This window comes from Streptomyces sp. NBC_01214, assembly GCF_026340975.1.
Taxonomy (GTDB): Bacteria; Actinomycetota; Actinomycetes; order Streptomycetales; family Streptomycetaceae; genus Streptomyces.
Genome location: NZ_JAPEOS010000001.1, coordinates 642,501 through 698,590, shown reverse-complemented (window position 1 = coordinate 698,590; position 56,090 = coordinate 642,501). Strand labels below are relative to the sequence as shown.

At 70.9% G+C, this 56,090-nt stretch carries 55 protein-coding genes, 2 rRNA genes and 1 pseudogene (2 of these 58 cut by a window edge); 24 read left to right on the top strand and 34 right to left on the bottom strand.

Going from position 1 to position 56,090, the window contains the following annotated elements; translation table 11 throughout:
- The 4 genes from OG594_RS03440 to OG594_RS03425 form a co-directional block, all read right to left on the bottom strand.
- Positions 1–171 carry the 5' portion of a hypothetical protein gene (locus tag OG594_RS03440; protein ID WP_266594992.1) on the bottom strand. The gene continues 141 nt to the left of window position 1, outside the view, so the window shows 171 of its 312 coding nt (coding positions 1–171); its start codon is at positions 169–171; its stop codon lies off the left edge, out of view.
- A 32-nt stretch (positions 172–203) separates the two neighbouring features.
- The gene (locus tag OG594_RS03435) at positions 204–974 is read right to left on the bottom strand and encodes a putative protein N(5)-glutamine methyltransferase (RefSeq protein WP_266602564.1); all 771 of its coding nucleotides are present in this window, start codon (positions 972–974) and stop codon (positions 204–206) included.
- A gap of 78 nt (positions 975–1,052) precedes the next feature.
- Positions 1,053–2,297, bottom strand: a complete 1,245-nt coding sequence (locus OG594_RS03430) for a GNAT family N-acetyltransferase (RefSeq protein ID WP_266594990.1) — start codon at positions 2,295–2,297, stop codon at positions 1,053–1,055.
- 46 nt (positions 2,298–2,343) lie between these two features.
- Positions 2,344–2,919: an AmfC protein gene (locus tag OG594_RS03425; RefSeq protein ID WP_266594988.1), complete on the bottom strand. Its 576-nt coding sequence runs from the start codon at positions 2,917–2,919 to the stop codon at positions 2,344–2,346.
- A gap of 135 nt (positions 2,920–3,054) precedes the next feature.
- Between OG594_RS03425 and dtd the strand changes: the two genes are divergently transcribed.
- Positions 3,055–3,480 carry a D-aminoacyl-tRNA deacylase gene (gene dtd, locus OG594_RS03420; protein ID WP_266594987.1) on the top strand — a complete coding sequence of 142 codons (426 nt, stop codon included), beginning with the start codon at positions 3,055–3,057 and terminating at the stop codon, positions 3,478–3,480.
- Positions 3,481–3,525: 45 nt separating this feature from the next.
- Here the strand turns inward: dtd and OG594_RS03415 are convergent, their stop codons facing one another.
- From OG594_RS03415 to OG594_RS03360, 13 genes are all read right to left on the bottom strand, one after another.
- Entirely contained in the window at positions 3,526–4,500 is a 975-nt protein-coding gene (locus OG594_RS03415; protein WP_266594986.1) for a folate-binding protein YgfZ, read from the bottom strand.
- Between the two features lie 21 nt (positions 4,501–4,521).
- Complete coding sequence (locus OG594_RS03410; protein ID WP_266594985.1) at positions 4,522–4,977, bottom strand: Fur family transcriptional regulator; 456 nt, start codon at positions 4,975–4,977, stop codon at positions 4,522–4,524.
- A 133-nt stretch (positions 4,978–5,110) separates the two neighbouring features.
- Entirely contained in the window at positions 5,111–5,683 is a 573-nt protein-coding gene (locus tag OG594_RS03405) for an FABP family protein (RefSeq protein WP_030011198.1), read from the bottom strand.
- 302 nt (positions 5,684–5,985) lie between these two features.
- Positions 5,986–7,020: a hypothetical protein gene (locus OG594_RS03400; RefSeq protein WP_266594984.1), complete on the bottom strand. Its 1,035-nt coding sequence runs from the start codon at positions 7,018–7,020 to the stop codon at positions 5,986–5,988.
- Positions 7,017–7,877 carry a hypothetical protein gene (locus OG594_RS03395; protein WP_266594983.1) on the bottom strand — a complete coding sequence of 287 codons (861 nt, stop codon included), beginning with the start codon at positions 7,875–7,877 and terminating at the stop codon, positions 7,017–7,019. The genes OG594_RS03400 and OG594_RS03395 overlap by 4 nt, the downstream gene beginning before the upstream one ends.
- Complete coding sequence (locus OG594_RS03390; protein ID WP_266594982.1) at positions 7,874–8,575, bottom strand: hypothetical protein; 702 nt, start codon at positions 8,573–8,575, stop codon at positions 7,874–7,876. The genes OG594_RS03395 and OG594_RS03390 overlap by 4 nt, the downstream gene beginning before the upstream one ends.
- A 197-nt stretch (positions 8,576–8,772) precedes the next feature.
- Positions 8,773–9,036: a DUF3099 domain-containing protein gene (locus tag OG594_RS03385; protein ID WP_030011782.1), complete on the bottom strand. Its 264-nt coding sequence runs from the start codon at positions 9,034–9,036 to the stop codon at positions 8,773–8,775.
- A 135-nt stretch (positions 9,037–9,171) separates the two neighbouring features.
- Positions 9,172–9,462: a DUF1416 domain-containing protein gene (locus OG594_RS03380; RefSeq protein WP_266594981.1), complete on the bottom strand. Its 291-nt coding sequence runs from the start codon at positions 9,460–9,462 to the stop codon at positions 9,172–9,174.
- Between the two features lie 64 nt (positions 9,463–9,526).
- Positions 9,527–10,372, bottom strand: a complete 846-nt coding sequence (locus OG594_RS03375) for a sulfurtransferase (protein WP_266594980.1) — start codon at positions 10,370–10,372, stop codon at positions 9,527–9,529.
- 176 nt (positions 10,373–10,548) lie between these two features.
- A complete protein-coding gene (locus OG594_RS47345) occupies positions 10,549–10,632 on the bottom strand; it encodes a putative leader peptide (protein ID WP_350206375.1) in 84 nt (27 codons plus the stop codon).
- 161 nt (positions 10,633–10,793) lie between these two features.
- A complete protein-coding gene (locus OG594_RS03370; RefSeq protein ID WP_266594979.1) occupies positions 10,794–11,519 on the bottom strand; it encodes a DUF2993 domain-containing protein in 726 nt (241 codons plus the stop codon).
- 63 nt (positions 11,520–11,582) lie between these two features.
- A complete protein-coding gene (locus OG594_RS03365) occupies positions 11,583–13,214 on the bottom strand; it encodes a hypothetical protein (RefSeq protein WP_266594978.1) in 1,632 nt (543 codons plus the stop codon).
- Between the two features lie 10 nt (positions 13,215–13,224).
- A complete protein-coding gene (locus OG594_RS03360; protein ID WP_266594977.1) occupies positions 13,225–13,479 on the bottom strand; it encodes a MoaD/ThiS family protein in 255 nt (84 codons plus the stop codon).
- Positions 13,480–13,940: 461 nt separating this feature from the next.
- Between OG594_RS03360 and OG594_RS03355 the strand changes: the two genes are divergently transcribed.
- Positions 13,941–14,738, top strand: a complete 798-nt coding sequence (locus tag OG594_RS03355) for a response regulator transcription factor (protein WP_266594976.1) — start codon at positions 13,941–13,943, stop codon at positions 14,736–14,738.
- Positions 14,739–14,816: 78 nt separating this feature from the next.
- Complete coding sequence (locus OG594_RS03350) at positions 14,817–15,839, top strand: LacI family DNA-binding transcriptional regulator (RefSeq protein ID WP_266594975.1); 1,023 nt, start codon at positions 14,817–14,819, stop codon at positions 15,837–15,839.
- A 7-nt stretch (positions 15,840–15,846) separates the two neighbouring features.
- On the opposite strand, the gene OG594_RS03345 is transcribed toward OG594_RS03350, so the two are convergent.
- On the bottom strand, positions 15,847–16,899 hold the full coding sequence (locus OG594_RS03345; protein WP_266594974.1) for a MerR family transcriptional regulator: 1,053 nt from the start codon (positions 16,897–16,899) through the stop codon (positions 15,847–15,849).
- Between the two features lie 141 nt (positions 16,900–17,040).
- Here OG594_RS03345 and OG594_RS03340 point away from each other — a divergent pair, with 141 nt between their 5' ends.
- The 3 genes from OG594_RS03340 (at position 17,041) to OG594_RS03330 (ending at position 20,553) form a co-directional block, all read left to right on the top strand.
- On the top strand, positions 17,041–18,303 hold the full coding sequence (locus OG594_RS03340) for a S1C family serine protease (RefSeq protein ID WP_266594973.1): 1,263 nt from the start codon (positions 17,041–17,043) through the stop codon (positions 18,301–18,303).
- Positions 18,304–18,379: 76 nt separating this feature from the next.
- A complete protein-coding gene (locus tag OG594_RS03335; RefSeq protein ID WP_266594972.1) occupies positions 18,380–19,111 on the top strand; it encodes a response regulator transcription factor in 732 nt (243 codons plus the stop codon).
- Positions 19,108–20,553 carry a HAMP domain-containing sensor histidine kinase gene (locus OG594_RS03330; RefSeq protein WP_266594971.1) on the top strand — a complete coding sequence of 482 codons (1,446 nt, stop codon included), beginning with the start codon at positions 19,108–19,110 and terminating at the stop codon, positions 20,551–20,553. Before OG594_RS03335 ends, OG594_RS03330 begins: the two co-directional genes overlap by 4 nt.
- On the opposite strand, the gene OG594_RS03325 is transcribed toward OG594_RS03330, so the two are convergent.
- The gene (locus OG594_RS03325; protein WP_266602563.1) at positions 20,533–21,396 is read right to left on the bottom strand and encodes a phosphatidylinositol-specific phospholipase C; all 864 of its coding nucleotides are present in this window, start codon (positions 21,394–21,396) and stop codon (positions 20,533–20,535) included. The two genes, OG594_RS03330 and OG594_RS03325, sit on opposite strands and share 21 nt — an antisense overlap.
- A 171-nt stretch (positions 21,397–21,567) precedes the next feature.
- The gene (locus tag OG594_RS03320) at positions 21,568–22,137 is read right to left on the bottom strand and encodes a TetR/AcrR family transcriptional regulator (RefSeq protein WP_266594970.1); all 570 of its coding nucleotides are present in this window, start codon (positions 22,135–22,137) and stop codon (positions 21,568–21,570) included.
- A gap of 126 nt (positions 22,138–22,263) precedes the next feature.
- On the opposite strand from OG594_RS03320, the gene OG594_RS03315 reads away from it, so the two are divergent.
- Positions 22,264–23,052: an alpha/beta fold hydrolase gene (locus OG594_RS03315; protein WP_266594969.1), complete on the top strand. Its 789-nt coding sequence runs from the start codon at positions 22,264–22,266 to the stop codon at positions 23,050–23,052.
- A gap of 96 nt (positions 23,053–23,148) precedes the next feature.
- Here the strand turns inward: OG594_RS03315 and OG594_RS03310 are convergent, their stop codons facing one another.
- Positions 23,149–24,966: a bifunctional UDP-sugar hydrolase/5'-nucleotidase gene (locus OG594_RS03310; RefSeq protein ID WP_266594968.1), complete on the bottom strand. Its 1,818-nt coding sequence runs from the start codon at positions 24,964–24,966 to the stop codon at positions 23,149–23,151.
- Between the two features lie 164 nt (positions 24,967–25,130).
- Here OG594_RS03310 and mshD point away from each other — a divergent pair, with 164 nt between their 5' ends.
- The 7 genes from mshD to pstB all read left to right on the top strand — a co-directional run bounded on the left by mshD (position 25,131) and on the right by pstB (position 34,089).
- Positions 25,131–26,057 carry a mycothiol synthase gene (gene mshD / locus OG594_RS03305; protein ID WP_266594967.1) on the top strand — a complete coding sequence of 309 codons (927 nt, stop codon included), beginning with the start codon at positions 25,131–25,133 and terminating at the stop codon, positions 26,055–26,057.
- A 438-nt stretch (positions 26,058–26,495) separates the two neighbouring features.
- Positions 26,496–28,760, top strand: a complete 2,265-nt coding sequence (locus tag OG594_RS03300; RefSeq protein ID WP_266594966.1) for an RNA degradosome polyphosphate kinase — start codon at positions 26,496–26,498, stop codon at positions 28,758–28,760.
- On the top strand, positions 28,741–29,697 hold the full coding sequence (locus tag OG594_RS03295) for a CHAD domain-containing protein (RefSeq protein ID WP_266594965.1): 957 nt from the start codon (positions 28,741–28,743) through the stop codon (positions 29,695–29,697). The genes OG594_RS03300 and OG594_RS03295 overlap by 20 nt, the downstream gene beginning before the upstream one ends.
- 247 nt (positions 29,698–29,944) lie before the next feature.
- On the top strand, positions 29,945–31,081 hold the full coding sequence (gene pstS / locus OG594_RS03290; RefSeq protein WP_266594964.1) for a phosphate ABC transporter substrate-binding protein PstS: 1,137 nt from the start codon (positions 29,945–29,947) through the stop codon (positions 31,079–31,081).
- 129 nt (positions 31,082–31,210) lie between these two features.
- On the top strand, positions 31,211–32,200 hold the full coding sequence (gene pstC / locus OG594_RS03285) for a phosphate ABC transporter permease subunit PstC (RefSeq protein ID WP_266594963.1): 990 nt from the start codon (positions 31,211–31,213) through the stop codon (positions 32,198–32,200).
- A complete protein-coding gene (pstA, locus tag OG594_RS03280) occupies positions 32,200–33,282 on the top strand; it encodes a phosphate ABC transporter permease PstA (RefSeq protein WP_266594962.1) in 1,083 nt (360 codons plus the stop codon). The genes pstC and pstA overlap by 1 nt, the downstream gene beginning before the upstream one ends.
- 30 nt (positions 33,283–33,312) lie before the next feature.
- A complete protein-coding gene (gene pstB / locus OG594_RS03275) occupies positions 33,313–34,089 on the top strand; it encodes a phosphate ABC transporter ATP-binding protein PstB (protein ID WP_266594961.1) in 777 nt (258 codons plus the stop codon).
- A gap of 112 nt (positions 34,090–34,201) precedes the next feature.
- On the opposite strand, the gene OG594_RS03270 is transcribed toward pstB, so the two are convergent.
- A complete protein-coding gene (locus tag OG594_RS03270) occupies positions 34,202–35,200 on the bottom strand; it encodes an inorganic phosphate transporter (protein WP_266594960.1) in 999 nt (332 codons plus the stop codon).
- 5 nt (positions 35,201–35,205) lie between these two features.
- Positions 35,206–35,826, bottom strand: coding sequence for a DUF47 domain-containing protein (locus tag OG594_RS03265; RefSeq protein ID WP_008742369.1), 621 nt, complete (start codon positions 35,824–35,826; stop codon positions 35,206–35,208).
- 205 nt (positions 35,827–36,031) lie between these two features.
- Between OG594_RS03265 and OG594_RS03260 the strand changes: the two genes are divergently transcribed.
- Complete coding sequence (locus OG594_RS03260) at positions 36,032–36,346, top strand: metal-sensitive transcriptional regulator (RefSeq protein WP_030009310.1); 315 nt, start codon at positions 36,032–36,034, stop codon at positions 36,344–36,346.
- Positions 36,347–36,488: 142 nt separating this feature from the next.
- Here the strand turns inward: OG594_RS03260 and OG594_RS03255 are convergent, their stop codons facing one another.
- Together OG594_RS03255 and OG594_RS03250 are read right to left on the bottom strand one after the other, a co-directional pair.
- Positions 36,489–36,635 (bottom strand): hypothetical protein, encoded by a 147-nt coding sequence (locus OG594_RS03255; protein WP_189735733.1) that lies wholly within the window; start codon positions 36,633–36,635, stop codon positions 36,489–36,491.
- Between the two features lie 180 nt (positions 36,636–36,815).
- Positions 36,816–37,562 carry a hypothetical protein gene (locus tag OG594_RS03250; protein WP_266602561.1) on the bottom strand — a complete coding sequence of 249 codons (747 nt, stop codon included), beginning with the start codon at positions 37,560–37,562 and terminating at the stop codon, positions 36,816–36,818.
- 653 nt (positions 37,563–38,215) lie between these two features.
- On the opposite strand from OG594_RS03250, the gene OG594_RS03245 reads away from it, so the two are divergent.
- Together OG594_RS03245 and OG594_RS03240 are read left to right on the top strand one after the other, a co-directional pair.
- Positions 38,216–38,428, top strand: a complete 213-nt coding sequence (locus OG594_RS03245) for a hypothetical protein (RefSeq protein WP_266594959.1) — start codon at positions 38,216–38,218, stop codon at positions 38,426–38,428.
- Positions 38,428–38,583: a hypothetical protein gene (locus OG594_RS03240; protein WP_266594958.1), complete on the top strand. Its 156-nt coding sequence runs from the start codon at positions 38,428–38,430 to the stop codon at positions 38,581–38,583. The genes OG594_RS03245 and OG594_RS03240 overlap by 1 nt, the downstream gene beginning before the upstream one ends.
- A 23-nt stretch (positions 38,584–38,606) precedes the next feature.
- On the opposite strand, the gene OG594_RS03235 is transcribed toward OG594_RS03240, so the two are convergent.
- The 5 genes from OG594_RS03235 to OG594_RS03215 all read right to left on the bottom strand — a co-directional run bounded on the left by OG594_RS03235 (position 38,607) and on the right by OG594_RS03215 (position 43,955).
- Positions 38,607–39,335 carry a phosphatase PAP2 family protein gene (locus OG594_RS03235; RefSeq protein WP_266594957.1) on the bottom strand — a complete coding sequence of 243 codons (729 nt, stop codon included), beginning with the start codon at positions 39,333–39,335 and terminating at the stop codon, positions 38,607–38,609.
- Between the two features lie 204 nt (positions 39,336–39,539).
- Positions 39,540–40,544: a bifunctional lytic transglycosylase/C40 family peptidase gene (locus OG594_RS03230; RefSeq protein WP_266602559.1), complete on the bottom strand. Its 1,005-nt coding sequence runs from the start codon at positions 40,542–40,544 to the stop codon at positions 39,540–39,542.
- A gap of 74 nt (positions 40,545–40,618) precedes the next feature.
- A complete protein-coding gene (locus OG594_RS03225) occupies positions 40,619–42,439 on the bottom strand; it encodes a serine/threonine-protein kinase (protein ID WP_266594956.1) in 1,821 nt (606 codons plus the stop codon).
- Between the two features lie 64 nt (positions 42,440–42,503).
- Entirely contained in the window at positions 42,504–43,295 is a 792-nt protein-coding gene (locus tag OG594_RS03220) for a thioesterase family protein (RefSeq protein WP_266594955.1), read from the bottom strand.
- Between the two features lie 51 nt (positions 43,296–43,346).
- Positions 43,347–43,955 carry a LysE family translocator gene (locus tag OG594_RS03215; RefSeq protein ID WP_266594954.1) on the bottom strand — a complete coding sequence of 203 codons (609 nt, stop codon included), beginning with the start codon at positions 43,953–43,955 and terminating at the stop codon, positions 43,347–43,349.
- Between the two features lie 74 nt (positions 43,956–44,029).
- Here OG594_RS03215 and OG594_RS03210 point away from each other — a divergent pair, with 74 nt between their 5' ends.
- A complete protein-coding gene (locus OG594_RS03210; protein WP_266594953.1) occupies positions 44,030–44,863 on the top strand; it encodes a pentapeptide repeat-containing protein in 834 nt (277 codons plus the stop codon).
- A 256-nt stretch (positions 44,864–45,119) separates the two neighbouring features.
- Here the strand turns inward: OG594_RS03210 and OG594_RS03205 are convergent, their stop codons facing one another.
- A complete protein-coding gene (locus tag OG594_RS03205; protein ID WP_323185161.1) occupies positions 45,120–46,274 on the bottom strand; it encodes an alpha/beta hydrolase in 1,155 nt (384 codons plus the stop codon).
- A 398-nt stretch (positions 46,275–46,672) separates the two neighbouring features.
- Here OG594_RS03205 and OG594_RS03195 point away from each other — a divergent pair, with 398 nt between their 5' ends.
- From OG594_RS03195 to OG594_RS03170, 6 genes are all read left to right on the top strand, one after another.
- A complete protein-coding gene (locus OG594_RS03195; RefSeq protein ID WP_008742356.1) occupies positions 46,673–46,981 on the top strand; it encodes a hypothetical protein in 309 nt (102 codons plus the stop codon).
- A 102-nt stretch (positions 46,982–47,083) separates the two neighbouring features.
- Positions 47,084–47,920 carry a hypothetical protein gene (locus OG594_RS03190; protein ID WP_266594952.1) on the top strand — a complete coding sequence of 279 codons (837 nt, stop codon included), beginning with the start codon at positions 47,084–47,086 and terminating at the stop codon, positions 47,918–47,920.
- Positions 47,910–49,238 (top strand): hypothetical protein, encoded by a 1,329-nt coding sequence (locus tag OG594_RS03185; RefSeq protein WP_266594951.1) that lies wholly within the window; start codon positions 47,910–47,912, stop codon positions 49,236–49,238. Before OG594_RS03190 ends, OG594_RS03185 begins: the two co-directional genes overlap by 11 nt.
- Positions 49,235–50,797, top strand: a complete 1,563-nt coding sequence (locus OG594_RS03180; RefSeq protein ID WP_266594950.1) for an SCO6880 family protein — start codon at positions 49,235–49,237, stop codon at positions 50,795–50,797. The genes OG594_RS03185 and OG594_RS03180 overlap by 4 nt, the downstream gene beginning before the upstream one ends.
- Before the next feature lie 19 nt (positions 50,798–50,816).
- Complete coding sequence (locus OG594_RS03175) at positions 50,817–52,232, top strand: ATP-binding protein (protein WP_266594949.1); 1,416 nt, start codon at positions 50,817–50,819, stop codon at positions 52,230–52,232.
- Between the two features lie 2 nt (positions 52,233–52,234).
- Positions 52,235–53,764 carry a type VI secretion protein gene (locus tag OG594_RS03170; RefSeq protein ID WP_266594948.1) on the top strand — a complete coding sequence of 510 codons (1,530 nt, stop codon included), beginning with the start codon at positions 52,235–52,237 and terminating at the stop codon, positions 53,762–53,764.
- 49 nt (positions 53,765–53,813) lie between these two features.
- Here OG594_RS03170 and OG594_RS03165 read toward each other — a convergent pair.
- The 3 genes and pseudogenes from OG594_RS03165 to OG594_RS03155 form a co-directional block, all read right to left on the bottom strand.
- A pseudogene (locus OG594_RS03165) lies at positions 53,814–54,385 on the bottom strand (GNAT family N-acetyltransferase).
- A gap of 130 nt (positions 54,386–54,515) precedes the next feature.
- Positions 54,516–54,632, bottom strand: a 5S ribosomal RNA gene (rrf, locus tag OG594_RS03160).
- 78 nt (positions 54,633–54,710) lie between these two features.
- Positions 54,711–56,090: ribosomal RNA gene (locus OG594_RS03155) — 23S ribosomal RNA — on the bottom strand (it continues 1,743 nt past the right edge of the window).

Below are 56,090 nucleotides of genomic sequence, written 5' to 3'. Positions count from 1 at the left end.
GTCGCCCGCGGCGGCGTGGCGGGCGAGCCGGAGCTCCGGCTCCGGCTCCGGCCGCAGGAACGCGGCCGCCGGTGTCCCCGCCCGCTCCACCAGGGGCGCGGGGCGGCGGCCGCCGCCGAACCCCCGCTCGGCGTCCCCGGTCGACGCCGCAGGCCTCTCGCTCCCCGTCACGCCCCCACCCTACGAAGGCCCGACGGGCCGTGTCAGGCCGTGCCGATGACCACCGTCGCGTACAGCTCCTCCGAGCTCACCGCCCGGACCGCGAGGCCCGCCGACGTCAGGGCCGAGGCCGTCGACGGGGACTGACGGGCACTCGTCTCGATCAGCAGGTGACCGCCCGGGGCGAGCCAGGGCAGGGCCCCCGCCGCCACCCGGCGGTGGATGTCCAGGCCATCGGCCCCGCCGTCCAGGGAGACCAGCGGCTCGTGGTCCCGTGCCTCCGACGGCATGAGGACGATCTCCTCCGTCGGCACGTACGGGGCGTTGACCACCAGCACGTCCACCCGGCCGCGCAGCGCGGACGGGAGCGCCGCGTACAGGTCTCCCTCCCACACCCGGCCCCCGTACGGGGCCACGTTGCGCCGCGCGTACACCAGCGCCGCCGGGTCGATGTCCGCCGCGTGCAGCTCCGTGCCGCCCGGCAGCCCCGCGGCCACCGCCGCGCCCAGGGCGCCGACCCCGCAGCACAGGTCCAGCACCACCGCGCCGGGCCGGGCCAGCGCCAGCGCCTCCCGCACCAGGAACTCGGTGCGCCGGCGCGGTACGAAGGCCCCCGCGCCGACCTCCATGCGCAGCCCGCAGAACTCCGCCCAGCCGACGACGTGTTCCAACGGTTCACCGCCCACCCGACGGGCCAGCAGCTCCGTCAGGTGGTCCGCGTCGGCGGCGGCCCCGGTCAGGAGCTCCGCCTCCTCCTCCGCGAAGACGCAGCCCGCCGCGCGCAGGGATTCCACAAGTGATGTCACAGGGTTCAGTGTCCTCGGTGCTCGGTACTCGGTACTCGATGCTCGGTACTCGGTCTTCGACAAGGGGAGCGCAGTCGTCCGGGGCGGTCAGAAGATGTCCGGGCACCACGGGCGGCGCGCGGTACGGAACACCGCGTCCGCCAGCGCGGCCGCCCCCAGCCGCTCCTCCGTGACCTGCCCCAGCGCGGCCAGCCGCACCGCGGACGCGTCCCCCAGGTACAAGGAGCCCAGCGCGGCCACGTCCAGCCGCAGGTCCGCCGCCTCCTCGGTCCGCTCGCACGCGCCGGTGCCCGCGTCCAGCCGGTAGCGGCCGGCCGCCGGCCCCGTCTCGTCCGTGACCTCCAGGACGAGCACCCCGGGCACCTCGTACGTCCGCGCGCCCAGCGCCCGTACGACGTCCAGCACCCGCACCCACATGAAGTCCACGGCGGAGACGACCCGGGCCGAGCGCGGGTCGGGCAACATCTGGGGAGCGAGGTCGTCGGGGGCCCGGTAGCCGGTGCGGACCTTCAGCACCCAGTCGATCGAGCACAGGAACTGCCACAGCGCCCGCTCCGCCTGCGGGGTGACCGCCAGCAGGTCCTTGACCTGCACGGTGCTCTGCGGAACCTTCGCGTCCGTCCAGTGATCGTCGGCGCTGTAGACGGCGAGGCCGGCCACCTCCCCCTCCGCCGTCCGGTACACGGCGTAGAACTTGTCCTCGTAGGGGTGGTACGACCACTGCTCCAGGCCGGTCGCCAGGCTCCACCAGCGCTCGTCCCGGTTCACCGCCCCGGGCGTCTGCGCCCGTAGCCGCTCGTGCAGCTCGGGCCCCACCCGCCGCAGCTCCTCGACGTCCACCAGATCGATCCGCCCGCCGTCCACGGGCGCCGACAGCCGCCGGTCGAGCCCGGTGCGCGCGACGTCGATCTCCCACTCCACGAGGGAGGCGGCGGGCCCGAACCCGTACCGCCCGTAGATCGGGTACTCGGCGGCGATCAGCGTCGCGAGCGCGTCGCCGCGCGCCTCGGCCGCGGCGAACTCGGCGGCCATCATCCGGGTCAGCAGGCCCTGGCGGCGGTGGGTGGGCAGCACGCTCACGTTGGAAATGGCGGTGGCCCGGACGGCCGCCCCGCCGGGCACGGTCAGCTCCTGCGGGAAGGACCGCAGGGCCGCCACGCAGCGACCGTTATCGGGGTCGAACGCCCCCTGCATCCGGGAGAAGTCGCAGTACTTGGCGCGCTGGGCTATGTCAGCCTCGGTCACCCGGTGTCTGGTCAGGAAACCGGTGTGCACGGCGCGCACCCAGTCGGGGAGTTCGGATTCGGCGATCGGCCGGACGTCAAGACTCATAGCCGCCCACGCTAATCTCCCGGCCGCCGGCGGTCGCCCGAATTTCCTACGCCAGCAGGTCGTCCACCTGGGCCTCTCCCTCCCGGTACCGCCGGGTGATCTCCGCACTGCAGTCGTCCACGGTGCGCTGGAGCTGCTGGCGGCGCCGCGAGACCTGCTGCTCGTAGCGCACCAGCCGCCCCAACCCGTCGTGCAGTTCGCCGTCCGTGCGGGCGCCCAGGTCAGAGAGCTCCACGTCGGCCAGCATCTCCGCGGCCAGCAGCCGGTACTCCTCGCTGTGCGGGGTGCCGAGCGTGACGTGCCGGGCGGAGGCGCTGCGGCTGGAGGGAGCATCGGCGAGGATCACCGAGAGCCGGTCCACCACCGGCGTCTCGGGGTCCGTCCGCCGGGCAAGCTCCGCCCGCAGGATGTCGATGCGACCCTGGAGCAGTCTGCGCACGTAGCTCAGATCGGCCTCGTCGCGCTGCGCGTCACGGCGCAGCGCGCGCAGTTCCGGCAGCCCGAGCGCGGTGGTCGCGCTCGGCGGCCCCTGCGTCTCGGCCGTGCGCTGCGCGGGCGGTCGTACCGCGGCAGCTGCGACGGAAGCGGGTGATGCAGGTACGGAGGTACCAGATGTATTCATTCGAACGGGTCCGTCCCCTCGACCGGTGCGGCCACCCGCACCGCCTGCTTGCATCGTGCCACTCCCCGTAGCCCCCACGCAGTCCCACTCCACCCGATCGACCCCGGACGGGTGCAAGCCTGGTACACAGGTGGTATGCGAGCAGTGGTGCAGAGGGTGGACGGCGCGAGCGTCGTCGTGGGCGGCGAGACCGTGGGCGAGATCGTCGGCGAGGGGCTGTGCGTGCTGGTGGGGGTGACCCACGACGACACCCCGGAGAAGGCGGAGCTGCTGGCCCGCAAACTGTGGTCCGTACGGATCCTGGAGGGCGAGAAGTCCTGTAGCGACAACGGCGCACCGCTGCTGGTGATCTCCCAGTTCACGCTCTACGGCGACGCCCGCAAGGGCCGCCGCCCCACCTGGAACGCGGCGGCCCCCGGCCCGGTGGCCGAGCCGCTGGTCGACGAGGTCGTGGCGCAGTTGCGCGCGCTGGGTGCGACGGTGGAGACGGGCCTGTTCGGCGCGGACATGCGGGTCTCGCTGACCAATCACGGCCCGTTCACCATCGTCATCGACATCTGAGGCATCTGAGACGCCTGAGACGCCTGAGACGCCTGCCCGCAACGGTCAGGGGGCTACCACGACCTCCTGCGCGGCAGCCGTCTTCCCGGCCAGCAGCGGCGCGTCGACCGGCACGTTCCGCTTGACCAGCGCGAGCGCGATCGGACCCAGCTCGTGGTGGCGGACGGCTGTGGTCACGAAGCCCAGCTGACGGCCCTCCTCCCCGTCCGAGGCGAGCCGCACCGGCGTGCCGTGCGCCGGGAGCAGCACCTCCGAGCCGTCCAGGTGCAGGAAGACCAGGCGGCGCGGGGGCTTCCCCAGGTTGTGGACGCGGGCGACCGTCTCCTGGCCGCGGTAGCAGCCCTTCTGCAGGTGCACGGCGGTACCGATCCAGCCCAGCTCGTGCGGGATGGTGCGGTGGTCGGTCTCCTGGCCGAGCCGCGGCCGGTGCGCCTCGACGCGCAGGGCCTCGTACGCGAGCAGGCCCGCGGCCGGGCCGTGCGCGGCGGCGAACGACTCCAGCTCGCCGCGGGGCAGGAAGACGTCCCGGCCGTACGCGGTCTCCCGGACGATGTGTTCCTTGTCCGGGGTGACCTCGGTGATGGAGCCGGCCGGGAGGTGCACGACCGCGAACTCCTCGGTGCGGTCGGCGACTTCGACGCGGTAGAAGAACTTCATGGACTCCAGGTAGGCGATCAGCTCGCCCTGGGTACCCGGCTCCACGTGCGCCCACGTGGTCTCGCCGTCGTCGACGAGGTAGAGCGCGTGCTCGATGTGCCCGTTGGCGGAGAGGATCAGCGCCTCGGTGGCCTGCCCGGCCGGCAGCTCCGTCAGGTGCTGGGTGAGCAGCAGGTGCAGCCAGCTCAGGCGCTCCGGCCCGCTGACGGTGACGACTCCGCGGTGCGAGAGGTCGACGAAGCCGCGCCCCTCCGCGAGGGCGCGCTGTTCGCCGTACAGCTCGCCGTAGTGGGCGGCGACGCCCTCGTCACGGCCTTCGGCCGGTACGGCGCCGGGGAGATGGAGCAAGGGGCTGCTGGTCATGGGACCAAGCGTACGACCCTGCTACGACTGAGCGGCACGCTGCTTGGCAGCGCACTTGCGGCACAGACCGAAGATCGCGAAGTGCTTCATGTCGGTCTCGAAGCCGAAGGTGCTACGGAGCTTCGCCGTGAATTCGGCGGCGATGTCCACGTCCGCCTCGATGACCTCGGCGCAGTCACGGCAGACCAGGTGGATGTGGTGGTGCCGGTCGGCGAGGTGGTAGGTGGGGGCCCCGTGCCCGAGGTGGGCGTGCGAGACCAGCTTGAGCTCCTCCAGGAGCTCCAGGGTGCGGTAGACGGTGGAGATGTTGACCCCGGAGGCGGTCTTGCGCACCTCGACGAGGATCTCGTCCGGGGTGGCGTGCTCCAGGGCGTCGACCGCTTCGAGCACGAGCTGGCGCTGCGGTGTCAGCCGGTATCCGCGCTGCCGCAGGTCGCTCTTCCAGTCAGAGCTTTCGGTGTCCACGCTGCTCCCCACCCGGCCAGTGTATGCGTGCGAAGGGGACCGCGGGCGATCCCGCGGCCCCCTTTCGCACGGCCTTGCGTACGGCGCTGTGTGCAGCCCTGCGTACAGCCCTGCGTACAGCCAGCCCTGCGTACAGCCGGTGGGCTCAGCGGAAGAAGGCGATGCCGTCGTCCGGCATGTCCGGGAGGTTGCGCGCCATCTCGGCGACCTCCTCGGGCGTGACGACCTTCTTCAGCTGGGCCGACATGTACGGGCGCAGCTCGACGTCCGGGGTGGCCTTCTCGCCGACCCACATGAGGTCGCTCTTCACGTAGCCGTAGAGCCGCTTGCCGCCGCTGTACGGGCCGGAGGCCGCGGTGCGGGCGACCGCGTCGGTGACCAGGTCGATCTGGGGCTTCTGGTCGGCGAGCTCGCCGTACCAGACCTCGACGACGCCCTGGTCGCGGACCATGACGATCTCGACCTTGCGGTCCTTGTCGATGCGCCAGTAGCCCGACTCGGACTCCAGCGGGCGCACCTTCTTGCCCTCGGCGTCGAGGACCCAGGTGTGGGAGGTGTACTCCAGGAAGTCCCGGCCGTCGTGGCTGAAGACGACCTCCTGGCCGAAGTTGCACTTCTCCTCACCGGGGAAGTCGAAGACTCCCGCACCCTCCCAGTTGCCGAGGAGGAAGGCGAGGGGGACGAGGCCCGGGTTCAGGTCGGACGGGATCTGGATCATGAATGGCTGCTCAGGCGATCTGTCGGAGGGGTTCCGGGGCGGTCTGCTGGGCGGATGCTCAGCGCTGACCCTGGTACAGCTTCTTGACGGCCAGGCCGGTGAAGGCCATGACGCCGACGCAGACCAGGACCAGCAGGGAGGTGAAGACTGCCTCAAGCACGGGGTGCTCCTCGGAATTCGTTCGGGGGGTACGGGCCGGTTCCCAAGCCTACTGTCCCGGGGCCGGGCGCACCGTGTGAGGTGGCCCGTAGCCCCGGTCCGGCCCTGGACCGGCCCCGGACGGCCCGGGACCGGCCCGGCGGTCAGCCCAGCAGCTGGCTCTGCAGGATCACCGACTGGTGGAAGGGGACGGGGGCCACCTCGCCCTTGCGGGTCTGGATGACCATGCCCAGGACATCACCCGTCCGAAGGCACCCGACCTTGGTCTGCTCGTCCCCGAGGACGGGCTTCACTTCCTGGTACACGCTGAGTTCGTTGCCGTCGAAGTTGGCCGCTCCCGGAAAGTCCAGCGTGGTGCTGTTCATCTGGCTGTTCTTGGCCTTGCTCCACACGTCGTCCAGGTCCAGGGCCGAGACGCCGTTCAGCTGCGCGTTGCTGTCGCAGCCCTTGAACGCGTCCACGAAGCCCGAGGAGTGGAAGCGCAGCAGGTACACGTGCGTCCGCGTGCCGTCCGCCGTCGTCCAGCCCCGGCCGGTGATCTGCCGCAGCCCGTCCCATTCGAGGGACTGCTTCAGCTTTTCGCGGGCCTCGGACGTGTACTCCTCCAGGAAGGCGTCGACCGACACCACCCCGTCCTTGTCCGCCTTGACCGTGTCGTCGACCTTGGCGCCCACGGGGGCGGGCAGCAGCAGGCCGTTGAGCCTCGCGTAGTGCGTCCCGTCCTTGTTGTCCGGGCCCTGGGGCACCGGGGCGCCGGCGGGCAGCGCGGGCTGGGACAGCTCCGGGAACGTCCAGCGGCCGTCGTCCTCGGTGGACAGGCCGGGGATGTCGGTGCGCTCGGGCACCGTGATCCCGTACGCGACCCCCGTGCCGACGGCGGCGAAGACGGCGACGGCGGCGGTCCAGCGCAGGGCGGCGAACAGCCCCCGCCGGTCCTTGGGCGGGGCGGGCGGGGCGGCCCAGGGGCTGGCCTCGGGTACGGGGGCGGCCTCTGCCGCGGGAGCAGCCGCGGGCGCGGGCGCGGGCGTGACCGTGGGGGTGACCGAGGGGGTGGGCTCGGCCTCGGGCACGGTCACGGCCTCGGTGGCCGCGGGGGCCTGCGGCGCGGGCGAGGGCTCGGCGGCGGGCACGGGCGGCACGGCCTCCCCCTCGGTGCCGGTGGTGGTCTGCTCGCTCACGCGGACTCTCCGGGGGACTTGAGGTGGTCGAGTTGCTGCTTGAACAGGCCCGCGGCGTCCTTCACCGCGAACCCCTTGGACCCGTACATCCGGAAGGTGACCAGTACGTCCCCCTCCACGGCCACGCAGTCGAGGGCGTCGATCTTCTTCTTGTCGCCCTCCCCACCGCTGAGCTGGTCCAGCCCGCACTTGGCCTGGGCGTGACCGTCGATCTGGGGCGCCTCGCCGCCCGCCGCGGTGAGTTCGATCAGCTTCTTGGCGAACTCACCGAACTTGGCGATCTGCTGCGGATCGGCCTGGACGAGCTGGATCTCGGCGATGGCGGAGCCGTACCCCTCGCCCCTGGCGTAGCTGCGGCCCGCCAAGCCCTTGAGCCTCAGGTCCGCCAGCATCTTGTCCCGCTCGGCGCGCTCGCCGCCGGAGAGACCCGTACGGGCGTCCTTGAAACTCTGCAGCGCCTTCTCGGCCGGGACGTAGTAGTCGTTGCCCTCGGCGTCGATGTCGGGGCCGGGCCAGTAGTGCTTGGGCAACGGCAGCAGCTTGCCCGTCAGTTCGTTGGGCGGCACGGACGGCACGGACGGCACCGGGGGCTGCGTGCCCCCCGTCGTGTGGTCCTCGCTCAACCAGTACCGCGTCGGAGAAGTGCGATCGGCGTCGTCGAGCGCCTTCGCGGCCCAGAGGCCGGAGCCCGCGAGGGCGACGACACCCACGGCCGCCGCCACCAGCACGGCCACCTTGCGGTTCCCCTTGCGCACGGCCCCGGCGGTGGCGGGCTGCTCCTGCTCGGGCCGGACGACGACCGGCACCTCGGCTTCGGCAGCGGCCTCGGGGTCGGTCACGTTCCGCTGCTCGCTCACAGCCGCTCCATCTGTCGCTTGGCCAGCTCGACCAGTGCCTTCTCGTCGACGTCTCCGCGGTTGTTCGTCCACTCGACGCTCATCACGATGTCGCCGTGGCGGACCAGGACACGGCTCAGGCGCATCGGGTGGTAGCCGGGCTTCTGCCGCTTCTCGGAGATCCACATGTGGCCGTAGTCCGCCGGGGCGACGGGAAACTCCTTGCCCGAGTTGCCCGCGTGCTTCCCCTCGGGCATGTACTCCAGGACGCCCGCATAGAAGTCCTCGGCTCCGTTGCGGTCACGGAACTGGAGCAGGTGGATCTCGACGAAGTCCCTGTCGCCCTCGTTCCACCGCGCGGTGGCGATGCGCTTGATCTTCCGGCCGAGCCCGCCCAGGCCGCCGGCGGGCTCGACGAAGTAGTCCGCGGAGAACGCGTCCGGGGATACCGGACCGGAGAAACTGTCCTGCGTGCCTCCGGGCACCTCCACCAGCTTCTTGGCCAGCTCCTCGTCCGCCTTGTGCCAGCGGTTGGCGTTGATCGAGCGCTTGGTCGTGGCGTCGCTCATCGCCTGCGGCTGCGGTGCGGCCACCTTCTGCTGGGCCAGCGGCGGTAGCGGGGTGGGCTCGCGGTGGTACTGGACCGCGTAGCCGGTGATCGTCCCGGCGAGGACGCCGAGCGCTGCCGCGCCCGCGATCAGGAAAGCCGTGCGCCTCACCCGGCGGCGCGGGACCGAAGTGTCCGACTCCGGTGCGCTCTCCCCCTCTTTCTGTGGCTCCGGGATGGTCTGTTCGTGTTCCAAAGGGGTCCCCCACAGGACTGCAGGCACGAGTTGGTTACCCGCGCGTACCCCTTGACCCGCACCGCGAGGGAGCAGTTGTACGAGGGAAGATCACATTCTCGTCTCGTGAGGTTTCAGTCCTCGTGACGCCGCTTTCCATCCAGTTCGTCCCACCACTCGTCGGACTTCGGATCGCCCGAGGGATCGTCCCACCAGCGGTCGTCCGGGCCGCGCCGATTGGCGATCATCGCGGCGACCGGCGGGATGACCATCGCGACCACGCACATGGCCACCGCCGCCTCCACCGACAGCAGGCGCACGAAGGTCCAGGCGGAGACGAAGAGGACCAGGCATCCGCCCATGAGCAGGAAGTAGGCGCGCCGGCGCCGGGCGTACATGCCTCCAGCGTAGATCCGGCGCCCCCGCCCGCAAGGGCGCGGACGGCACGAAGGGCCGCACCCCGTTCCAGTGGCGTCCAACCCCCGGGGGTGCGGCCCTTCGGCCGTTCGATCAGGCGATCACAGGTGCGGTGCTCAGACCGCGATCGCCACATCCGTCACGCCGCCGGCCTCGGCGACGACCACGGCACGGTCCGCCTGGGCACCCGGGATGAGCGCCCGCAGCGTCCAGGAGCCGGTGGCGGCGTAGAAGCGGAACTGGCCGGTCGCCGAGGTCGGGACCTCCGCGGTGAACTCGCCGGTCGAGTCCAGCAGGCGGACGTAGCCGGACACCGGCTCGCCGTCCTTGGTGATCTGGCCCTGGATGGCGGTCTCACCGGGCTTCAGCGTCGCGAGGTCGGGCCCGCCGATCTGTGCTCCACACATGTTCTCTGTCCTGTCCTAGAGAGGTCGTACTACGAGGGCGTCGCGTGCCCGGTCGTCCGTCTGGTTACTTGTTGGCGCCGAGCTCGATCGGCACGCCGACGAGCGAGCCGTACTCGGTCCACGAACCGTCGTAGTTCTTGACGTTCTCCTGGCCCAGGAGCTCGTGCAGCACGAACCACGTGAGCGCGGAGCGCTCACCGATGCGGCAGTAGGCGATGGTGTCCTTCGCCAGATCGACCTGCTCCGCCTGGTAGAGGGCGGTCAGCTCGTCGTCCGACTTGAAGGTGCCGTCGTCGTTGGCGTTCTTCGACCACGGGATGTTGCGGGCGCTCGGCACGTGACCGGGGCGCTGCGACTGCTCCTGCGGCAGGTGCGCCGGGGCGAGCAGCTTGCCGGAGAACTCGTCGGGCGAACGGACGTCGACCAGGTTCAGGGAGCCGATCGCGGCCACGACGTCGTCGCGGAAGGCGCGGATGGAGGTGTCCTGGGGCTTGGCCTTGTACTGGGTGGCCGGGCGGTTCGGGACGTCCTTGCCGTCGACCAGGTCGCGGGAGTCGAGCTCCCACTTCTTGCGGCCGCCGTCGAGGAGCTTGACGTCCTGGTGGCCGTAGAGCTTGAAGTACCAGTAGGCGTAGGACGCGAACCAGTTGTTGTTGCCGCCGTAGAGGACGACGGTGTCGTCGTTGGAGATGCCCTTGGCGGAGAGGAGCTTCTCGAAGCCCTCCTGGTCCACGAAGTCGCGGCGGACCGGGTCCTGGAGGTCGCTCTTCCAGTCGATCCGGACGGCGTTGGTGATGTGGTTCTTGTCGTACGCGGACGTGTCCTCGTCCACCTCGACGATGACGACATGGGCGTCGTTCAGGTGGGCCTCGACCCAGTCGGCGTCTACGAGGACGTCGCTGCGGCTCATGGTGTTCTCCTCCGGGGCAGTGTGCGGCGGGGCTGTGCTGGTAACGCGTACTACGTGCCTGCGGGTGCGCTCGAGGTCCTGAGCGGGGAGGCGTCAGGTGATCAGGAGGCTGGTGCGGTCACGCGGGAAGGGCCGTGGGGCCGTCGTCCGGTCGATGGAGCGGATGCGCTCACAGTTCACATGGATCGACAGAGCATGGCGGCGACGCGACACAGGTCTACTGCCCGTCGCTTCGTGAGGTCCGCCTGCTGATGCTTCATAGCCATGGATCGTAGGGACGAATCAGCCGCCCTGTCACCGGCGTGTCATATACCGAGACAGGATCGTCCGAATATTGGGATCCGAGGGCCCGGTGCGGCCGCCGCACCGCCCCCGGGACCCGCCGCGCGGCCCGTCCTTCTACGGATCGGACCGCACTGTCTCACGATCCGGCCACCACCACGTTCGTGCCGCCCAGCGTGAGGTGCACACCGGCCTCGTCCGAGGTCAGGGACGAGAGCTGGAGTCCGGCCGGCATGCCGCTGCCGAGATCGCGGTCGAAGTCGGTCTCCTTGCGGATCGCCTTCTCGACCACCGCGACGCCCCCGCCGGGCACCTCGTCGGCGCGCACCCGGACGATCTTGCCGCCCTTTCCGCCCTTCCCGCCCGGCGCGTCCTCGAGGGTGACGGTCGCCACCACGCTGTGCGTCAGGACCTTGCCGAGGACGTTCACCGACGCGGTGACCTTCACCTTGCCGGGCGCCCCGCCGTAGGAGAGGGTCGCGCCTCTCTGCGAGGCCGCCGTCAGATCGGCGTACGTGATGAGGGCGGTGCCCTCGGCCCGGTCGGCGGTGCCGCCGCTGTAGTCACCGTTGAGCTTCACGCCCCGGAAGCTCGCGTCCAGCTCCGACAGCCGCGTCTTGCGGTCCTCGGCGGTGACCTCCACGCCCCGCAGCTTCAGGTCGACCCGGTCGAGGTCGCGGCTGAGCACCTGGGTCAGGAAGGGGAAGCCGTGGATCTCCACCTCCGAGGAACCGGCCGGGCCCTGCCGCGCCTGTATTCGGTCGGCCAGCCGGTTCTCGACGTAACTCGCGGCCCAGCGGTCCACCCCCACGAACAGGGCCCCCAGAACCACTCCGATGATCACAACGACGCGCAGGAAACGCACGTTCCCTCCCCCTACTAATCGGTACGTGCGTTCTAGTTGACCATGCCCGTCGTCAGGCAGGGATCAGCCCACCACCCGGCCGATCAGGTACACGGCGGGGGCGGCCGCCGCGAGCGGCAGGGCCACACCGGCCGTCATGTGCACGAACTTCGACGGGTAGTCGTACGCCGCCACGCGCAGCCCGACCAGCGCGCACACCCCGGCGGCGAGGCCGATCAGCGCCCCGCCCGCACCGACCGGGGTCAGCCCGCCGACCGCGATGCCGGCGCCGGCGGCCGCGGCCAGCGAGACGCCGACCGAGGGAGCGGTGGGCAGCGGCAGCGCACGGGCGAAGACGGCGACCGCGACGGCGACCGCGCCGACCGTGGCGGCGGCGGAATCGGCCGCGAGATAGCCGGCGCAGATGATGGCGAGGGCGGCCGAGGCCACCGAGGCCATCAGCCCGTACATCCGCTCGTCGGGGTCGGCGTGGCTGCGCAGCTGGAGGACGAGCGTGAGCAGCACCCAGGCGCCGAGGGTCCCGACGATCGCGCCGGCCCCGTACAGGGGGTCGACGGCGAGCACGGCCGCATCGGCGACGACGGCTCCGGCGAAGGCGAGGGCGATGCCCTGGCGGGCGGGCCACATGCCGTTGAGGCGGAACCAGCCGGCCGCCGTGAGCCCCTGCAAGGCGATCAGCGGCAGGAGCAGGGCGTACTGGCCGAGGGCGGCGGCCGCGGCGAGCAGCAGCCCGAGGACGGCGGTGAGTATGGCGGACTGCGGACCGGGGTCGATGATCGGCGACCGGCCCTCGGCGCGCGCCTGAGCGGGGTCGACCGCGCGCAGGGTGTTGCCGGCGAGGGTGGGCGGGGACCATGAGGTGATCTCCCGCGGCCCGTCGGGGGCCCCGGCGGGGTCCTCGGCCGGGGTGGGCGCCGCCCCGGGCGGCATTCCCCCGGCTACCGCCGGGCGGTACCCCCGGGCCGGCTGCTCGGCGGCGGACACGTCGACCACCGGCGGCATGTACGCCGTCTCCTCGACCGGCGGGGACTGCCGGTGCTGCGGGGACTGCTGGGGCTGGGACTGCTGGGACTGGGCCTGAGCCTGGTGCCGCGGGTCGTGCTCGGGGCCCGGGTACGGCGGCAGGTAGGCCGTCTCGGCGCCCTGCGGCCAGTCCTGCACCGGAGCCGCAGCGGGCGCGGGAGCCTGGGCCCCCTCCCGGTACCAACCCTCCGGAGCCACCGGCTGCGGGGACTGCTGGGCCTGGGCCTGAGCCTGGTGCCGCGGGTCGTGCTCGGGGCCCGGGTAGGACGGCAGGTAGGCCGCCTGGGCGCCCTGCGGCCAGTCCTGCACCGGAGCCGCGGCGGGCGCCGGGGCCTGGGCCCCGTCCCGGTACCAACCCTCCGGAGCCACCGGCTGCGGGTACGGCTCCGGGGCCGGGGCCGGGGCGTAGCCGCCGACGGCTCCGGAGCCGTCCGGCCAGGGGCCCGGGGCGGCCGGGGCCGCCGCGGCCTCGTCGCGGAACCAACCCTCCGGAGCCACCGGCTGCCCGGGCACCGCGCCCAGCGGCGGGTGCACCGGCTGGTAGCTGGTGTCCCAGGTGTCGGACTGCCAGGTCTGGGTCCCGTACAGGTCCTCCTCCTGCTGCTGGTGCTGCTGGTGCTGGTGCTGCTGCTGCGCGTACTGCTGGCGCTGCTGTTCCTCAGGCGTACTCATCGGCTTCCGCTCACCCGCCCGCGAACGGCGGGAGCACCTCGACGGTGCCCCCTTCGGTCAGCGGGACGGAATCATGCGGGCGCTTGCCCACAGGCTCGTCGTTCACGAGGAAGGAGCAGCGCAGCAGGACCCGGGTCAGCTCCCCGGGGTGGCGCTCCCGCACGGCGTCGAGCGCCTCGGCCAGTGTGCGCGCCGCGTACGGCTCCTCCGCCGTCTTGGCCGCGGCCTTGGCCGCCGCCCAGTAGCGGATGGTTCCGGTTGCCACTGCTGCTCCTATCGTCGGCTCTCTACCGTCGGCCTCCATGATGGCCCCTCCCACCACTGCCCCGGGCGTGCCCCGACGCGCCGGGCGTGCGCCCGGGCGGCCCCGGGGCACCGGTCGGCGGGCCCCCGAACCGGTGAAACCCGGGCATACGCAGGGCGGGGGCGTGGCATGAACCACAGAAGTGGAAGCGGAAGAGGCCTCGGCCACGCATCGACGGGTGGGCTATTCTGCTTGGCGAGAGGATCCGGGCAACGTTGCCCCCGGGTCCTTTTGTGCTTTCAGCACGTTGAACGAACCGAGAACAGTGGTATCCATGCGGACCCCAGGGCGCGGGGAGCGCGGGGACGCCGGGCAAGACGTACGAAGCAGTACCACGCATGTCCTCGACGGGACCGAGGAGGAACCGACGTGATGGACCAGCGAACCGTGCACCACCGTCCGACCCGGGCAGGTGGTCGGTCGTGAGCTCTCTCCTGCTGCTCACCAACGCCCTGCAGCCGTCCACCGAGGTGCTGCCCGCCCTCGGCCTGCTGCTGCACAACGTCCGGGTCGCCCCGGCCGAGGGCCCCGCCCTGGTGGACACCCCGGGAGCCGACGTCATCCTCGTGGACGGCCGCCGCGACCTGCCGCAGGTGCGGTCGCTGTGCCAGCTGCTCCGCTCCACCGGACCCGGCTGTCCGCTGATCCTGGTCGTCACCGAGGGCGGCCTCGCGGCCGTCACCGCCGACTGGGGCATCGACGACGTCCTCCTGGACACCGCGGGTCCGGCCGAGGTCGAGGCGCGGCTGCGGCTGGCCACCGGCCGTCAGCAGCTGGGCTCGGACGACTCCCCGATGGAGATCCGCAACGGCGACCTGTCGGTGGACGAGGCCACGTACTCCGCCAAGCTCAAGGGGCGGGTGCTCGACCTCACCTTCAAGGAGTTCGAGCTGCTCAAGTACCTCGCCCAGCACCCGGGCCGGGTCTTCACGCGCGCCCAGCTGCTCCAGGAGGTCTGGGGCTACGACTACTTCGGCGGCACCCGGACCGTCGACGTGCACGTACGGCGGCTGCGCGCCAAGCTCGGTCCCGAGCACGAGTCCCTGATCGGCACGGTCCGCAACGTCGGCTACCGCTTCGTCACGCCGGAGAAGGTCGAGCGGGCGGCGGCGGAAGCCGCGGCCCAGGCGGCGGCCAAGGCCGCGTCCCAGACGGCCGCCCAGACGGCCGCCAAGACGGCCTCGCAGACTGCCGCGCAGTCGACTCCGGCCGTCACCTGATCGGCCGAAGTCGCTGTGACCATCCACTCGGCAGGACGCCCTGCCCAGCGGTAGGTCACCCCGCGTAGACTGCCGCGCGTGGCCAAGGTGACGCGGGATGACGTTGCACGACTTGCGGGTACGTCGACCGCCGTCGTGAGCTACGTCATCAACAACGGACCCCGGCCGGTCGCCCCGGCCACGCGCGAGCGTGTCCTCGCCGCGATCAAGGAGCTGGGCTACCGCCCGGACCGGGTCGCCCAAGCGATGGCCTCGCGGCGCACCGACCTCATAGGCATGATCGTCCCGGACGCCCGGCAGCCGTTCTTCGCGGAGATGGCGCACGCGGTCGAACAGGCCGCCGCCGAGCGAGGAAAGATGGTCCTGGTCGGCAACTCCGACTACCGCACCGAGCGCGAGGTCCACTACCTGCGGGCCTTCCTCGGGATGCGGGTCTCGGGCCTGATCCTGGTCAGCCAGGGCATGAGCGAGCAGGCGGCCAGCGAGATCGAGGCGTGGGACGCGCGGGTCGTGCTGCTGCACGAGCGCCCGGAGGCGATCGACGACGTCGCCGTCGTCACGGACGACATCGGCGGCGCCCAGCTCGCCACCCGCCACCTGCTGGAACACGGGCACGAGTACGTCGCCTGCATCGGCGGCATCGAGAACACCCCCTCGGTCGGCGACCCGGTCGCCGACCACGTCGAGGGCTGGCGCCGGGCCATGCTGGAGGCCGGCCGCTCCGTCGAGGGCCGGCTCATCGAGGCCCCGTACAACCGCTACGACGCGTACACGGTCGCCCTGGAGGTCCTGGCGCGGCCCGACCGGCCGACGGCCATCTTCTGCGCGACGGACGACCAGGCGATCGGTGTGCTGCGCGCCGCGCGCGAGCTGCGCATCGACGTGCCCGGGGAACTGGCCGTCGCGGGCTTCGACGACGTCAAGGAAGCCGCCCTCACCGACCCGCCGCTGACCACGATCGCCTCGGACCGCCCGGCGATGGCCCGCGCGGCCGTGGACCTGGTCCTGGACGACGGCCTGCGCGTGGCCGGCTCCCGACGGGAACGGCTCAAGCAGTTCCCGTCGGCGCTGGTGGTCCGCCGCTCCTGCGGCTGCCGCTGAGCGCGGGTCACGCGTCCAGCGTGCACGGCATCAGCAGGGAGAAGGCGTCCTCGGTGTCGGGGCGCAGGAGCACCAGCGGGGCCTTGGGGCCGACGTACTCCAGCAGCATGTCGTCGCCCACGGCGAGCGCGTCGAGGAGGAAGGCGGGGTTGACCCCCACCCGGTCCCCGTCGGAGGCCGAGCCGGTCTCGTAGGCGTCTTCGGCGTCGTCGGCGACGGTCACGGTGTCCGTCAGCACGAGGGCGCACCGCTGACCGTCCTGCCCGGCCAGGGCCTTGCGCAGCGCCGGCACGTCCAGCGGGACGCGGCGGCCCTCGGGTAGCTGCATCAGGCGACGGTGGTCGGGGAACCCCTCGCCCAGGCCCTGCCCGGTGACCCGGCGGCCTTGCGTCTCCAGCTCGACCGCGTCCCCGTCCACGGTGAGCAGGGCCGGGGAGCCGTCGGTCAGCAGGGCCCGCATGGCGTCCACGAGAGGGGCGGGTACGGTCAGTTGGACCCGCTCGCCGGCGTGGCCGGTGGTGGACGCGCGGGCCACGGCCATCCGGTAGCGGTCGGTGGCCACGACGTGCAGGTCCGCCCCCTCCACGTCGAAGTGGATCCCGCCGAGCACCAGCAGCTCGAGGTCGGTCCCGACGGCGAAGCGTACGGAGTCCAGCGCGGCCGCGAACTCCGTGGCGGGCATGGTCAGCCGGGCGGTGCGGGTGGTGGTGGTCATGGTGCTCTCCTTGTGTCCGAGTCGTGCGCGTACCGCGGCGAGCGCGCCGCGCGCATCGGCGAGCTCGCGTTCGAGCCGGCGCAGGTGGCCGTCCAGCAGGCGGGGCACCAGGCCGGTGTCCCCGCCGGACCAGGCCGCCAGGACCAGCCGGACGTCCGCGAGCGGCATCCCCGCCTGCCGGAGCCGGGCCAGCAGCCGGGCCTCGTCGAGCTGTTCGGGCGCGTACCAGCGGTATCCGGTCGCCGGATCCACCCGGGCGGGCGGCAGGACGCCCGCCCGGTCGTAGAAGCGCAGCGCGCTCACGCCCAGCCCGCTGTCGCGGCCCATCTCGCCAATGCTGTGCATCTCGCTCTCCACACCCGTGACTCTGGGACCTCCACCAGGTCAAGGGTCAAGGCCGGTTCTCAGGTCGGTCGTAGGCGGTTCTGTCGGGCTTTTCAGGCCTGACTCAGGAAGCTCTCATGATCTGCGGCCAGAGTCGGTGCCATGACCGACAGCTTCCGCCGCGAAGGCGAGTACCCGCAGGAGAACAGCCCGGCCCAGCACGCGCCGTTCGGCGAGGACTGGCAGCGCGGGCACGACGGGCTGACACGGGAGGCCGGGGCAGGGGCCGGGGCAGGGGCCGGGACGGGGGCAGGAGCCGGGGCCTACCCGCCGCCGCCCTCGTACCCGCCGGCCGCTCCCGGCTGGTACGAGGCGCACCTGCCGCCGGTCATCCAGGGCGAGACGGTCCCGGCGGCCGCGGGCGGCGTCGGCGGGGGTGGGGGCGGCGGCCCCCACCAGCCCGCCCACGCCGCGGCCCCCGCACCCCGGGCCAAGCGGCCCGTCGCCCTGCTGGCCGCCGTCGCGCTCGCCGCGGCCCTGGTCGGCGGCGGCACGGCGGCCGCCGTCCAGCAGCTGATGGACCGGCAGGCCGGCAGCACCGGCGGGGTCAACGGCACCAACGTCTCGCGGTCCAGCTCCGGCACCGTCGCGGGAGTCGCCGAGCAGGTCAGCCCCTCGGTCGTCCGCATCGACGTCCGCACCGGTTCCGGCCAGGGCACCGGCTCTGGCATCGTCCTCACCGCCGACGGCGAGATCGTCACCAACAACCACGTGGTGAGCGGCGCCGCCCAGGTCCAGGTGACGATGAGCGACGGCAAGAAGTACCCGGCCAAGATCGTGGGCACCGACCCCGACAAGGACCTGGCCCTGATCAAGCTCGAGGGCGCCTCCGGGCTGAAGCCTGCCGTGCTCGGCGACTCCGGCGGCGTCAAGGTCGGTGACGAGGTCGTCGCCATCGGCTCGCCCGACGGCCTCACCGGCACCGTCACCAGTGGCATCGTCTCCGCGCTGAACCGCGAGGTGAAGGTGCCGAAGTCGGAGCAGCAGTCCCCGCAGGGCCGGCAGCAGGGCGAGGACAGCTGGCCGTTCTCCTTCGGCGGCCGCCAGTTCAACGGGGACACCGGCTCCGACACCACCTCGTACAAGGCGCTCCAGACGGACGCCTCCCTCAACCCCGGCAACTCCGGCGGCGCCCTCGTCGACATGAACGGCCGGATCGTGGGCATGCCGTCGGCGATCTACTCCCCCGCCTCCGGCAACTCCGCCGCCGGCAGCGTCGGCCTCGGCTTCGCCATCCCGGTCGACACGATCAAGGCCGACCTGGACTCCCTGCGCAAGGGCGGCCCCGGCGGCGCGGGCTCCGCCGGTACGGGCACCGGCTCCGGCGCCGGCTCCGCCGCGGACGGCTTCGGCACCAGCTTCTGACCCGCCCGTGCGAGGCTGGAGGCGGCCCTCCGGGCCGCACTCCACGGCCGACCACCACCCCTGGGAGGACCCATCCATGAACGCCGCCGAAGGCGAAGCGCGGATCCTCGTCGTCGACGACGAACCGGCCGTTCGCGAGGCCCTGCGCCGCAGTCTCGCCTTCGAGGGGTACGCCGTGCAGACCGCCGTCGACGGGCTCGACGCCCTCGACAAGGCGGCCTCGTACGCCCCCGACCTGATCGTCCTGGACATCCAGATGCCCCGGATGGACGGGCTCACGGCCGCCCGCCGGCTGCGGGCCTCCGGCAGCGTCACCCCGATCCTGATGCTGACCGCCCGCGACACCGTCGGCGACCGCGTCACCGGCCTCGACGCGGGCGCCGACGACTACCTCGTCAAGCCGTTCGAACTCGACGAGCTCTTCGCCCGCGTCCGCGCCCTGCTGCGCCGCAGCTCCTACGCCACCGCACAAGCCGGCGGCGAGAGCCACGAGGACGCCCTGACCTTCGGCGACCTGCGCATGGACCTCGCGACCCGCGAGGTCACCCGGGGCGGACGGCCGGTGGAGCTGACCCGGACCGAGTTCACGCTGCTGGAGATGTTCCTCGCGCACCCGCGCCAGGTCCTGACCCGCGAACAGATCCTCAAGACCGTCTGGGGCTTCGACTTCGAGCCCAGCTCCAACTCCCTGGACGTGTACGTGATGTACCTGCGCCGCAAGACGGAGGCCGGCGGCGAGCCTCGCCTGGTCCACACCGTGCGCGGCGTCGGCTACGCCCTACGCGCCGGCGAGAGCGGGCCCGAGTGAGCCCGACGGCCAGATTCCGCGCGCTGCCGCTGCGCTCCCGCCTCGCCCTGCTGGTCACGGTGGCGGTGGCGCTCGCGGTCGCGGCCGTGGCGGCGGTGTCCTGGGTGATGGTCCGCACCCAGCTGCGCGACCAGCTGGACCGCTCCCTGATGGCGACGAACGTCAGCGCCGAGGTGGGCCGGACCCTGATGCAGAACGACTGCCTCCCTCCGCCGCAGCAGCCCCGGCAGCAGATCGCCGGGAACCTGAGCGCGACCGTCCAGATCGTCCTGCCCGACGGCAGCCACTGCTGGGTCGCCGGGCCGACCGCCCTACCCGTGACCGAGACCGACAAGGAGATCGCGGCGGGCAGGCGGGGCAAGACCCTGCAGACCGTGACGACCTCCGAAGGCGTCGAGATGCGCGTCTACACGCTCCCGGTGGTGACCCCCAACACCGGCCAGGTCTTCGGCGGCGTCTCCATCGCCAAACCGCTCGCCGACATCGACAAGCCGCTGTCCACCCTGGCCTGGGTGCTGCTCCTGGTCTGCGGCATCGGAGCCGTCGGCGCGGGCGCGGCCGGGCTGTGGGTGGCCCGTACGGGACTCCAGCCCGTCGACGAACTGACCGACGCGGTCGAGCACATCGCCCGGACCGAGGACCTGACGGTACGGATCCCGCACGCGGGCGACGACGAGATCGCCCGCCTGTCGCGGTCCTTCAACTCGATGACGGCGGCCCTCGCCTCCTCCCAGGAACGCCAGGCCCAGCTGATCGCGGACGCCGGACACGAGCTGCGCACCCCGCTGACCTCGCTGCGCACCAACATCGAGCTGCTCGCCCGCAGCGAGGAGACCGGCCGGGCCATCCCGCCCGACGACCGGCGGGAGCTGCTGGCCTCGGTGAAGGCCCAGATGACGGAGCTGGCCTCGCTGATCGGCGACCTGCAAGAGCTGTCCCGGCCGGACGCCGGAGCGGGGAGCCCGCTCCAGGTGGTCGCCCTGCACGAGATCGCCGGGGCCGCGCTGTCCCGGGTCCGGCTGCGCGGTCCGGAGCTCCGCTTCGACTCGGACCTGCGGCCCTGGTACGTACGGGGCGAGGCGGCGGCGCTGGAGCGGGCCGTGGTCAACGTCCTGGACAACGCGGTGAAGTTCAGCCCGCCGGGCGGCACGGTCGTGGTGACGCTGCGGGCGGGCGAGCTGACCGTACGGGACCACGGTCCGGGCATCCCGGCCGAGGACCTGCCGCACGTCTTCGAGCGGTTCTGGCGGTCCGAGTCGGCCCGCGCCCTGCCCGGCAGCGGGCTGGGCCTGTCGATCGTGGCCCGTACGGCGGCGCGCGCGGGCGGCAGCGCCGAGCTGCGGGCGGCGGCGGACGGCGGCCCGGGCACGGAGGCGGTGCTCCGCATCCCGGGGGCGCCGACTCCGCCGCCGTCCGAGCCGTCAGTTGTGCCGAATCAGTGAGGCGACCAGGCCGGAGCGGGTGTTCGGGAAGTCCATCGGGACGATGCCGAGCCCGGTCCGGCCGGCCAGCTCCCCGCCGTCGACGAAGGAGTGCACCTGCGGGTTCAGCCGGTCGGAGTTCCAGCGCGGCGGCATGTACGCGGCGGTGCTGACGTAGTTCACGAAGAGCTTGCCGGGCTGCTGGACGGCCTTGCGGAAGTGGTTCTCGATCCGGCCGCGCTTGGCGAAGGGCTCGGTGTTGTAGTCGTCCTGGATGTCGAAGACGTTGCCGTCGCCGTAGCGCAGGCCCGGCAGGCCGCCGTTGTCGGCGAGCAGGACCACCTTGCCGCGGGCCTGTCCGAGGGTGGGCAGGGTGTCGGCGATCCGGAAGAGGGAACGCCAGCCGCGGTTGTTCAGGTAGTCGTCGAAGACCGCGCGGAAGGTGGCGTCGCTCTCCCCGGAGTACTCCTGCTTGACGCGCATCAGGACGGTCTCGGAGGGGTGCGCGGCGAGGAAGTTCCCGCAGGCGACGAGGACGTCCCCGAACATCAGGTCCTGGAAGAAGGCCGCGTGGTGGATGGCGAAGGAGCCGCCCGTGACGCGGCAGCGGACGTCGAGGAAGCGGATTCCGGAGTCGAGCTGCTGGGCGATCGAGGTGTTCTGGCAGGCGACGTAGAGGCCGCCCTTGGTGGCGCCGGAGTCGTGGGTGCCGGGGACGGTCATGCGGGGGAGGGCGGTGGAGTCGCCGAGGCCGGCCATCCAGTCCTGGGTACCGAGCGTCGCGGCCGAAGCGAGTGCGGCGGCCCCCAGTCCGAGGGCCGTGCCGGCGGCCAGTGCTCCGGCCAGGAAGGCCCGCCGGCCCATGCCCGTGCCCGTGCCCGTCCCCGTCTCCGTGCGCATGCCCGTGCCCGTGCCCGTGTCCGTGTCCATGTCCGTGCGCGTGCGCGTGCCGATGCCCATGCCCGCCCCTTCGCCGACCCGATGATGGCCGGATTATGGCGTGCACACGTCACCATTGCTACCTGTCGGTAGCGGTCAGCTTTCGAGCAGCTCGACCATGGACCGCAGCCCCTGGAGGAGCTCACGGCCGTCGGGGGCCTGCTCCGGATCGGTCAGGGTCTGCACCATCACCCCGCTGAGCAGCGCGATGTGCATCGAGCCGAGGGCCCGTACGTCCGCCTCGGAAACCTCCTCCAGCGGCACCCCGCGCAGGGCCGCGGCCACCATCCGCCGGTTGCGGCGCTGCCCCTCGGCGAGGACCGCGAGCAGTTCGGGCGAGGACTGCGCGTGGACGAAGGCCTCGACGGAAGCCAGCCAGAGCCACCGCGTCTCGCCGAAGTCGCGGATCTTACGGTCCCAGGTGTCGGCGTAGCGCTCCCCCGCGGTCTCGCCCTCACCGGTGAGCCGGCCGGACCCCGCGGCCCACTCCTCCATGGCGGCGAACAGGGCCTGGTTGAGGAGGGCCTCCCGGGATCCGAAGTGGTAGCCGATCGCGGCCATGCTCACCCCCGCGGCCGTGGCGACGTCCCGCACGGTCGTGCGCAGGTAGCCCTTCTCCTCCAGGCAGCGCCGCGCTCCGGCCAGCAGGTCCTCGCGATTTCCCATGCCGGGATCGTAGCCGCGCCGCGATTTGGGCAAGCGCGCAATACATTTGTATTGCGCGCTTGCCCAAATCCTGTCAGGCTTCGGGCATCGGCAGATCAGCAGATCGACGAAACGGGGAGGACCGCCATGCAGCGCCACGAGATGAAGATCGACGACCGCACCCTGTCCTACGTGGACTCCGGCGGCACCGGCCGCCCACTGCTGGCCCTGCACGGCGGCCTGTCCGAGGGCCTCGCCTTCGCCGGACTCGCCGCCCACCTCGGCGACGCCTGGCGGGTCATCGCCCCCGACCAGCGCGGCCACGGCAGCTCCGACCGGGCCCCGCACTACCGCCGCGAGGGCTACGTCTCCGACGCCGTCGCCCTCCTCGACCACCTCGGCCTGGACGCCCCCGTGGCCCTCCTCGGCTACTCCCTAGGCGGCCTCAACGCCTGCCACCTCGCCGCCGCCCACCCCGACCGGATCTCCGCACTCATCGACGTCGACGCCACCGTCGAGATCCACCCCACCACCGAGGGCCCCCTCTTCGACTTCCTGCACGGCATGCGGTACACCGCCCCCACCCGCGAGGAACTCCTCGAAGCCGCCGGGCCGGTGGGCGCCCAGTTCGTCGAACAGGCCCTGCGCCCGCTCCCCTCCGGCGAGGGCTGGCGGCTACCGTTCCACCCCCAGGACATGCTCGACTCCATCGAGGCCTGCCGGGGCGACCACTGGGACACCTGGCTCGCGAGCACCTGCCCGGCCGCACTGCTCCACGCGATCCACAGCCGGGCCCTGCGCCAGGACACCGCCGACGCGATGGTCGCCCGCCGCCCCAAGACCTCGTACACCCCCCTGAACGGCGACCACTTCGTGCCCTTCACGGACCCGGACGGCTTCCACACCGCGGTCGGGACGTTCCTGGCCACCCTCTGATCCGTCGGGTCCCGCGCCACGGGGGTGCACGGGGAAACGCCGAAGGGGCGGCGGGCCGGTCGGCCCACCGCCCCTTCGGGCGCGCTGTGTGCGGGGTTACTTGATGACGGTGATCCGGTTCGCCGCCGGCGGGGCGATCGGGGCCGCCGCCGAGGAGTTCTTCGTCAGGTAGGCGTTGAAGCAGTCCAGGTCGGACGCGCCCACCAGCTTGTTCTTGTGCTCCTTCAGGACGGTGAAACCGTCACCGCCGCCCGCGAGGAACTCGTTCATCGCGACCCGGTAGGTCTTGGCGGGGTCGAGCGGCACGCCGTTCAGCTTCACCGAGTCCACGACGATGCGGTCCACGCCCGCCTTGGTCATGTCAAGGGTGTACGTGAAGCCGTTCGACACCTGGAGGATCTTCGGGTTCGGGCCGTTGACCGGGCCGCTGACCTGCTGCTGGAGCGCGGTGATCAGCTGCGCGCCGGTCAGGTCCACGATGTTCATCATGTTGGTGAACGGCTGGACCGTGAAGGACTCGCCGTACGTCACCACACCGTCGCCCTCGTCACCCGAGGCCTTGTAGGCGAGGTCCGAACGGATGCCGCCCGGGTTCATGATCGCCAGCTGGGCACCGCCCTTGTCCGCCGGGGCGAGCGCTTCGAGCTGCGCGTCGGCGATCAGGTCGCCGAGCGGCTTCTCGGGCGCCTCGGAACCGCGGCCGGGGATGTCGGCCGAGATGAAGCCCTGCGGACGGTTGGCGATCGGAGCCGCCAGCGCCTTCCAACGGTCGATCAGCTCGGTCATGTCCGGGGCCTTCGGCTGGTCCCGGCCCACGATCTTGTTGATCGGCTTCGGCGAGCTGACCGGCGTACGGACGATGTCCTTGGTCTGCCGGTCGTAGGTGAGGGTGGTGTCGGTGAACAGGCGGCCGATGGAGGCGGCCGAGGTCACCGTGCGCGGGTTGCCCGCCGGGTCCGGGATGTTGCAGGCGTAGGCCTGGTGCGTGTGGCCGGTGACCAGCGCGTCGACCTTGGAGTCCACGTTCTTGGCGATGTCCACGATCGCGCCCGAGATGCCGGCGCCGGCGCCCGGGACGTTGCAGTCGTAGTTGTACGCGCCACTGGCGGGCAGGCCACCCTCGTGGATCAGCGCGACGATCGACTTCACGCCCTGCTTGTTCAGCTCGGCGGCGTACTTGTTGATCGTCTCGATCTCGTCGCCGAACTTGAGGCCCTTGACGCCCTCGGCGGTCACGACGTCCGGAGTGCCCTCCAGGGTGACGCCGATGAAGCCGATCTTCACGTCCCCCTTCTTCCAGACGTAGGTCGGCGACATCAGCGGACGCTTGGTCTTCGTGTCCGTGACGTTGGCGGCGAGGTACTGGAACTCGGCGCCGGTGAACTCCTTGCCGAACTCGTAGCAGCCCTCGACCGGGTGGCAGCCGCCGTAGCCCATGCGGCGCAGCTCGGTCTTGCCCTCGTCGAACTCGTGGTTGCCGACGCTGGAGACGTCCAGGCCGATCTTGTTCAGCGCCTCGATGCTCGGCTCGTCGTGGAAGAGCCCGGACAGCATCGGGCTGCCGCCGATCATGTCACCGGCCGCGGCCGTGACGGAGTACTCGTGACCCTTGCGGGCCTCGCGCAGGCTGGTCGCGAGGTACTCGACACCGCCCGCGGGTATCGCCTTGGTGGTGCCGTCGGCCTGACGCTCGGTCACGGTGCCGGACGAACCCTGCGGGGGCTCCAGCGTGCCGTGGAAGTCGTTGAACGACAGCATCTGCACATCGACGGTCCGGCTCTTGGCCGCACCGCCACCACTCGCGGCACCGGCCGGAAGTGCGGCGGCGACCATGGCCCCGGCCCCGGCCGTGACGGCGAGGGCGGTGAGGGTCAACCGGCGGGTTCGGCGGTGCCGTTGTGGCGTCACTGACATGTAGTCCCCTTATGCGACAGCGGTAGAACGTGGGAGGTCCGCCGAAGCCTAAGGTCAACGCGCGTAGCTCTACCAGGGGGTAGGGGTATCGCGTTGGTTACGTACAAAAGAAGGACTCGCGCCCGCACTCCGCCCGTCACCCGCAGCGGTCGTAGGCTCGTGCCATGACTGACGCAGCAGCGGCCCTGGAGCCGGGACGGCAGATTCACACCCTCGACGAGTTGACGGAGGAACAGGCGATCGCCGTGCTCGACCTGATCGAGGACGCGGCACGCACCGACGGCACCACCGCCGTGTCCGAACAGGGCCGGCTCCAGCTGCGCGGCGGACCGCGCGAGGGGATCCGGCACTTCCTGCTCACCGAGGGCGGCCGGCTCTCCGCCTACGGGCAACTGGAGGACACCGACCCGGTGGAGGCCCCGGCCGCCGAACTGGTCGTGCACCCAGCCCTGCGCGGTCGCGGACACGGGCGGGCCATGGGCACGGCCCTGCTGGCCGCCTCCGGCAAGCGGCTGCGGGTATGGGCGCACGGCGGCAAGTCGGCCGCCCGGCACCTCGCGCAGGTGCTCGGCCTGACCCTCTTCCGCGAGCTGCGCCAGCTGCGCCGGCCGCTGGCCGGCGGGGACCCGCTGCCGGAGCCCGTGCTCCCGCCGGGAGTGACCGTACGGACCTTCGTGCCCGGCACCGACGACAAGGCCTGGCTCGCTGCGAACGCGGCCGCCTTCGCCCATCACCCCGAGCAGGGCTCGCTGACCCAGCGTGACCTGGACGACCGGATCGCGCAGCCGTGGTTCGACCCCAAGGGGTTCTTCCTCGCGGAACGCGACGGCGAGCTCGTCGGCTTCCACTGGACGAAGGTCCACGCGGCGGAGCAACTGGGCGAGGTCTACGTGGTCGGCGTCCGCCCGGGCGCCCAGGGCGGCGGCCTCGGCAAGGCCCTCACCGCGATCGGCCTGCGCCACCTGGCGGCCCAGGGCCTGCCGACGGCCATGCTCTACGTGGACGCCGACAACCCGGCGGCCCTGGCCGTATACGAGGGCCTCGGCTTCACCACCCACGAGGTCGACCTGATGTACCGCACCGAAAGCTGACCCGCCCCCGCGCCGCACTTGCCGGGCCAAATCCAGCCCCGCCGGCGTTTGAGGCGCGGAGCCCGGCTCTTCCAGCCTCGCCGGCGATTGAGGCGCGGGGTCCGGGGGCGGAGCCCCGATCTCCCAGCCCCGCCGGCGTTTGAGGCGCGGGTCCGGGCAGCGCCCGGCGGGGGCCCGGGGGCGGAGCCCCCGCACCAGCGCCGCACCCGCGCGCGCGGAGCCACCCGCACCGGCGCCGCACCCGCGCACGCGGGAGCGCACCGGCCCCCGCCACCCCGCCGGGAGGCGACTCGTGCGCCATCCGGACCCGGGAAGCCACGCGCCATTAACCAGGCATTCAGAAGCGCTTGCGACTCTCCCCCAATGCAGCCCCGACTCCGACTGACGGCCGACTCTTCCGACGTGCCTGTCCTCCCGCGTGCGCGGAAGAATGGAGTCATGAGCCACCAGCCCAGCGCAGGCCCCACCGAGGTCCCCGCCCAGCACCCGTCTCACACCCCCGCCGCCGCCCCCGGCCGGGCCGTCACCGGAGCCCACGCCCGCATAGGCTCCATCTCCGCGCACCGCCCGCACGTCGACCTGGAGCCCGATCTCGACGCGGATCTGGACGCCTACGACGACAAGGACGGCGACGAACTCCCGCCGGGACGCTTCCTCGATCGGGAGCGCAGCTGGCTCGCCTTCAACGAACGGGTGCTGGAACTCGCCGAGGACCCCACCACGCCCCTGCTGGAGCGCGCCAACTTCCTGGCGATCTTCGCGAGCAACCTCGACGAGTTCTTCATGGTCCGCGTGGCCGGCCTCAAACGGCGCATCGCGACGGGCGTCGCCACCCGCTCGGCCTCGGGCCTCCAGCCCCGCGAGGTGCTGGACCTCATCTGGACGCGCTCGCGCGAGCTCATGGCCCGGCACGCCGCCTGCTTCCAGCAGGACATCTCCCCGGCCCTCGCCGAGGAAGGCGTCCACCTGGTCCGCTGGCCCGACCTCACCGAGAAGGAGCAGGCCCGCCTCTTCACCCTGTTCCGCAACCAGATCTTCCCGGTGCTGACCCCCCTGGCCGTCGACCCCGCGCACCCCTTCCCGTACATCTCCGGCCTCTCCCTGAACCTGGCCGTGGTCGTGCGCAACCCCGTCAGCGGCCACCGCCACTTCGCCCGGGTCAAGGTCCCGCCGCTCCTCTCCCGCTTCCTGGAGGCCTCCCCGCAGCGCTACGTCCCGCTGGAGGACGTCATCGCCGCGCACCTGGAGGAGCTGTTCCCCGGCATGGAGGTGCTCGCGCACCACATGTTCCGGGTGACCCGCAACGAGGACCTGGAGGTCGAGGAGGACGACGCCGAGAACCTGCTCCAGGCCCTGGAGAAGGAGCTCATGCGGCGCCGCTTCGGCCCGCCCGTGCGCCTGGAGGTCGAGGAGTCCATCGACCCGGGCGTACTGGACCTGCTGGTGCAGGAGCTGAAGGTCAACGCCTCCGAGGTCTACCCGCTGCCCGGCCCGCTGGACCTGACCGCCCTCTTCGGGATCGCCTCGCTGGACATCCCCGAGCTCAAGTACCCGAAGTTCGTCGCCGGCACCCACCGCGACCTCGCCGAGGTCGAGTCCGCGTCCGCGCCCGACATCTTCGCCGCGCTGCGCGAGCGGGACGTCCTGCTGCACCACCCCTACGACTCCTTCTCCACCTCGGTGCAGGCCTTCCTGGAGCAGGCCGCCGCCGACCCGGACGTCCTCGCCATCAAGCAGACGCTGTACCGCACCTCCGGCGACTCCCCGATCGTGGACGCCCTGATCGACGCCGCCGACTCCGGCAAGCAGGTCCTCGTACTCGTCGAGATCAAGGCCCGCTTCGACGAGCAGGCCAACATCAAGTGGGCACGCAAGCTGGAGGAATCCGGCTGCCACGTCGTCTACGGGCTCGTCGGCCTCAAGACCCACTGCAAGCTGTCGCTCGTCGTCCGCCAGGAGGGCGAGACGCTGCGCCGCTACTCGCACGTGGGCACCGGCAACTACCACCCCAAGACCGCCCGGCTCTACGAAGACCTCGGCCTGCTCACCGCCGACCCGCAGGTCGGCGCGGACCTCTCCGACCTCTTCAACCGGCTGTCCGGCTACTCGCGCCGCGAGACCTACCGCCGGCTGATGGTGGCACCCCGCTCGCTGCGGGACGGACTGATCGCGCGGATCGACAAGGAGGCCGCCCACCACAAGGCCGGCCGCCCCGCCTACGTCCGGCTCAAGATGAACTCGATCGTCGACGAGGCCCTCATCGACTCGCTCTACCGGGCCTCCCAGGCGGGAGTGCCCGTCGACATCTGGGTGCGCGGCATCTGCGCGGTGCGCCCCGGAGTCCCCGGGCTCTCGGACAACATCCGGGTGCGCTCGGTCCTCGGCCGCTTCCTGGAACACTCCCGGGTCTTCGCCTTCGGCAACGGCGGCGAACCCGAGGTGTGGATCGGCAGCGCCGACATGATGCACCGCAACCTCGACCGCCGCATCGAGGCACTGGTCAGGGTCGCCGACCCGGCCCACCGCGCGGCACTGGACCGGATGCTGGAAACCGGGATGTCCGACGCCACCTCCTCCTGGCACCTGGGCCCGGACGGCGAGTGGACCCGGCACAGCACGGACGCGGACGGCCAGCCGCTGCGGCACGTACAGGAGACGCTCATAGACGCCCGGAGGCGCCGGCGTGGCTCAGCCAAACCATGACCCGATTACGGCGACGGCGGACGCAGGTGCCGTGCTCGGCGCGTACCTGCGCGCCCAGGCCACCGCTTTCCTGCGCGGGCTGCGCCTGCATGAGGAAAGCGGGGCCGATGCCGCCGAAGGAAGCGACGCGGCGCGGAGCCTGCGGGGGGCTGCGCGCCGCATCAGCGGATCCCTGGCAACCTTCCGGGTGGTGACCGAGTCCTCCTGGGCCGACGGGCTGCGCACCGAGCTGGTGTGGCTGTCCTCGACCCTGGCCGACGAGCACGCGTACGCGGCCCGGCTGACCCGGCTGATGGACGCCCTGCACCGACTGTCGGGGTCCCCGGAACTACCGGCGCCGCGCGGCTCGGCCGGCGCGCTCACGGTGGGCTCGGCACGGGCGGGCGCACTGCTGGAACGGCAGCTGACCCTGGCCCGTACGCGCGCCCACTCGGCCACCCTCCAGGCACTCGGCTCCTCCCGCTTCCATGCCGTGGCGGACGCGGTGGCGGTGCTGGCCTCGGAGGTCCCGCTGGACGCGGTCGCGGCCCGGGGCCGGGTGCCGGACGTACTCGTCCCGCTGGCCGCCGTGGCCGAAACCCGACTGTCGGCGGCGGTCGCGGCGCTGCCCCCGGTCGACGGGGCCCATCCGTACAACGCGGACCACGACGGACCCTGGCACGAGGTGCGCCGCCTGCTGCGGATCCACCGCTACGCGAGGGAGGCGCTCGGCGAGGACGTGACCCGCCCGGCGGCCGCGGGCGAGGCCCTGGACCGCCACCGTGATGCGGCCGAGGCCGCGACCGCCTCGGCGACGGCGGCCCGCACCCCCCGCATCGCCCCGGCGACGGCCTACGCCCTGGGCGTCCTGCACGCCGACCAGCGCCACGAGGTCGAGGCCGCCCGTCTCGAGTTCCAGCACCTCTGGCTTCCCGAGCCCGCGGTCACGCCGCGATAACGTGCGGATAACGGATGATGACGGCCATGGGTGACCGGATCGGGACGCACCGGGTCGTCCACCACGGTTCACCATCCGTTCACTCGGCCCGGTCGGCTGCTTCACCTGTTCTGCCTAATTTCGGTGATGCACGGAGCGAGTCGCCCGGAGGTCGAGCAGCTCAGCCGCGCACAACCGACGTAGTCCTCTTCGCACGCCGCCCCGATACAGAAAGCGGCCGGCGGCTTCTGGAAGGAACACCCGAAAAGTGAAGCTTCAGCGCAAGAACATGCTTCGTGCCTCCGCCCTCGGGGCGCTCGTCGTGTCCGGCGCCCTGGTCCTCACGGCGTGCGGCTCGGACGACAACACCAAGACTGCCGACGGCTCGGCGAAGCCCTCCGCGGCCGCCGCGGGCGACATCAAGTGCGACGACGCCAAGGGCAAGCTCCTGGCCTCCGGCTCCTCCGCGCAGAAGAACGCGATCGAGCTGTGGATCAAGAACTACATGGCCGCCTGCTCCGGCGTCGAGGTGAACTACAAGTCCTCCTCCTCCGGTGAGGGCATCGTCGCCTTCAACCAGGGCGGCGTCGGTTTCGCCGGCTCCGACTCGGCGCTGAAGCCGGAGCAGGTCGAGGAGTCGAAGAAGATCTGCACCGGTGGCCAGGGCATCAACCTGCCGATGGTCGGCGGTCCCGTCGCCCTCGGCTTCAACGTCGCCGGCGTGGACAAGCTGAACCTGGACGCCGCCACGGTCGCCAACATCTTCAACGACAAGATCAAGAAGTGGGACGACGAGGCGATCAAGAAGCTGAACCCGGGCGTCACGCTTCCCTCCACCGCCATCCAGCCCTTCCACCGCTCCGACGACTCGGGCACCACCGAGAACGTCACCAAGTACCTGAAGGCCACCGCCCCCGACGCCTGGCCGTACGAGCCCGCGAAGAAGTGGGCCGCTCCGGGTGGCCAGGCCGCCTCCGGCTCCGCCCAGGTCGCCGCCCAGGTCAAGCAGGTCGACGGTGCGATCGGCTACTTCGAGCTCTCCTTCGCCAGCTCGCAGAACATCAAGACCGTCGACCTGAACACGGGTGCCGCCGCCCCGGTCAAGGCCAGCGGTGAGAACGCCTCCAAGGCCATCGCCGCCGCCAAGGTTGCCGGCACCGGCTCCGACCTGGCCCTGAAGCTCGACTACACCACCAAGGCCGAGGGCGCCTACCCGCTCGTCCTGGTGACCTACGAGGTCGTCTGCGACAAGGGCAACAAGGCCGAGACGCTCCCGACCGTCAAGTCCTTCCTGAACTACGCCGCCTCGGACGCGGGCCAGAAGGTCCTCCTCGAGAACGGCTACGCCCCGATCCCGGCCGAGATCAACACCAAGGTCCGCGAGGTCATCAACACCCTCGGCTAAGTCCTGACCCCGGGTCCGGTCCGCTCCCCCGTCCGGGGGCGGCCCGGACCCGGGACCCTTCCCCTCCACCCGGGGGAATCCGGTGCACCGCCGCCAGGGGGCCTGCCCCCCACACAGACCGGAAAGACCATGGCTTCCACCACACCCACTCCGATAGACACGGCTCCGCCTGTCACCCGTAGCGGAGGATCCACCGGCCGCGCCGGTGACAAGATCTTCGCCGGGCTCTCCAAGGGCTCCGGCATCCTGCTTCTGGTGATCATGGCGTCGATCGCCGCCTTCCTCACCTACCGCGCCACGATCGCCCTGTCGAAGAACGAGGGGAACTTCCTCACCACCTTCGACTGGAACGCGTCGGCCAACCCTCCCGTCTTCGGCATCGCCGTCCTGCTCTTCGGCACCGTCGTCAGCTCGATCATCGCGATGACCATCGCGGTTCCGATCGCCGTCGGCATCGCCCTCTTCATCTCGCACTACGCGCCGCGCAAGCTGGCCGCGCCCCTCGCCTACGTGGTCGACCTGCTGGCCGCCGTGCCGTCGATCATCTACGGCATCTGGGGCGCCCTCTTCCTCGTCCCGCAACTGGGCGGCCTGAACCTCTGGCTGGACGAGTACCTCGGCTGGACGTACGTGTTCGAGAAGACCCAGGTCGGCGTCGCCCGTTCGCTCTTCACCGTCGGCATCCTGCTCGCGATCATGATCCTGCCGATCGTGACCAGCGTCAGCCGCGAGGTCTTCCTCCAGGTCCCGCGCATGAACGAGGAGGCCGCCCTGGCCCTCGGCGCGACCCGCTGGGAGGTCATCCGCATGTCGGTGCTGCCCTTCGGCCGCTCCGGCGTCATCTCCGCCTCGATGCTCGGCCTCGGCCGCGCGCTCGGCGAGACCATGGCCGTCGCGACCGTCCTCTCCCCGAGCTTCCTGATCTCCGGCCACATCCTGAACCCGGGCGGCGGCACGTTCGCACAGAACATCGCCGCGAAGTTCGACGAGGCCAACGAGTTCGGCCGCGACGCACTGATCGCCTCCGGTCTCGTCCTCTTCCTGCTCACCCTGCTGGTCAACGGTGCCGCTCGCCTGATCATCGCTCGCCGCAAGGACTTCTCGGGGGCGAACGCCTGATGAGCCACGCAATCCAGGACCAGCGGCCCACCCGGGACCGCAAGTCCGCCGCCCCCGCCAGCCTCACCCGCGGCGGCCTGCCCCGCTGGGCCCCGACGGCCATCGCGGCCCTCTCGATCGCCCTCGGCTGCGGCATCGGCCTCGCCTTCGGCCTCCAGAGCAAGATCCAGTGGGGTCTGCTCGCGGCGCTGCTCTTCATCGCCGTCACGTACGCCGCCAGCGCGGTGGTCGAGAACCGCCGCCAGGCCAAGGACCGCGTCGCGACCTCCCTCGTGTGGGTCTGCTTCGTCCTCGCGGTCATCCCGCTGCTCTCGCTGATGTGGACCACGATCAGCCGCGGCCTGAAGCTCCTGAGCGGCAACTTCCTCAGCCACTCCATGAACGGCGTGACCAGCTTCGACGAGGGCGGCGGCGTCTACCACGCGCTGCTCGGCACGATCGAGCAGGTGGCCCTCGCCACGCTGATCGCGGCCCCCATCGGCCTGCTGACCGCCGTCTACCTGGTCGAGTACGGCAAGGGCAGTCTCGCCAAGTCCGTCACCTTCTTCGTCGACGTCATGACCGGCATCCCCTCCATCGTCGCGGGCCTGTTCATCCTGACGACCTGGAACCTGATGCTCGGCTTCGGCCCGTCCGGCTTCGCCGGCGCCATGGCCCTGTCGATCCTGATGATGCCGGTCGTGGTCCGCTCCACCGAGGAGATGCTCAAGCTCGTCCCGAACGAGCTGCGCGAGGCCGCCCTCGCCCTCGGTGTGCCGAAGTGGCGCGTGATCCTCAAGGTCGTGCTCCCCACCGCCATCGGCGGCATCTCCACCGGCCTGATGCTGGCCGTCGCCCGCATCGCCGGCGAGACCGCGCCGATCATGCTGCTGGTCTTCGGCTCCCAGCTGATCAACAACAACCCCTTCGAAGGCGCCCAGTCCTCGCTCCCGCTCTACATTTGGGAGCAGTACAAGGTCGGCAGTGAAGCCTCCTACGACCGGGCATGGGCCGCAGCGCTCGTCCTGATCGCCTTCGTCATGATCCTCAATCTGGTGGCCCGCGGCATCGCCCGCTGGAAGGCCCCGAAGACCGGTCGCTGACGCGACTCATGAAAGCGAAGTGACCCCCTCATGGCGAAGCGAATCGACGTCTCCGGACTGTCCGCCTTCTACGGCACCCACAAGGCCATCGACGACATCTCGATGACCGTGGAGCCCCGCTCCGTGACCGCCTTCATCGGCCCCTCCGGCTGCGGCAAGTCCACCTTCCTGCGCACCCTCAACCGGATGCACGAGGTCACCCCCGGCGGCCGCGTCGAGGGCAAGGTGCTGCTGGACGACGAGAACCTGTACGGCGCCGGGGTGGACCCCGTCGCGGTCCGCCGCACGGTCGGCATGGTCTTCCAGCGCCCGAACCCCTTCCCCACCATGTCGATCTTCGACAACGTGGCGGCGGGCCTGCGGCTGAACGGCAACTTCAAGAAGTCCGAGCTCACGGACATCGTCGAGAAGTCGCTCCAGGGCGCCAACCTCTGGAACGAGGTCAAGGACCGCCTGAACAAGCCCGGCTCCGGCCTCTCCGGCGGCCAGCAGCAGCGTCTGTGCATCGCCCGCGCCATCGCGGTCGAGCCCCAGGTCCTGCTGATGGACGAGCCCTGCTCCGCGCTGGACCCGATCTCCACCCTGGCGATCGAGGACCTGATCGGCGAGCTCAAGGAGCGCTTCACGATCGTCATCGTGACGCACAACATGCAGCAGGCGGCACGCGTCTCGGACCGCACCGCCTTCTTCAACCTCTCGGCCGTCGGCCAGCCCGGCAAGCTCATCGAGCTCGACGACACGGACCGGATCTTCTCGAACCCGTCCGTCCAGGCGACCGAGGACTACATCTCGGGTCGCTTCGGCTAAACCGGGACAGGCGTCCTGCGGTGCTGCATGGCGGTGCCACCGCAAGGCGAAAGAAAGAAAGAGGGCCGGCTCCCCCTGGGTGGGGGGAGCCGGCCCGCTTTTCGTCCGGGAACTACACGAACGCCAGGTCCACGACCCAGAAGCACAGCGCAGCGACCACGGCCGCGGCCGGCATCGTGATGAACCAGCCCAGGATGATGTTCTTGGCGACGCCCCAGCGGACCGCGTTCACGCGCTTGGTCGCGCCCACGCCCATGATCGCCGAGGTGATCACGTGGGTGGTGGAGATCGGCGCGTGGAAGAGGTACGCCGAGCCGAACATGATCGAGGCGCCGGTGGTCTCGGCCGCGAAGCCCTGCGGCGGGTCCAGCTCGATGATCTTGCGGCCGAGCGTGCGCATGATGCGCCAGCCACCCGCGTACGTACCCAGCGACAGCATCACGGCACACACGACCTTGACCCAGACCGGGATCGGCGCGTCGGCGCTCTGCACATCGGCGATGACCAGGGCCATCACGACGATGCCCATCGTCTTCTGCGCGTCCTGCAGACCGTGACCGAGCGCCATCGCGGCGGCCGAGACCGTCTGCGCGATACGGAAGCCGTGCTTCGCCTTGTGCGGGTTGGACCGGCGGAACATCCACAGGATGGCCACCATCACCAGGTAGCCGACGACCAGACCGACGACCGGCGAGACGAACATCGGGATGACGACCTTGTCGAGGACCCCCGACCAGATCACCTCCGTGCCGCCGGCCAGTGCCGCACCGACCATGCCGCCGAACAACGCGTGCGACGAGGACGACGGCAGCCCGAAGTACCAGGTGATCAGGTTCCAGACGATCGCGCCGACCAGCGCCGCGAAGAGGATCCACATGCCCGTGGAGCCGGTGGGCGTCTCGATCAGACCCTGGCTGACCGTCTTGGCCACGCCGCTGCCCAAGAAGGCGCCGGCGAGGTTCATCACGGCCGCCATCGCCAGCGCCGCCCGCGGGGTCAGCGCCCGCGTCGAGACGGACGTCGCGATCGCGTTCGCTGAGTCGTGGAAACCGTTCGTATACGTGAAGCCGAGCGCAACACCGATGGTCACGACCAGAGCAAAGGTGTCCACGAGGTTCAGGACTCCTTGACCGCGATGGTCTCCACCGTGTTCGCAACGTGCTCGAACGCGTCGGCCGCCTCTTCGAGCACGTCGACGATCTGCTTGAGCTTCAGCACCTCGATGGCGTCGTACTTGCCGTTGAAGAGCTGGGCGAGCAGCTTGCGGTGGATCTGGTCGGCCTGGTTCTCAAGGCGGTTGACCTCGATCCAGTACTCGGTGAGGTTGTCCATCGTCCGCAGGTGCGGCATGGCCTCCGCGGTCAGCTCGGCCGCCCGCGCCAGCACCTCGATCTGCTGCTCGACACCCTTGGGGAGCTCCTCCACGTTGTAGAGGACGACGAGGTCGACGGCCTCCTCCATGAAGTCCATGATGTCGTCGAGCGACGAGGCCAGGTTGTAGATGTCCTCGCGGTCGAACGGCGTGATGAAGGAGGAGTTCAACTGGTGGAAGATCGCGTGAGTGGCGTCGTCCCCCGCGTGCTCCGCTGCCCGCATCCGCTCCGCGATCTCGGCCCGGGCGGAGGAGTCCGCTCCGAGCAGTTCCATCAGGAGCTTGGAGCCCGTGACGATGTTGTCCGCGGATGCGGCGAACATGTCGTAGAAGCTCGTCTCCCTGGGGGTCAGACGAAATCGCACGTGAGGTCCTCGGGGTGCATTGGATTCGGTCAGGCTGATGCTAGGCGCATCCCCCTGCCACGGCTAACCGGCCGTTCCCCAGTGTGCTCCATCGGGCAGAGTGAGGACCACGGCCCCCTGCCCCGCACGGCGGGGCCCAGTATCCTATACCCATGAGGGGTATGCGTTCGCCATGCACCCCTCATTCCGGACCACGGGAGGACCTATGACGACCATCGAGGCGGAGGGCTCCGGAGCCGTCCACGGCTATCACCACCAGAAGGACGAGCACCTCAAGCGGCTGCGCCGGATCGAGGGCCAGATCCGCGGCCTCCAGCGGCTCGTCGACGAAGACGTCTACTGCATCGACATACTCACCCAGGTCTCGGCGAGCACGAAGGCACTGCAATCCTTCGCGCTCCAGCTGCTGGAGGAACACCTGCGGCACTGTGTCGCTGACGCCGCGGTCAAGGGCGGCACCGAGATCGACGCCAAGGTCGAGGAAGCCACCAAGGCCATCGCCCGCCTCCTGCGCACCTGACCGGCGAACCCCGAGCCCGGCCCCGCACATCCCAGCCCGCCGGCGTCTGAGATACGGGGCCCGGGGCGGAGCCCCAGCAGCGGCGCGGCAGCCGAGAGACGGCTCGGCACACCCGCACCCCCGCCGGGATGCGACGAGCCGACTACTGCCCGAGCAGGACCTCGTCGATGCGGTCCAGGCTCAGCCGCTCCTCCGCGGCCGCCGAGGCGGCGATGATCAGCTCACCGCACAACTCGATCTCGGCGAGAGCAACGTGGTCCTGCACCGTCGTACCGCCTGCGGGAGTCACGCGTGTCACCTCAATCTGCCACCGGCCACCGGCCGTCATCGGTCATACCGCACCGCACCACGCGCCGGCGCCCGGCTTCTCAGCGTAGGGAGGCCGTGCCGTCCCCCGCATGACACGGATGGACCATTTCCGGATACCGGGCCGTGGCCCGATCGCGCCGCCCGTCCCCCACCCGCCCCACTAGTCGGAGATCTTCCCAGCGTAAATGTCCCCACTTGCGGGCAATACGACGGTCACCGGCGTCCCGAACCCGTACAGCAGTGTGGTCGAGGACACATCGATCACGCCATTGTTGACGTACGTGAACCGGTGTCTGACCTTCCGCAAGCGCCCCTCCTCGTCCAGGTAGGCGTCGAACGGCACCGTGTCCGTGCTGAACCCTTTCGCCGCCGCCTCCAGTACACCCCTCACCTCCGGCGACGCGCTCGCAGCGGCCCGCCCGATGTCGGTGGTCCCCCGGTAGTGCCGCACCTTCGTGCCCGCCACCTCGGTCTCCCCCACGTACGTCACCTCCTGCGCGCCCTTCAGCAGCTCGGCCGCGACCAGCGGATCGGTGGCCCCGCCCGTGACCAGGTTCCCGTCGTTCAGGGTCGTCGTGTCGACCCTGACCCACTTGTCGTCCGGGACGCCCGCGCCGCGGTTCTTCATGTAGAGCGCGCCCGGTACGAGCAGCTCCGTGATGGGCCGGTGCTCGGCCTTGCCCTTCACATCGGCCGGGAGCATCACAAGGAGCTGGCCCATCCGCTTCTTGAAGTCGACCCCGCCCTCGCCGCGGATCGTGACCCGGGTACCGCCCGTGGCCATCTCCATGGCCGTACGGGCCCGAGCACTGCCGGTTCTCGCCAGTGCGTCGGCGGCCCCGCGGACCACCGCCGCCGCGTCCGCCGGAGGCCGGCCGTCGCCCGCGTCGCCCGCGCACCCGGTCATCGTCGTGACCGCCAGGGTGACGCCGGCGGCGAGCACCGCCTCGCCCGCACGCCCGCGCGGCCGCCTGAGCTGGTGATCCACCATCGCCTGCCAACCCCCAACGCATGACCGCTGCTTGCCCGAGGCCCCCACCCGCTCCGCTTAACGAGGTCCGGGGTTTCCCGTCACGGGGGCGCACCCTCCCTGCGCGCCGCCCGCCCCGGTACCGTGGACCTGTGGAACCGCACACCGAAGCGAGACTGGCCCCTCCGCTTGACTCCCTGCCGCTCCCGCGGCCGCACGCACGGCCGGAGCCCCCGACCGGCCACACCACATCCACCGCCGACCGCGGATCGTTCTGTCTGGCCGTCTGCACGTGCGGCTGGAGCGGTCCGGCCCGCCGCTCCCGCGACCTGGCCCGTAGGGACGCGACCCGCCACACGGAGCCGTAGCCAGGGCGTCCCTTTGGGATCTTGTCGGCCGAGCCCGCGGCGTCCGGTGCCGTACACGGCAAGGCGGAGGTGCGCGCCGCGTACCGGACGCACTCGGGCACCCGACAACGCGGCCAGGTGCGGTGCCGGGCGGGCCGGTCCCGGCAAGATCCGAAAGGGACGACCTAGACCGTTCGGACCGCCCGGCTGGCCGGGGCGCGCCGCAGCGGATGCCCTTGATCCATGCCAGGTTCCGCAGCCCGCCTCGCGACCCTCCTCTGGGCCCTGCTCATCGTGTCCGCCCCGGCCGCCGCGGCCTGGGCCGGACCCGTGGGCTCGGCGGACAGCCCGGCCGACGTGGCCCTGGCCGTCGGGCTCACCTCGGCCGCCGCCGCGGCGACCGGCTGGTGGCTGCGTTCCCGCTACCGCCGCGACACCGACGGCGGCGATCCCTGATGCCCCGGACCCGCACTCGTATCCGTACCCGTATCCGTACCCGGTCCCGGACGCGCTCCCGGCCGAAGGCGGTGCGGGTGTTCTTCGGGGCGGCGCTGCTGTGCCTGGTGGCGGCCGCGCTGCTCGCCGTATGGAACGCGTACGCGCAGAGCTGATCCCGGCCGCACCAAGGGCGCCGTCAGGCGGCGAGGTCGCTCTCGTGCGTGCGCTGCCCCGCGGGCGGCGTCGGTGCCTGCGGGAGGCCGACCGGCCGGGGCAGCGCCGGGTTCTTGGCCCGTACGAGCCAGCCCCCGCGCCGGGAACGGGCCACCGCCCGCACCGCCGGGGTCAGCACCGCCATCGCGAGCGGCGCGAGCAGGAGCGCCACGGCGGTGCCGAGCGCGAGGCCGCCGATGACGTCGGTCGGGTAGTGGATGCCCATGTAGACCCGGCACAGGCCCTCGGCGAAGGCCAGCCCGATCCCAAGGAGGCCGAACTTCCGGTTGGCCACGAACAGGCCCACGCCCAGGGCCATCGCGAGCGTGGTGTGGCCGCTGACGAAGGAGAACTCGGTGCGGCCGAGCCCCCACCCGAAGTCGGGATCGATCACTTGCAGGCCCTCGTGCTGGCGGAACGGCCGCGACCGCCCCACGAATTCACGCAGCGGCACGTTCACGATCAGCGCCAGTCCGGCGGCCAACGGGGCCCAGACGAGTGCGGCGAAGGTCTCGACGGTGGCGGCCCCGTCCTGCCGGCGGGTTCTGCGCCAGCACCACAGGACCAAAAGCACCAGGGCCAGCAGGATCCCGTACTCCCCGGCCAGGCTCACGACCCGGTCCAGCCACGCGGGGGCGTACCGGGCGACTCCGTTGATCTCGTACAGCAGGCTGACATCCACGTTCGGCCCACCTGTTGTGAGTCCAGCCATGGTGATGCGGCCCCTTGCCCTTGCCGTGGTCCCCTGCGGAACGCACCCCTGTGTGCGCCCCTCCGCCCCCCACTTGATCAACCCCCGCGTTCATGGAACGCCCGTTCTGGCTCCTGCGTTCCATTCTCCACGCAATGATCACTCCAACGTTATCGAAGAGTGACCCATCGTCGCAGCTCAGGGCCTTCGCATTACGGAGAGTTGCTAAGCCGCCGGACTGGCGGCGGGACGCGTCGGAAGGGCCTCCGCACCGTCCTTGGTCACGCGCGTCGCACCGAAGTAGTCAGGGGTGTCGATCTTGTCGAACCGGATGACGGCGCCGGTATAAGGGGCGTTGATCATGTACCCGCCGCCCACGTAGAGCCCGACGTGCCGAATCTCCCGAGAGTTCGTCAGATCATCGGAGAAGAAGACGAGGTCACCGGGCAGGAGTTGATCGCGCGTAGGGTGCGCCCCGGCGTTGTACTGGTCGTTCGCCACCCGCGGCAACTCGATCCCCACGGTCTCGTACGCGGCCTTGGTCAACCCGGAACAGTCGAACCGCCCGTCCTGATCGGGCGTCCCGTTGCCGCCCCACAGATACGGCGTCCCGAGCTGCTTCTGCGCGAAGTAGATGGCCCCGGCGGCCTGTTGCGAGGGCGCCACCCGCCCGACGGGCCGCGCGAAGCTCTTCTCCAGGGACCGGATGGACTTCACGTAGCCCTGCGTCTCACTGATCGGAGGCACACCCCCGGCCTTGATCACGCGATAGGGGCCGGCGTTGTAGGCGGCGAGCATATTGTCGGAACGGTCTCCCGGTACTTGGGCGACGTCCTTGGCGAGTTGGCAGTCGTACGAGGCGGCCGAGGGGATGGCGTCCTTGGGATCCCAGATGTCACGATCGCCGTCACCGTCGCCGTCGATGCCGTAAGTGGCCCAGGTTCCGGGGATGAACTGGGCGATGCCGCGCGCATCGGCGTGACTCACCACGTCGGGCTTCCAGCCGCTCTCCGTGTAGAGCTGCGCTGCCAGCAGAGCCGGGTTGAGGGCGGGGCAAAGGTTTCCCCACTTCTCCACCAGCGGCTGATAGATCGCCGGAACCGACCCCTTGACCAGTCCGACGGCACCCTGCCTGCCGCTGTTCGCGATCCCTGCCGCCGCCGAGTACGTACCGACGACCAGCAGAACCACGAAGGTCAGGCACGCACCGATCCCGAGCCCGCTTGCCATCCAGAACTTGCGCACTCGTCAACACTGCCTCATGGAACGTCACCTGACAGTGGATTCACCGGCCAGACCCGGCACTATTTCACCGGAAAGCCGGTGCAGTAGAGACTGCTGTACTCCTTGACACCCCGGACCCGGTAGAACAGCACGGTCCAGTCACCGGGATCATTGGCGAGCGGAATGGCCGGAAACTTCTTCTTCGTCCCCTCGTTGTCCACCAACTGCGTGGCGAAGTCGTCCGGATACGTCAGCTCCACCTCGCCGCCGGTGGCCGGGTCCTTGAGGTCGACGGGCTTGCTGGTGTAGCCGATGCCGTGGTTGAAGTCCTTGACGAACTCGAACGGACGCTGGTTGCTCTCGTCGATCTCGTGCGGGGGCTTGACCCCGACGGAGACTGCGTAGGCGCCGTCCTCCGTGTTGTACGGCTTCAGGTACACGCGGATCTTGACCTTGCCCGTGATCGTCTGCGCCTTCGGGTCGTCGGCGTCGACCACGGAAGCCACGAGGAACCGCGCCGGCTCCTCAGCGGGCAGGTTGCAGCTCCCGCCGCCCGGACCACCACTGGTCCACAGGTCCCGCGACACCTTGTTCGGCTCGATGTGGTCGGGCACGGCCTCCGACCCACCGGCGCCGTCCCGGGAGGAGGCGGAGGGGCTCGACGCCGGCTGGCCGGAACCGGACGGTCCGGCCGGTCCTCCGGCCGGTCCGCCGGGCGTGGCCGGGCTGGTCGGGGTGGCGCCCGCCCGCGCCCCTCCCCCGGTTCCCCCGGTCTCCTTGCCGTTCCCGTCCTGGAGGAACACGTACCCGCCGGTGACGAGGCCGCCCACCACCAGACCGCTGACGGCCGCCAGCGCCCAACGCGGCAGACGCCGCAGACCGGCGTCCCGGCCCTGCCCCTGACCGTCGCCCTGGGCCTGACCCTGACCCTGGGCCTGGGCCTGGGCCTGGGCCTGGGCCTGGCCGGCGGGAACGTACGTCGGCACGTAGCCCGAGCCGACCGGCAGCCCCGGACCGATCGTGGACGGCAGCCCCGGCACCTGTGCGGCCCCGCCCGCGGCCCCCGTCAGCGCTGCGTACACCGGGTCGTCGACCAGAGCCGAGTCCACCGCACAGCGCCGGATGATCTCGGCGAGGACGGGCCGGGCCCCCGGCTCCGTCGCCACGCAGGCCTTGACGAGCGCGGCCAGGTCCGGCTCCACGCCCTCGACGTCGATCTCGCCGTGGACCGCACGGAAGTTGACGGCGGTCGGGTCCCCCGTCCCGTACGGCGCCCGGCCCGTCGCCGCGTAGGCGATCGTGGCGCCCAGTGCGAAGACGTCCGCGGCATCCGCCGCCTCGCCCCGCAACAACACCTCGGGAGCCGTGTAGCCGGGAGTGCCCGGAGCGGTGCCGTCCTGCGTGAGAGCCGTCTCGGCCACGCCCTTGGCGATGCCGAAGTCGATCAGCTGCGGCCCCTGCGCGCCCAGGATGACGTTCTGCGGCTTGAGGTCCCGGTGCGTGACCCCGTACGCGTGCACGCTGGCCAGACCCTCCGCCAGCGCGGCGAACAGCCTGCGGCACGCGGCGGCGGGCACGGCACCGTACGCACGCACCGCGTGGCTCAGGGTGGGCCCGGCCACGTACTCGGTGGCGAGCCAGTAGGGAGGCGCCGCCAGCGACGCGTCGATCAGGTTCGCCGTGTACGCCGAGCGCACCGCGCGGACCGTCTCGGCCTCCCGGCGAAACCGCGCGAGGGCCTCCGGATGCCCGGTGATCTCTTCCTTGATCACCTTGATGGCGACCAGCCGGCCCCCCGGCGACCGCCCGAGGTACACCTGTCCCATGCCACCGGCGCCGAGCCGGGCCAGCAGTACCTGCGCCCCGATGTGCGCGGGATCCGTATCTCTGAGGGCCTCCATCCGCACGAGCCTGCCACACCCACGCCCCTGCTCTGACAAGGGGGTTGGGTTGTCCGGGCCGTCGTTACCGGGGTGCGACGAACAAACTCTGCGCGCTCCGCCCGATGGGCCCCTTCTCGTCGTGCAGCAGCGCGTCCGCGAGCCCGATCCCGGCCGCGTCCACACTCGTACGGGCCTCCACGCACGCCCACTCGCCCACCGGATGGCGGTGCAGATGGACGGTCAGGTCACCGTTGATGAAGACGTACCGCCCGAAGTCCATCACCGAGCTGATCCCGTTCCCCGAATCGGCGGCGATCAGCACCCGGTCCAGCGGCCTGGTCTCCTCCCCGACGACGAGCGGCACCTTCATCCGCATCCAGCAGGTACCGGGACCCAGCTCGACGAAGGCTCCCTCGGTGAACCGAGTCTCCATGGCCGAGTGGTAGCCCGTCTCCCACGGCACCGGGAAGAACGGCGTCACCTCCACCTCCCCGGGCGGCGGCAACTGCGGCCCCGGGACGACGGCCGGCACGGCCTCCTCGGCCATCCGGATCCGCAGGGCCCGCGCCAGCATCACGGGCGCGCCGCCCGCCGGCGCGAGGGCCGCCTCGACCACCTCGGTCCCGCGCCCGGCCCGCAGCACACTGGTGGTGATCTCCAGCTCGCCGATCGGCACCGGGCGCAGGATCTCGTACGTGATCCGGGCGGTCCGCATGTCCGTCCGCGCACCCGGCCGCTCCTCGACGGCCCGCCCGAGCAGCGCGGCCGGCGGCCCGGCGTGCTGCGAGCCCGGGTCCCACGGCCCCCGCGTGTACTCGGTGGCCAGGAACCGCCCGGCGTCGACCCTCTCGAAGAAACCCTCGGCAGCACCCATACCGGCCACGCTACCGACAGGTAACTCCGTACACCAGACCCGGCGATCCGCTCAGCGGGCGAACCCCAACCCCACCCCCAGCCCCACCAGCACCGACCCGATGGCCCGGTTCAGCGCCTTCTGCGCCTTCAGCATCCGGTCGCGCAGCCGTGAGACGGAGAAGAACAGCGCCACCGCCCCGAACCAGCCCAGGTGCGCCGCCGACATGAACAGCCCGTAGCCCACCTGCTGCCACACCGGCGTCTGCGGGTTCACCACCTGCGTGAAGGTCGACACCACGAACAGCGTCGTCTTCGGATTGAGCACATTGGTCAAGAACCCCGACCGCATCGCCCCCAGCCGGGTCAGCTGCGGCTTCGACTCCAGGTCGACGGTCACCTCGGCCCGCGCCCGGAAGGTGCGTATCCCGATCCACACCAGATAGGCCGCACCCGCCAGCTTGATCACGGTGAACAGCGCGGTGGAGGAGGCGATCAACAGACCGACCCCGAGCATCGTGTAGGAGACGTGGACCAGCACGCCGGCCGCGACCCCGGCGGCGGCGAACAGCCCGGTGGGGCGCCCGTAGAGATAGCTGTTGCGGACCACCATGGCGAAGTCGGCACCGGGACTGATCACGGCGAGGAGAGTAATAACAGCAACTGCGATCACTTCTGTCATACGGGGATGCTCACCGCCGCCGCCCCGTGGATCAAGACCCCGAGCACCCGGCGCGGCGGGGGACAATGGACTACGTGCCGAACACCCCCGCCGCCGACCTCCCCGCTCACCTGCCCGTCCTGCAGGCCGACTGCGCGAACTGCTTCGCGCTGTGCTGCGTGGCGCTGCCCTTCGCCAAGTCCAACGACTTCGCCGTGAACAAGCCCGCCGGAACCCCCTGCAAGAACCTCCAGCAGGACTTCCGCTGCGGCATCCACACCCGGCTGCGCGACAAGGGCTTCCAGGGCTGCACGGTCTTCGACTGCTTCGGCGCGGGCCAGCAGACCTCCCAGGTCACCTTCGGCGGCCGCGACTGGCGCACCCACCCGGGCACGGCCCGCCAGATGTTCGAGGTCTTCCCGGTGCTGCGGCAGCTGCACGAGCTGCTCTTCTACGTCAGCGAGTCCCTGACCCTCCCGGCCGCCGGCCCGGTCCACGCGGAGCTGCGCCGGGCCCTGGCGGAGACGGAGGAGTGGACCCGCGCCGACGCAGAGGCCCTGGCCGACCTGGACGTCGGTCCCCTCCGCCAGCAGATCAACACCCTGCTGCTGAAGACCAGCGAACTCGTACGCGCGAAGGTGCCGGGCCGCAAGAAGAACCACCGCGGCGCCGACCTGATGGGCGCCCGCCTGGCGGGAGCCGACCTCCGCGGCGCGAACCTCCGCGGCGCCTACTTGATCGCCGCCGACCTCTCCCGCGCCGACCTCCGCACTGCGGACCTGATCGGCGCGGACCTCCGCGACACCAACCTCCGCGGAGCGGACCTCCGCGGCGCCATCTTCCTCACCCAGGCCCAGCTGAACGCAGCCCAGGGCGACCCCACCACCCAAATCCCCCCCACCCTCACCCACCCCACCCACTGGCCCTAAGCCCCCACCCCCACCCTCCCAGCCCCGCCGGCGCTTGAGGCGCGGGACCAGGGGCAGAGCCCCGCAGTTCCAGCCCCGCCGGCGCTTGAGGCGCGGGGCCCGGGGCGGAGCCCCGCAGTTCCAGCCCCGCCGGCGCTTGAGGCGCGGGGCCCGGGGGCGGAGCCCCGCAGTTCCAGCCTCGCCGGCGTTTGAGGCGCGGGGCCGGGGGCGGAGCCCCAATCCCTCAGCCCCGCCGGTGACAGTGGCGGCGGCCACCTCACACCCGCGCCAAAAACCCCCGCACGGCAGTGCAGAACCCCTCCGGGTCCCCGACCCGCACCGCATGCCCCGCCGGCAGCTCCACCAACCGCACCCCCGCCCTCCGCACCGTCATCTCCCGCGCGTGCTCCGCCGACAGCACCCCGCTCCGATCCCCCCGCACCAGCAGCGTCGGCTGACGCACCCCCAGCCAGTCCCCCCAGTGGTCCCCGTTCAGCCCCCGCTGGGACTCCACCATGTCCTCCACCTCGAACGCGGTCCCCCACCCGTCCGGATACTCCTGCAAGGACCCCTCCAGGTACGGCGCCGAACTCCCCACCCCCGCCAGGAACCCGGCCCGGGTCGCGGCCCGTCTCGGCCACTCCCGCGCGAACGACAGGTCGCCGTCGACCACCGCCCCGATGTCCTCGACCACCACCGCCCGCACCAGATCCGGCCGCCGCGCCGCGAGCTGGTACGCAGTGACCCCGCCCAGCGAATGCCCCAGCACCACCGCCGGCCCCAGCCCCAACTGCTCCAGCAGGGCCGCCGCATCCGCCACGTACCCGTCCCGCGTGTACTCCGCCGCCCGGTCGGACCTCCCGTGCCCCCGCTGGTCCAAGGCGATCACCCGCCACGCCGGACCCAGCTCCCGGGCCAGGCACTCGAAGGCCCCCGCCCCCTCCTGGAAGTGCCCGTGCAACGCCAGCAGCGGCGCCCCCGACCCCCCGAAATCCGTATAGGCGAGCCGCCGCCCGTCCGGCATCACCATCGCCCCCGGCAACGGCCCCAGCTTGTCGATGACCCGCTGCCGCAGCAGCTGGTACTCCTCCCACCTCCTGCGCAACCGCCCGCCCGGCCGCTTCACGATCCGCCCCGGCGTGACCGTCTCCCCCCGCCGGAACTGCTCCCGCGTCAGATCGATCCGGATCCCGCCGGGCAGCAGGTTCCACCAGTGGAAGCCCTCCTGCCGGCCGTCGTGGAACACCTCGCCCAGCATCAGGTCCCCGCCCACGAGGTCCTGCACCACGAGGGCCGTGATGTCACAGTGCCCCCACGCCGGATTCTCCGGAGTCCAGGGGATCTTCGTGATGTCGGAGGGCTCGCAGGTCTCAGCCGACCATCCCGCCCGGATGGCCGCCTCGAGGTCCGCGAGAGTCCATGGAGTCGTCATGCTCCCCAGCCTGCCGCACCCCACTGACAACCCCGCCGACACCCGCTCGCGCACCGATGAAACGACTGGACGAGGATCGGACGCATGTCGGCGGGCCGGCCCAACGACACGCCACACCACTGCTCCGAACGGCGGCCCCTCACCCCACCCCCCGTACGTCGAGACGACAATCATTGCCCGGCGTCACCCCCCGTGATACACAGAGTGACCGCACGTTCGCGCGCGTACACGCCGCACCCGCCCAGGTCAGAGCGCGGAAGCGGAGCGCGGGCCGCGAGATCGAGTAAAGAGAGCCGTCAAGTCGACGACGGCGGCGGTTTCATCAGCGAAGATAGTGCGTGACCCCTGCCGTCGGGCGAGGGGCGTCCGGAACTACCCTTACAGGGGCGGTGAGTTACATGATCCTGGCAGCTGAAAAAGGCGACATCACCACCATCATCGGCGGAATCGCCCCGAACTGGGGGCCTTTCGGCAGTCTCGGCAACGAAGCGAAGGTCATGATCGAGGTGGTCATGGCCGTCGCGATCCTGCTCTGCCTGGGCATCGCCATCTGGGGAGCGGCCAAACAGCGCATCGGAGCGACCGCCCTGCGCGACACGTTCAGCGCGGAACAGGGCAAGGGCCTGATCGTGGCCGGACTCACCGGAGTCTTCATCATCGGCTCCCTCGGGACGCTGTTCACGATCGTCTACGGGATGGCCGTCTAGCCGGGTCGCGCGCCGGGCCCCGTAGCTGATGACGCATCACCACACCACATCCACGCGGGAACCAGCGCTACCGTCGTACGACGCGGAGGGGGCGGACAGGCAATGAGCAACGACGACGACCAGTACGGCGGCGCCGGCGGCCACGGCGAGGTCGGCGGCACCGGCCAGACCCGCACCCGCCTCCCGGACCCCCCGGCCGACCCCTACGGCCCCGCCCGCCGCACCCCGCGCACCTCCCGCAGCCTGATCACGGTGGTCGGCGTGGTGGTCCTCCTGATCGCCGCCATCGCCTTCGCCAACTCGGCCCCGGACACCCCCTCGGACCCCGCCTCGGACAAACCCCCGACGGACTCCTCCACGGCCGCCACGGGCACGAACCCGGTGACGGGCACATCGGCGGGCATCCCCAAGGGCTTCGCCCACGACGAACAGGGAGCCCAGTCGGCCGCCGCCAACTTCGCAGTGGCACTGGGTTCTGACGCCATGTTCAAGAAGAACTCCCGGCACGCCCTGGTGGAAGGAATCTTCGCGCCTGACGTCGCGGCTCGCGCGAAGGCCCCACAGGACGAGGCCTACTCGGCCGACTTCCTCGCGAAGATGGGGCTCGACGCCAACGGCAACGCCCCGCAGGGCAGCACCTTCGTCACCCGTACCGTTCCGATCGGCACCCGCGTGGAGAGCTACACCCCGACCAGAGCCAAGATCGCCGTCTGGTACACCGGTCTGATCGGCATGTCCGGCACCAAGTCCACCGACCCGGTGCGGACCCTCTGGGGGACCTGGACCTTCGAACTGAGCTGGATCGGCGAGGACTGGAAAGTCGTCGACGACACCCAGCAGGACGGGCCCGCCCCGGTTCCCGGCGATGTCCCCGTGTCGACGTCCGACGACATGAGCAAGGCCATCAAGGAATTCGGGGGATTCACCTATGCCCGCTAGCCTCCGGCTGCCCACCCGGCTAGGCCTGATCGCCTCGGCCCACGTCGCCGTGCTAGCCCTGGCCAGCCGCGCCCACGCCGCTCCCGTACCGACGCCGACGCCGACTCCCACACCCTCCTCGACCGCTGACCCCTGCGCCCTGCTCGACGGCCCCTCCAAGCAGTACTGCCAGGGCGGAACGGGCACATCCGGCAGCACCCCCGGGACAGGACTGGCACCCAGCGACAGCGGAGAGGCCCTCAACCCCCTAGCCTCCCTAGCCCGCGGCTGCGCCGACGCCGCCGCATGGATCGTCACCAAGCTCAGCGAAGCGGTCAAGGGCTCGGCCGAAGTCGACTTCACCAACCCCGCCTTCCTCAAGCAGTACTCCGTCGTCTTCGCCGCCTCCACCATCCTCACCCTCGTCCTCTGGCTCTTCGCCGTCGCCAAGCGAGCCGTCCGCGGCGTCCCCCTCACCACCGCCATGTCCGAAGCCATCGGCTTCCTCTGGCTCACCGTCCTCGCCTCCGCCTTCACCCCCCTCATCCTCTACACCGTCGTCTCCGCCACCGACGGCGTCACCGCCGTCATCGCCTCCGCCACCGGCGGCCAGACCGACGTCTTCTTCGGCTCCTTCACCGAAGCCCTCAAGAAGGGCGACGACATCGGCGGCGGCCCGATCATGCTGATCGTCGTCGCGCTCGTCACCGTCCTCGCCGCCGGCGTCCTCTACCTCGAGCTGTTCATCCGGGCCGCCCTCCTCTACGTCGGCGCCCTCCTCGGCGTCGTCGTCTACTCCGGGCTCGTCGACCGCAACCTCTGGGGCCACGTCCGCCGCTGGGCCGGCATCATGATCGCCGTCATCCTCGTGAAGCCGGTCATCGTCATCGTCCTCGGCCTCGCCGGCGCCCTGACCGGCGAAAAGGGCCCCAACGCCTTCTCCGCCGTCGTCACCGGCCTCGCCATCATCCTCCTGGCGATCTTCGCCTCCGCGATGATCTACCGCTTCGTCCCCGGCTTCGGCGACGAGATCGCCTCCGCCCACTCCAACCGCAGCAACGCCACCGACGGCGCCCGGGCGGCCGCCGTCATCAGCTCCCCGGCCTCCCTCGTCTCGCAGGGCATCAAGACCCACAGCAGCCGCGGCGCCCACCGCGGCGACGGCGGCAGCGGCGGCAACAACGCGCCCCGCCCCGCCAACCCCCTCTCCGGAGGCGTGGCCGCCCACAGCAGCCGACCCACCTCCGGCGGCGGAGCCGGCGGCGGATCTGTCCCCTCCGCCGCACCCCCGCCCCGCACGAGCTCGAGCACGAGGAACACAGGAGGTGACGGGCGTTGACGACCCAGTCCCACCAGCTGCACCCGGTCGCGCCCCGCCGCACGTATCTCATCGGCCGGGCCCGGCCGAACGCGATCGTCGGCAAGAACCGCGAGACCGGCGAGATCGCCCTGATCATCGCCGGGGCGTTCTTCGGCATGATGAGCGGACTGCTCGTCCCCGACCTCACCCTGCGCATCGTCAGCCTCGCCGGCTTCCCCATGGTCGCGCTCGCCGCCGTGTACGTCCCGTACAAGGGCCGCACCTTCTACCGCTGGTTCGAGATCAGCCGCAGCTACAAGCGGACCCTGCGCCGCGGTACGACCTACCGCTCGGGCGCCATGGAAGCCGGCATCCGCGGCTCCGACGGCCGCGAGGTCGAGGTCGGCCCGCCCCCCGGCATCGGCCGCATCAACTGGCTCGCCGCCCCCTTCGGCCCCGACGAGATCGCCGTCCTCCTCCACGCGGACCGCCGCACCGTCACCGCCGCCATCGAAATCGAGGGCCCCGGCGTCGGCCTGCGCGACAGCGAGGACCAAGAAGCCCTCGTCGACCGCTTCGGCACCCTCCTCAAGCACGTGGCCAACGGCGACGGCTTCGTCACCCGCCTCCAGATGCTCGCCCGCACCCTCCCCGCCGACCCCGACGCGCACGCCAAGGACGTGGCCCAGCGCGGCGACACCCAGGCCCCCGGCTGGCTCCGCGACTCCTACGACCAGCTCCAGTCGATGGTGTCCACCTCTTCCGAGCAGCACCGCGCGTACCTCGTCGCCTGCATGCACTACACGCGCGAACTCGCCGCCGAGGCCAACGCCATCGCCCGCGCCGGCACCCCCCACAAGGGCCGCAAGCTCGACCGCGACACCGGCCTCGCCATCGTCATGGCCCGCGAACTCACCGACATCTGCGCCCGCCTCGCCGAGGCCGACATCCGTGTCCGCCAGCCCCTCGGCCAGGGCCGCCTCTCCTCCCTCGTGCACTCCATGTACGACCCGGACCACCCCATCGACCACATCCAGGCCATGACCAAGCGCAACGCCTGGCCCGCCGAGCTCGACGCCGTCGAGCCCACCTTCCTCCAGGCCAAGACCCGCGAATCCTCCACCCGCGCCCCCTGGTGCCACGCCACCGCCTGGGTCAAGGAGTGGCCGATGACGCCCGTCGGCGTCAACTTCCTCGCCCCGCTGCTCGTCCACACCCCCGACGTGATCCGCACGGTCGCCGTCACCATGGACCTGGAGCCCACCGAGGTCGCCATCGAGCGCATGCTCACCGAGAAGACCAACGACGAGGCCGACGCCTCCCGCGCCGCCAAGATGAACCGGACCGTCGACCCCCGCGACATCGCCGCGCACGGCCGGCTCGACCAAAGAGGTGAAGATCTCGCCAGCGGTGCGGCGGGAGTCAACCTCGTCGGGTACATCACGGTGTCCTCGCGTTCGCCGGAGGCCCTCGCCCGCGACAAGCGGACGATCCGCGCCTCCGCCGGCAAGTCCTACCTGAAGCTGGAATGGTGCGACCGCGAGCACCACCGCGCCTTCGTCAACACCTTGCCGTTCGCCACCGGCATCCGACGCTAGCTGGAGGGAAGTGCCGCCCATGCGAGATCCCATGTCCGCCCTGACGGACGCCTTCACCAGCTTCCTCTTCGGCAAAGTCGAAACCACGCGCCTGCCCGTCCGCACCTCCACCGGGCAGGCGCAAGCCGTCTACCTGCCCACCGCCGCCCCCGGCCTCGGCGACTCCGGCGTCATCATCGGCCGCGAGGTCTACAGCGGCAAGGGCTACATCTACGACCCCTTCCAGCTGTACGGGCAGCAGCTCCCGGCCCCCCACTGGCTGGTCCTCGGCGAATCCGGAAACGGAAAGTCAGCCCTCGAAAAGACCTACGTCCTGCGCCAGCTCCGCTTCAAGGACCGCCAGGTCGTCGTCCTCGACGCCCAGGGCGAGGACGGCGTCGGCGAGTGGAACCTGATCGCCCAGCAGCTGGGGATAACCCCCATCCGCCTGGACCCCATCGCCGCCAACGACGACGGGATCCGCCTCAACCCCCTCGACCCGGCCATCACCGCGACCGGCCAGCTCGCGCTGCTCCGGACCATCATCGAGGTGGCCATGGGCCACGGCCTCGACGAGCGCGCCGGCTTCGCCCTCAAGGTCGCCCACGCCTACGTCGTCGACACCATCCGCGACCGCCAGCCCGTCCTCACCGACATCGTCGAGCAACTGCGCCACCCCGAGGCCGAATCCGCGCACGCGATGAACGTCGACATAGACGATGTCCGGGCCTGGGGACTCGACGTCGCGCTCGTCATCGACCGACTCGTCGACGGCGACCTGCGCGGCATGTTCGACGGCCCCACCACCGTCGGCATCGACCTCGACGCGCCCCTCATCGTCTTCGACCTCTCCCACATCGACCGCAACTCCATCGCGATGCCGATCCTCATGGCGATCGTCGGCGTCTGGCTGGAGCACACCTGGATCCGCCCCGACCGGAAGAAGCGCATCTTCCTGGTCGAGGAGGCCTGGCACATCATCAACAGCCCCTTCGTGGCCCAGCTGTTCCAGCGCCTGCTGAAGTTCGGCCGCCGCCTCGGCCTGTCCTTCGTCGCCGTCGTCCACCACCTCTCCGACGTCGTCGACGGCGCCGCCGCCCGCGAAGCCGCGGCCATCCTCAAGATGGCCTCGACCAGAACGATCTACGCCCAGAAGGCGGACGAGGCCCGCGCCACCGGCCGCGTACTCGGCCTCCCACGCTGGGCGGTGGAAATCATCCCGACCCTCACCCCCGGCATCGCGGTCTGGGACGTCAACGGCAACGTCCAGGTGGTCAAACACCTGATCACCGAGGCCGAACGCCCCCTCGTCTTCACCGACCGCGCCATGACCGAGTCCTCCACCCCCAACCGCCTCCCCGCCGACCTGCTCGCCGCCGAACTGGAGGCTGAGGAACGGGCCCTGTCCATCGAACGCCGCCGCGGCGGCCCCGGATCCGCGACCACGGTGGCCTGACCATGCACGAGGCACGACGTACGGAGCCCCCCGCACGCGGCGGCGGCATCCCGGACGGCCTGCTGGTCGGCCTCCTGGCCTTCCTCCTGGGCCTCGCCGTCCTCGTCTGGTCGGCCACCGGCCTCGCGGCCGTCTTCGCGAACGGCACCTGGCCCGACACCGTCACCTTCACCCGGACCCCGGGGGCCGTCCGCGCCCTGATAGCGCAACCGCACGACATCCCCGCCGCCTGGCCGGACACCGACCCGGCGGCCCTGTCGGGCTGGGGCCTCTTCTGGGGCCTGTTCGTCAGCCAGCTCCTGGTGATGTTCGTACTCACCGTCTTCGCCATCGGCGTGATCGCGCGCACCAAGTCCCGCCGCGCCCTGGCGAAGCAGGAGGCCCAGGTCCCCGCACCGGGGCCCGCTTCCCTACCAGCGCCCACCCAGCCGGCGGTGGCGGCCGCCGCCAATCCAGCCCCGCCGGCGTTTGAGGCGCGGGGGTCCGGGGGCAGCGCCCCCGGCACCCACACCAGACCGAACGACGAGGCATACCGCTACGGCTTCGGCCACGCCCCCCAGCCCGCAGCCACCACCGTCACCGCCGCCCCGCACGGAATCACGCACGGAATCACGCACGGGCTCACGTACGGCGCCCCCGACGACCGCCTGCGCGCCGCGGCCCACCGCACCCGCGAGACGGAGGGAGCCGCCCTCGTCGTGACCTCCTCCCCCACCCTCTGGGCCGAAACCAAGGACGCCCGCGCCAAACTCGGCCCGGTCCTCCTGTACGACCCCTCCCACCTGTGCGACACCCCGGCCCGCATGCACTGGAACCCGGCCGAGGGCTGCGCCGACCGCGACACCGCCGCCGCCCGCGCGGTCGCCCTGCTGGCCCCCGTACGCCCCCAGGCCCGCATGGACGCGGCGGTGGCCGACACCGCAGAAACCCTCCTGCGCAGCTGGCTCCAGGCCGCCGCCCTCGACGACCGCCCGTTCAAACTGCTCCACCGCTGGGCCCAGGGCAACAGCGCCCAGGACCCGGTCCGCATCCTGCGCACCCATCCCCAGGCCGCCCCCGGCGCGGCCGGCGAACTGGAGAGCGCCCTCACCGCCCACCCCGAACGCCGTGAACTCGCGCAGAGCCTGACGGCCCGTGCCCTGTCCTGCCTGACCTCGATCCACATCCGCGAGGCCTGCAACTCGAACCGAGCCGATGCCCTCGCCCTGGCATCATTCGTCGCCGAAGGGGGCACCCTCTACCTGGTGGGTGAAGCCCTGGAGGATCCCCGCACCCACCCGGGTGCGATGCCCCTGCTCACCGCACTCGCCTCTCACGTGGTCGAGCACGGCCGCCGCATGGCCGCACGGTCATCCCACGGTCGGCTCGACCCACCACTGACCCTGGTACTGGACGACGTGGCCGCCGTGGCCCCGATCCCCCAGCTCCCGGAACTCCTGACCGAGGGAACGGTCCCCCTGCTCCCCCTGCTCGCCCTGTGCCGCAGCCGCGAACAGGCCCGCTCCCGCTGGCCGGAAGCCACGCTCCCCTAAAGGCCCGGCCCCCGCACGACGAGCGTCCCCCACGCGTCCTCTTCCTTTCTCACACGCTCGCGCCGGGCCCGGCCGGCCGCACGTGGACGTACTCCCGCTCCTTGGCACCCGTCTCCAGCGATATCAGCAGGCCGCTCAGCTCGAAGCCGTACCGCCGGTAGAAGCTCTCCGCCCTCGGGTTGTCCTCGTGCACGAACAGCCGCACCCGCTCGGTCACCGGCTCCTCCAGCGACCAGGCCCAATCGAGCCCGGCGTCGAAGAGCCTCTCCACGAGCCCGCTCCCCCGCTGCTCGGGCCGTACGAACACCCCGACCACGTGGCCCTGCTGCTGCTGATGGGCTCACCGAAGTAGTCCGTGCCGCCCTGCGCCTCGATGAGTACGGTCACGGACCCGACCCACCGCCCGTCAGCAGCCTCGGCGATGAACTGCCGGGCACCCCGCCCCTCAGCAGCCCCCGCGGCACGCTGCTGCCAGTACTCGTCGCCCTGGGCGAGAGCCCCCTCCTCGGTCTCCAGGAAAGCCACGGCCGCGGCCGGATCGCGGAGCGCCACCAACCGCAGCTCCTTGACCTTTTCCCACTCGTCGCCCCGTACGGCCCTGATCACATAGTCATCGCTCATGCCGGGGATCTTAACGACGTACCGCCCCCGGCTCACCTGCGTTTTCCGGCTCCGAACACCGGGCCGTAAACGCAGAAAAGCCCCGCACCGAACCCTTAACGGGTTGGTGCGGGGCTTTCCCACAATGATTGTTCGGCGGCGTCCTACTCTCCCACAGGGTCCCCCCTGCAGTACCATCGGCGCTGAAAGGCTTAGCTTCCGGGTTCGGAATGTAACCGGGCGTTTCCCTAACGCTATGACCACCGAAACACTATGAAATTTGAACACGCTGGCATGGACACAGCTGTTCGTTATTTCAGAACTAACACAGTGGACGCGAGCAACTGAGGACAAGCCCTCGGCCTATTAGTACCAGTCAGCTTCACCCGTTACCGGGCTTCCACATCTGGCCTATCAACCCAGTCGTCTACTGGGAGCCTTACCCTCTCAAGGAGGTGGGAATACTCATCTTGAAGCAGGCTTCCCGCTTAGATGCTTTCAGCGGTTATCCCTCCCGAACGTAGCCAACCAGCCATGCCCTTGGCAGGACAACTGGCACACCAGAGGTTCGTCCGTCCCGGTCCTCTCGTACTAGGGACAGCCCTTCTCAATATTCCTACGCGCACAGCGGATAGGGACCGAACTGTCTCACGACGTTCTAAACCCAGCTCGCGTACCGCTTTAATGGGCGAACAGCCCAACCCTTGGGACCGACTCCAGCCCCAGGATGCGACGAGCCGACATCGAGGTGCCAAACCATCCCGTCGATATGGACTCTTGGGGAAGATCAGCCTGTTATCCCCGGGGTACCTTTTATCCGTTGAGCGACGGCGCTTCCACAAGCCACCGCCGGATCACTAGTCCCGACTTTCGTCCCTGCTCGACCCGTCGGTCTCACAGTCAAGCTCCCTTGTGCACTTACACTCAACACCTGATTGCCAACCAGGCTGAGGGAACCTTTGGGCGCCTCCGTTACCCTTTGGGAGGCAACCGCCCCAGTTAAACTACCCATCAGACACTGTCCCTGATCCGGATCACGGACCGAGGTTAGACATCCAGCACGACCAGAGTGGTATTTCAACGGCGACTCCACAACCACTGGCGTGGCTGCTTCAAAGTCTCCCACCTATCCTACACAAGCCGAACCGAACACCAATATCAAACTGTAGTAAAGGTCCCGGGGTCTTTCCGTCCTGCTGCGCGAAACGAGCATCTTTACTCGTAGTGCAATTTCACCGGGCCTATGGTTGAGACAGTCGAGAAGTCGTTACGCCATTCGTGCAGGTCGGAACTTACCCGACAAGGAATTTCGCTACCTTAGGATGGTTATAGTTACCACCGCCGTTTACTGGCGCTTAAGTTCTCAGCTTCGCAACCCCGAAAGGTCACTAACCGGTCCCCTTAACGTTCCAGCACCGGGCAGGCGTCAGTCCGTATACATCGCCTTACGGCTTCGCACGGACCTGTGTTTTTAGTAAACAGTCGCTTCTCGCTGGTCTCTGCGGCCACCCCCAGCTCAAGCAGCAAGTGCTATCACCAGTGATGGCCCCCCTTCTCCCGAAGTTACGGGGGCATTTTGCCGAGTTCCTTAACCATAGTTCACCCGAACGCCTCGGTATTCTCTACCTGACCACCTGAGTCGGTTTAGGGTACGGGCCGCCATGAAACTCGCTAGAGGCTTTTCTCGACAGCATAGGATCATCCACTTCACCACAATCGGCTCGGC

What these genes read in the sequence shown, in the direction of transcription:
- OG594_RS03430 (WP_266594990.1), bottom strand. Translation starts at nt 2,297, where the DNA reads ATGAGTCTTGACGTCCGGCCGATCGCCGAATCCGAACTCCCCGACTGG.
- OG594_RS03425 (WP_266594988.1), bottom strand. Translation starts at nt 2,919, where the DNA reads ATGAATACATCTGGTACCTCCGTACCTGCATCACCCGCTTCCGTCGCA.
- dtd (WP_266594987.1), top strand. Translation starts at nt 3,055, where the DNA reads ATGCGAGCAGTGGTGCAGAGGGTGGACGGCGCGAGCGTCGTCGTGGGC.
- OG594_RS03415 (WP_266594986.1), bottom strand. Translation starts at nt 4,500, where the DNA reads ATGACCAGCAGCCCCTTGCTCCATCTCCCCGGCGCCGTACCGGCCGAA.
- OG594_RS03405 (WP_030011198.1), bottom strand. Translation starts at nt 5,683, where the DNA reads ATGATCCAGATCCCGTCCGACCTGAACCCGGGCCTCGTCCCCCTCGCC.
- OG594_RS03385 (WP_030011782.1), bottom strand. Translation starts at nt 9,036, where the DNA reads ATGTACGCCCGGCGCCGGCGCGCCTACTTCCTGCTCATGGGCGGATGC.
- OG594_RS03380 (WP_266594981.1), bottom strand. Translation starts at nt 9,462, where the DNA reads ATGTGTGGAGCACAGATCGGCGGGCCCGACCTCGCGACGCTGAAGCCC.
- OG594_RS03375 (WP_266594980.1), bottom strand. Translation starts at nt 10,372, where the DNA reads ATGAGCCGCAGCGACGTCCTCGTAGACGCCGACTGGGTCGAGGCCCAC.
- OG594_RS47345 (WP_350206375.1), bottom strand. Translation starts at nt 10,632, where the DNA reads ATGAAGCATCAGCAGGCGGACCTCACGAAGCGACGGGCAGTAGACCTG.
- OG594_RS03365 (WP_266594978.1), bottom strand. Translation starts at nt 13,214, where the DNA reads ATGAGTACGCCTGAGGAACAGCAGCGCCAGCAGTACGCGCAGCAGCAG.
- OG594_RS03345 (WP_266594974.1), bottom strand. Translation starts at nt 16,899, where the DNA reads ATGCACAGCATTGGCGAGATGGGCCGCGACAGCGGGCTGGGCGTGAGC.
- OG594_RS03340 (WP_266594973.1), top strand. Translation starts at nt 17,041, where the DNA reads ATGACCGACAGCTTCCGCCGCGAAGGCGAGTACCCGCAGGAGAACAGC.
- OG594_RS03335 (WP_266594972.1), top strand. Translation starts at nt 18,380, where the DNA reads ATGAACGCCGCCGAAGGCGAAGCGCGGATCCTCGTCGTCGACGACGAA.
- OG594_RS03325 (WP_266602563.1), bottom strand. Translation starts at nt 21,396, where the DNA reads ATGGGCCGGCGGGCCTTCCTGGCCGGAGCACTGGCCGCCGGCACGGCC.
- OG594_RS03320 (WP_266594970.1), bottom strand. Translation starts at nt 22,137, where the DNA reads ATGGGAAATCGCGAGGACCTGCTGGCCGGAGCGCGGCGCTGCCTGGAG.
- OG594_RS03315 (WP_266594969.1), top strand. Translation starts at nt 22,264, where the DNA reads ATGCAGCGCCACGAGATGAAGATCGACGACCGCACCCTGTCCTACGTG.
- OG594_RS03310 (WP_266594968.1), bottom strand. Translation starts at nt 24,966, where the DNA reads ATGTCAGTGACGCCACAACGGCACCGCCGAACCCGCCGGTTGACCCTC.
- mshD (WP_266594967.1), top strand. Translation starts at nt 25,131, where the DNA reads ATGACTGACGCAGCAGCGGCCCTGGAGCCGGGACGGCAGATTCACACC.
- OG594_RS03300 (WP_266594966.1), top strand. Translation starts at nt 26,496, where the DNA reads ATGAGCCACCAGCCCAGCGCAGGCCCCACCGAGGTCCCCGCCCAGCAC.
- pstC (WP_266594963.1), top strand. Translation starts at nt 31,211, where the DNA reads ATGGCTTCCACCACACCCACTCCGATAGACACGGCTCCGCCTGTCACC.
- pstA (WP_266594962.1), top strand. Translation starts at nt 32,200, where the DNA reads ATGAGCCACGCAATCCAGGACCAGCGGCCCACCCGGGACCGCAAGTCC.
- pstB (WP_266594961.1), top strand. Translation starts at nt 33,313, where the DNA reads ATGGCGAAGCGAATCGACGTCTCCGGACTGTCCGCCTTCTACGGCACC.
- OG594_RS03260 (WP_030009310.1), top strand. Translation starts at nt 36,032, where the DNA reads ATGACGACCATCGAGGCGGAGGGCTCCGGAGCCGTCCACGGCTATCAC.
- OG594_RS03250 (WP_266602561.1), bottom strand. Translation starts at nt 37,562, where the DNA reads ATGACCGGGTGCGCGGGCGACGCGGGCGACGGCCGGCCTCCGGCGGAC.
- OG594_RS03245 (WP_266594959.1), top strand. Translation starts at nt 38,216, where the DNA reads ATGCCAGGTTCCGCAGCCCGCCTCGCGACCCTCCTCTGGGCCCTGCTC.
- OG594_RS03240 (WP_266594958.1), top strand. Translation starts at nt 38,428, where the DNA reads ATGCCCCGGACCCGCACTCGTATCCGTACCCGTATCCGTACCCGGTCC.
- OG594_RS03235 (WP_266594957.1), bottom strand. Translation starts at nt 39,335, where the DNA reads ATGGCTGGACTCACAACAGGTGGGCCGAACGTGGATGTCAGCCTGCTG.
- OG594_RS03230 (WP_266602559.1), bottom strand. Translation starts at nt 40,544, where the DNA reads ATGGCAAGCGGGCTCGGGATCGGTGCGTGCCTGACCTTCGTGGTTCTG.
- OG594_RS03225 (WP_266594956.1), bottom strand. Translation starts at nt 42,439, where the DNA reads ATGGAGGCCCTCAGAGATACGGATCCCGCGCACATCGGGGCGCAGGTA.
- OG594_RS03220 (WP_266594955.1), bottom strand. Translation starts at nt 43,295, where the DNA reads ATGGGTGCTGCCGAGGGTTTCTTCGAGAGGGTCGACGCCGGGCGGTTC.
- OG594_RS03215 (WP_266594954.1), bottom strand. Translation starts at nt 43,955, where the DNA reads ATGACAGAAGTGATCGCAGTTGCTGTTATTACTCTCCTCGCCGTGATC.
- OG594_RS03205 (WP_323185161.1), bottom strand. Translation starts at nt 46,274, where the DNA reads ATGACGACTCCATGGACTCTCGCGGACCTCGAGGCGGCCATCCGGGCG.
- OG594_RS03195 (WP_008742356.1), top strand. Translation starts at nt 46,673, where the DNA reads ATGATCCTGGCAGCTGAAAAAGGCGACATCACCACCATCATCGGCGGA.
- OG594_RS03190 (WP_266594952.1), top strand. Translation starts at nt 47,084, where the DNA reads ATGAGCAACGACGACGACCAGTACGGCGGCGCCGGCGGCCACGGCGAG.
- OG594_RS03185 (WP_266594951.1), top strand. Translation starts at nt 47,910, where the DNA reads ATGCCCGCTAGCCTCCGGCTGCCCACCCGGCTAGGCCTGATCGCCTCG.
- OG594_RS03175 (WP_266594949.1), top strand. Translation starts at nt 50,817, where the DNA reads ATGCGAGATCCCATGTCCGCCCTGACGGACGCCTTCACCAGCTTCCTC.
- OG594_RS03170 (WP_266594948.1), top strand. Translation starts at nt 52,235, where the DNA reads ATGCACGAGGCACGACGTACGGAGCCCCCCGCACGCGGCGGCGGCATC.